The following is a 56,162-nucleotide window of genomic DNA, read 5'->3' on the forward strand; positions in this document are numbered from 1 at the left end:
GCGGATCCTCCGTTTCGCCAACCGCGGTCGGCGTGACACGATCGTCAGCGCCGGCGTTCTCGTCATCCTCCGGCAATGCCTCCGGCGTCAAGGTGCGCTGGACGACATCGACCGGCGCCTCGTCCGAGGAGACGAGCGCCTTCTGCTTGGGCTCCTCGGCAGAACCCGCAACGCGGTCGTAGACGGCCTTATCCTGGTTCGGAACCGTCTTACCACCGGGATTTTCCGGAACGACCTTGACCGGCTCCTTGTCCGCGGTGATCACACGCGGCTCGCCGGATGCGACAATACCAAGCCCTACGCCGTTCGAGACGGAAGAATAAACGCCATAACCGACCCCAGCGAAGACCACCAATACCACGGCCCCGGCCAGCAGCCGGCGCATCGACCGGGCGCGGCTGAAATCAGCAGCCTGGCTTGCCGACTCGATGTGGACCTCGGAGGTTTCCCGGCGCTCGACCGGCTCGCGCACGCTGCGGCGGAAATCCTCCTCCAGCGCTCGTTCGAAATCATCGAGACCGTCGGCTATCGTCGGCTTGACCGGCGTTGCCGCAGCAGCAGCCATATTACGGGCGGACGCCGCCGTATCCCGCGGCTTGGCCGGCTCGAAGAAGCTCGCGATCTCCGCATCGAGATCGAAATCGAAATCCGCAGTTTTCGCGACCGGAGCGGGCTGCTCGACCGGCGGCAGCGCCGGCACATGCATGTCCTCCACCGTCTCGGGACGATCCTCCGGATCGGAGATCATCGCCGGATCGAAGGGCAGATCTTCGGTCGATTCAGCGGCGGACGCCTCTGCAGCGGGTGCCCAGTTGAAAGCCGGAGCCGGATCTGGGGCCGGCTGCTCGGAAACCAGGGCCGGCGCCGGCTGCGCCGGGACAGCGGCCTGCGGGTACTCACGCGTTGCCTGCTGGGGCGCGGCGGGCGCCGGCTGCGCCTTTGGCTGCGGCGCAGGCTCGGCTGCTTCGGAAAAATCAAGATCGGCAAGTTCCAGCTCGATACCGGCGAGGTCCAGTTCGAAATCGTGGCCCGCGAAGGGATCATCGGCTTCCTGCGCTGGCTGCGGCGCCCGTGAATAGGCCGTTGCGACAGGCTGGGGCGGCATGACTGCGGCAGGCTGCGGCGCGACCGGCCTTGCGGCTTCGGCAGAATGGGCAGGCGCCATTTCGATCGGAGCGGACAGGACCGGTGCCGGAGCGATCTCCTCTGACTGAACCGGTGCGGCAGTGATCGGGGCGACTTCGACGGGAGCGGGCTCCGGCGCAGCCGGCGCCAGATTGGCGCGCTGCAATACCGGGCGGAGCACGGGATAGCGCGAGACGTCGGCCAGCAGGTCGTCCACATCGAAGGTGCCGGCGGTATGCGGAACTTCAGGTCCGACCTCGGTCAGCGCCGCATCGGCCTGGATCTCGCCCTCGACGGCGGCCGCGAGATCGAAACCGGCGTCGGAGCCGATCTCTTCCAGATCATCCTCGACTTCAATGAATTCCCGGGCTTCAGCAGTTTCTTGCGGTGCAATTGCCTCGTCGTGGCGATCGAGCTCGGCGGGAAAGCCGAACGACGGCGCTGCGGACTCGAACTCCTCGGGAGGTTCGACGGCCGCAACGGGCGCCGGCTGCTCGATAACGGGCTCCGGCTCGGCGGAGGCGAGATCGGCAACCGCTGCTTCAGCCTCCGGTTCAGCGACTGCTTCAGTTGCGGGCGCAGCGACTACTTCGGCGACCGGTTCGACCACTGCCACCGGCTCCTCACGTTTCGGGGCGTGGAAATTGGCGAGCGGCAGCCTGATGCTGGCGGCCGACCATTGCGGGGCTTTGGCGGGCTGCGACAGTGAAGAGACCGGCGCCGCACCGATCGACAGCTCAAGTTCCTCGATCAGATCGCGGGCGCCGCCGAAAGCGGCTTGGGTCGGCACCTCGGAAACAGGATCGATGGACAGCTGGTGGGGACCGGCCGCTCGGTCGGCGGCGGCTACCTCCCAGTTCCTAGCCGGAGGTTGCGCAGCTTCTTCCGCGGCGACGGGACCAACGGAGACGGGCTCCGGAACATCCGCGTTTACGGGAGAAGCATCGAGAACGGGCTCGACATAGTCTTCGGAAGCGAAGCCGTCGGAGATCGGCTCGGCCGGCCGATCGAGCTCGGCCAGCGGACGCGGTGAATCGTAGCGATCGAACTCCCGCCCGAGCTCGTCTTCCAGATCGAAGGCGGGTTCGCGCCGGGCGGCGTCGCTTATGGTATTCGCTGCAACACGCGGCTCGAAACCGACGATCCGGGCAAGTTCGGCCAACGGATCGTCGTCGGCAAACAGATCTTCTTTTCCGCGCGTATCATACGCAAGTTGTTTCTCAGCCATGCCTATCCCACTCGCAAACGCCAACGCTCAAATGCCAGCGCATTGTGGGTAAATGGTGACGTTATCGCATTTCGTCAGGTGCGGCAGTGCCTGTAATGGCAAGTCCCGACTTCAAAACCGACGCGACGGCGTACACCAGCCCAAGTCTGGCAATACTTGATTCTCGGTTTTTATCATTAACAAATCGTAATTCCGGCTGATCTTTACCTTTGTTCCAGTGTGCGTGGAAGGAACTGGCGAGGTCATAGAGGTAAAAAGCGATGCGATGCGGCTCCTGCGCCTGGGCCGCCGCCTCGACCACACGCGGGAATTCGGCAAGCTTGGCGACGAGCTGTAATTCGGCCGGATCTTCAATGCCAGCAACGGCTTTCGCAAGATCCTCTGGCGGAACATCGAGGCCGGGAAAAGCCTCCCTCGCCTGCCGGAAGACCGACATGCAGCGGGCATGCGCATATTGAACGTAGAAGACGGGATTATCCTTCGACTGCTCCGTCACCTTGGCGAAATCGAAGTCGAGCGGTTCGGAATTCTTGCGATAGAGCATCATGAACCGGACCGAATCACGGCCGACTTCCTCGACGACATCCCGCAGCGTGACGAAATCGCCGGAGCGTTTCGACATCTTCACTGGCTCACCGTTGCGATAGAGTTTGACGAGCTGGCAGAGCAGCACGGTCAGCTTCGCCTTACCTTCCGAGACCGCGCGCGCAACCGCTTCCAGGCGTTTGACGTAGCCGCCATGGTCGGCGCCGAGCACATAGATCATCTCCTCGAAGCCGCGGTCGAACTTGTTCTTGAAGTAGGCGAGGTCGGCGGCAAAGTAGGTGTAGGAGCCGTCCGACTTGATCAGCGGCCGGTCCATGTCGTCGCCCACTTCGGTCGACCGGAACAGCGTCTGCTCGCGATCTTCCCAGTCCTCGGCAACCTGCCCCTTCGGCGGCGGCAGCGTGCCCTTGTAGACATACCCCTTGAAGGTCAGGTCGTTGATCGCCGTGCGGATCGCCGCTGCGCCATTGGCATGCAAGGCGCGCTCGGAGAAGAAGATATCGTGATGGACGTTCAGCGCCGCCAGATCTTCGCGGATCATCGCCATCATCGCATCGATCGTGCGATCCTTGACGATCGGCATCCATTCCTCTTCCGGCATATTGTGCAGCCGGACACCGTAATCGGCGGCAAGCGACTGGCCGACGGGCACGAGATAGTCGCCCGGATAGAGACCCGACGGGATTTCGCCGATCCGTTCACCCAGCGCTTCGCGATAACGCAGGAAGACCGACCGGGCGAGCACGTCGATCTGCGAACCGGCGTCGTTGATGTAATATTCCTTCTCGACGCCGTAACCGGCAAAGGCGAGCAGGTTGGCGAGCGCATCGCCGACGACGGCGCCGCGGCAATGGCCGACATGCATCGGGCCAGTCGGATTGGCCGAGACATATTCGACGTTGACCTTGCGGCCTTGGCCTAGGGTCGAGCGGCCGTAGTCGGTGCCGGCGCCGATGACGGAAGCCAGCAGCCGCTGCCAATAGCCGACGGCGAGACGGATGTTGATGAAACCGGGACCGGCCACCGAAACATCGGCGACGTCGGCGTCCTCCTTAAGCTTGGCGATGAGGACATCCGCAAGGGCGCGAGGATTGGTGCCGAGCGGCTTTGCCAGCACCATCGCGGCATTGGTCGCAACGTCGCCATGACTCACATCGCGCGGCGGTTCGACCGTGATGCGGCCGAAATCGAGCTCAGATCGCTTTTCCCTGACCAGATCGATCTGTTCAAGGGCGGTTTTGATCCGGGCTTCGAAGTCGGTAAAAAGGTTCATCGCACTCTTCCATGCATAGGCTGTGCCAAAGGGGCAAATCGGCCTTCGGCGGGCGACCGCTGCCTATCGCAAATCCGGAGTGTGGTCAAACAATCGCCTGTGGGCACTGATCGCATAGGTGTCGGTCATGCCAGCGAGGTAATCGCCGACATGGCGAGCCTTGGGCGCGTCGGCGAGCCCGGCGATATGATCGACCCAGTAATGGCTCTGCATCTCCTTGGGACTGGCCATGTAGGCGGCAAAGAGATCCGTGACGATCTGGGCAGCACCGGCGCGGATGCGCATAATATCGGGATTGCGGTAGATGCGCTTGAAGAGCATTGCCTTGATCTGCCTGTCGGTTTCGGCCATCCCTTCGGAAAAGGTGGCGATAACCCGGTCGGCGCCGCGAATGTCGGCTGCGCTCTCGGGACGAAGGAGTGAAAGGCGCTCCTGCGCAACGCCGATGACGTCCTCGACCATGCGGGTGATCTGGCGGCGCATGATCTCGTGGGTGAAGCGGCTCGGTTCCAGATGCGGATAGCGCCCCCTCACCTCGGCCATCAATCCCGCAAGAAAGGGGATTTCCTCCAGCATGCCGAAACTCAGATAACCGGAGCGCAGGCCGTCGTCGATATCGTGTGTGTTGTAGGCGATGTCGTCGGCAATCGCCGCGACCTGGGCTTCCAGGCTGGCATAGGTTGCGAGTTCGAGATCGTGCAGTTCGCAATAATCGAGGATCGGCTGCGGAACCGGACCGCGCGTGCCGGCCCCTTCCGGCGTCAGCAGCGGACCATTGTGTTTGACCAGGCCTTCGAGGCTTTCCCATGTCAGATTGATGCCGTCGAATTCGGCATATCGCCTCTCGAGCTTGGTCACGATGCGCAGCGATTGGGCATTGTGGTCGAAGCCGCCATAGGGCAGCAGCACCTCGTGCAGCGCGTCCTCGCCGGTATGGCCGAACGGAGTGTGGCCGAAATCGTGCACCAGCGCCACGCCCTCGGCCAAATCCTCGTCAAGTTTCAGGGCGCGGGCAAGCGCGCGGGCAATCTGCGCCACCTCGATCGTATGCGTCAGCCGGGTGCGGTAGTGATCGCCGTCCTGGGCGATGAAGACCTGGGTCTTGTGCTTCAGCCGGCGGAAGGCGGTTGTATGAACAATGCGGTCGCGGTCGCGTTGGAAATCGGAGCGAGTCGGACTGCTGTCTTCCGGATAGAGGCGCCCACGCGTCGTCCACGGGTCGGCCGCATAGACCGCCCTCTCGCTGCCGCCGAAACCTAAAGCCCGCCTGTCAATCGTCATTCTTCACCGTCATTCTGCCTGTTGCCGCATCTGCCCATTGACGCCGCTTTGCCCTCTTCATACCTATAGCCCGACGAAACGGCAAAGCGGCATTCGCCGACCGCTTCGGCGCATCATGGCCTTTTTGCGAAGATCATGGTAAGTTCCTTTGATATCAGGCATTTGAACATTCGAGTGCCAAAACCCATTCTCTCCGGATCTTGACCCCGGCAGGAGGAAATATGACGGATACGAGTGTAACTCTTTCGGATGCCGCGGCAAAGCGTATCGCCGCCATCATCAGTGCTGAGGCCGGCAAGAGCGCGCTGCGCGTTTCCGTCGAAGGCGGCGGCTGTTCGGGCTTTTCCTACAAGTTCGATCTTGCCGACAGCGCTGGGGATGACGACATCGTCGTCGAAAAGAACGACGCGAAGGTGCTGATCGACAGCCTGTCGCTCGTCTATATGGCAGGGTCCGAGATCGACTTCGTCGACAATCTGCTTGGCCAATCCTTCCAGATCAAGAACCCGAATGCGGTGGCAAGCTGCGGCTGCGGCACCAGCTTCTCGATCTGAATATCCGAACGCAGAACGTTGTCCCCAACGACCGGCGGAAGAATTCCTTCCAGCCGGTTTATCGGCTTGTCCAGCGGCGAAAGACCGCGATAAAAGGAGCGCACTGAAGCGCGTCGCGATCTTTCAGATTCGCTTGGCCCACGCTTTAGCTCTTTGGTTTTCCGCATGTCGTCAATCGCAAAACCGCCGCACGTTTTTGCGTGACATGCCCTAGCGAACGGGACAGAGCATGAAGATCGCGACCTGGAACATCAACGGCGTCAAGGCGCGCATCGACAATCTCACACAATGGCTCAAGGATTCCGATCCCGATATCGTCTGCCTGCAGGAGATCAAGACGGTCGACGAAGGCTTTCCCCGGCTGGAGATCGAAGCGCTCGGCTATCATGTCGAGACGCACGGCCAGAAGGGATTCAACGGCGTCGCGATCCTCTCCAAGACTTCACCTTTTGAAGTCAACCGCGGTCTGCCCGGCGACCCGCTAGACGAACAGGCGCGTTTCCTGGAAGCGGTGTTCACACTGCCCGACAGCCGCATCCTGCGCGTCTGCTGCATCTATCTCCCGAACGGCAATCCCGTTGACACCGAGAAATACCCCTACAAGCTCGCCTGGATGGAGCGTCTGAGGAGCTTTGCGGCCGAACGGCTGGCCTATGAAGAGATGCTGGTGCTTGCCGGCGATTACAACGTCATCCCCGAACCGCACGACTGCTTCGATCCCAGGGTCTGGGAAAGCGATGCGCTGTTTCTGCCGCAGACGCGGCAGGCCTTCCGCAGGCTCGAAAATCTCGGCTTGATCGATGCAGTGCGCGCGACGACGGACGCGACGCGTCTCTATTCCTTCTGGGATTATCAGGCGGGTGCATGGCCGAAGAACAACGGCATCCGCATCGACCACCTGCTGCTGTCACCGGAAGCAGCCGACCGGATGACGTCGGCTTCTATCGAAAAACATGTGCGGGCCTGGGAAAAGCCGTCCGATCATGTACCGGTGATCGCCTATTTCGATTTCGCGGCCTGACACTCCGAGCCCATGGCAGCGCATCATTTCAGGGCGCGCGATGGAGACGCGTGGGTTTGAATGCAGCGTGGCGCTGAACGGAAAGCGTCAGTCGGAACCGCTCGCAATGGCGTGCGACAGCGAAACTGCCGTGCGACGGTCGGCCTCATTGGCAACCGAGAAGGCCTGCTCCTGCAGCGCTTCCATCCAGCTGCAATCCTTCGGCTTGCAGCGATCGAGAGCGGCGGTCATCAGCGCCAGACCGCGAGCCGTCTGGCCTTCGTCGAAAAGGATGTTTCCGAAAACGGCCATGGCACCGGGATGGCCACTCTTGCGGGCCTGGTTCAACCACTTTTTCGCCTGCTGCGGGCTGGAACTACCGCCCTCGCCGGCCAGCATCATCTGCGCCAGCTGGAACTGTGCTTCGGGAACGCCAAAGGTGGAGGCCACCTGGAAATAAAGCTGGCGCGCCTGAGTGAGATCGATCTTGACAGGGCTGCCGGCAATACCGTGCTTGTAGTAATTGGCGAGCGAGAGAAGAGCGTTGACGAAGAAGCCTGTGTCTTCCGAGCCGGGTTCGACACCCTGCTGGGCGATCTCACTATAGATCTTGAAGGCTTCGAAATCGTCCTGGGTGACGCCGTCACCATCGGCATACATGTTGGCGAGCGCCCAGCGCGAACCGGTATGACCCTTTTCGGCGGCGTATTTGTAGGCTTCTACCGCCTCCTCCTTCTGTCCGTTCTTATAGGCCTTGAAGCCGAACTTGAACAGATCGAAAGGACCGGACTCCTTGCTGACGTCGCTCTTGATGTCGAAAGCATGAACCGGACCGGACAGCGATATTGCCACCCACATGCTCACCAGCATGAATTTGAACAGTTTGAACTCGGACGTTACCATTTCAACCGATTTCTTTCGCTCATCGCGCGCAGCCGGCGCTAACGCCGGACATACCGCGGATGTATACTTTCGAGGCGAGCGATCCCGCGGCGGGCTCCATGGCCCCTTTGCCCGCGTCGCATCCAGCCCATAGGCCTTTTCCCAAAGGCCGAATTTTCAGCACATCATTCACGACCACCCGGCTCCCGGCATGGCCCGACTGCAATCTTCCTGGCGCTCTTTCGGCGGGCGCGGCATCCGCCTTCCCGCCTTTATCGCATTCGTAAATAGCAAATGTGACCAAACCGGTATCGACATCTGCCGCGAAGCCCGCCTGCCTGTGCGAACGGGCAGACAACGACGATGATGGATGGATCGACGGCGTGATCTTGAGGTCGAACTTGTGGCCGGAACAGCCTTGTCCGGAAAGAAAAACGGCCGCAATCATGCGGCTGTCGCCACTTGCGGCGTACGATCTGCTGTTACCGGAAAAAAATCGACTCATGCTACTGATTACACGCACCGTAAGTCTGCCATCACCTCGCCCGCAAATACCGCTGCGCTCTCTTTGTGGCGGGAAATGGACAAATTCACCCCATCGCCACCATACGCCATTCGTCGTAAAAAACTGTTGCTGAATCGTCACAAAACGAGACCAGAAAATAACATGATTAATGGGCGCACATAAAGAAGAGCCCGGCAGCGCCGGGCTCCTCAATTCTTCAAAACGTGGAATTAGAACTTGATCTTTATGCTTGTCGACAGTGCAGCGACCAGATCATCGTCAAAGGAATAGGAGACATCATCTCCATATGTGACGCCATTCCGGGTCACAGCACCAGACGAACCGCTCGTCAACACGCCCACGGCCCCTGCAAAGCGCCATTCGATATGCTCCGTGGGCGTATAGGCCGCGCCGAGACCGAGCGTCCAGCTGTCTGTCTGGGCGCCATAGCCTTGGCTTGTGCCGCGGTCCCATGTCAGGCTGACTGCACCGGCCCATTGTTCATTGAACTTGTGGCCGACACCGCCGGAGATCGTCCAACCATCACGATAAAGAAGGTCGAGCGAGGTTAGACCACCCGCGGGGCAAGGCAAACCGTTGGTCGGGCAGAATGCTACCGACTGCAGCACGCTCCAATTCGTCCATTTAACCGAGCCGAATGCAAGCCAATCCGGAGCGATTCCGCTTTGCAGCTTCAACTCCAGCGAATCCGGCGCTTCGGCGGAGCCGGAAACAGGTGTGACTAAGCCCCCGTATAACGGCACCACCGGAACCTGACGGAGATCGACGGTCCCGGACAGGTCATCGTACTTGACGCGACTGTTATAGACCAGGCTCGCACGCATCGCATATTCCGGGATTTCATAAGCGATGCCGGCGCGCCAGCCCCAACCGCTGTCATCGATATCCAGACGACCCACGCCGGTTCCGGTCCCGAGCAGAAGCGGAAGCGTTGAAACCAGACGTTCCTTGAAGCCTTCGACTTCCTGATAAAAAGCACCGCCAATGAAGCGAAGCTGCCCAGGGCCAACATCAAAACGATAGGAGCAGGTGCCGCCATAGTTGCGTGTTTTGATCTTTGTCTCAATGTTATCATTGGCGCCGGCCCAGTTCAGGCCGGGGTCGGTGTGCGCGCCGAAGGGCTCCGAATAGTCAACGAGGCAGTCGACTGCATCGCCAAAACCAGCCTTAAAACCAATATAGGGGATGGTGTAATTTGAGGTGTCGTCAGCCGTGTCTGGACGGCTGTTCAGATTGCCGCCCCCTGTAAGTATCGACGTATTCGTGTCTCGGACATCCTTCAGCTTGCGCTGCGGCGTGACGTAGGTCACACCCGACTGAAATGAGAAAGGCGACGTATCGAACAGCTGATCGATGTTATAGCCGCCGCGCTCCAGGCCGCCGGCAAAGGACGGCGCGGCAAGCGACGAAAGAAGAACGAGCGACGTTACGCCCTTGGAAAACATACGCGATGCCATTGTGTCTCCCCCACTCCAGCAATTGATGTACGCCACTTTAGTAAGCGTTCGCTCGACATGGCAACGCGCCCCACGGCGTCGCTCCCAGGCATTGCAGCGGCTAACTTACGTAAAGAAATTGACGGACACGTCAAAAAATCCGGTTAATAGAATATTATACTAGAGTTATCAATTTTGAGTTTGGCGTTTGGGTTTTCATTCCAAACATTGCAAATGCTGTATCAATCCAACAACAGTGACAGTTTTCACCAAATGGATAACCGCAGAGCCAAAATCCACGGGCTCAGCCCCTGAAATCAGCAGCGTTCAAGACCGAATCAGAAGCGCCCCAAAAACCAAAAGACGCGCCCGATGGGGGCGCGTCCTTGATATAAATTACCAAAATCGGCGACAAAACTTATCCGGCTTCGGTCACCCTCAAAAGGGCGGTTTTCAAGCTGGCGATCTGCCCCTTCAACTCATCGAGACGCTCGCGCTCGGCCTCGACCACCTCGGGGTTGGCATTGGCGACGAACTTCTCGTTGGAAAGCTTGCCATTAATGCGAGCGATTTCGCCATCCATCTTGGCAATCGCCTTTTCCAGACGGGCCTTTTCAGCGGAAAGATCGATCAGATTGCCGAGCGGAAGGCAGACAGTGGCTTCGGCAACGACGATCTGAGCCGCGCCCTTCGGCGCATCGTCGGAAAGAGATATCGCTTCCACGCGGGCAAGCCGCTTGATGGCGGCGTCGTGGCGGAACAGCCTTTCGCGCGTGAGATTGTTGGCCTTGACGACGACCAGCGGGGCGGTCGCCGACGGTGGCACATTCATTTCGGCGCGCACGGAGCGGATGCCTGAGACGAGGTCGATCAGCCAATTGATCTCGTCGGCGGCTGCGTTATCGGCATAGGACGGCGCCGGCCATTCGGCATGGCACACCAGCGTGTCGCGCTCCTTGCCTTCGCCTGCGGTATGCGCCCAAAGCTCTTCGGTCATGAAGGGCATGAAGGGGTGCAAGAGCTTATAGATCTCTTCGAGAATATAGGCGCTGCAGGCCTGGGCTTCGGCCTTGGCGCCCCCGTCATCGCCATTGAAGACCGGCTTCAGAAGCTCGAGATACCAGTCGCAGACTTCGTTCCAGACGAAACGGTAGAGCGCGCCGGCGGCATCGTTGAAGCGGAAGGCTTCAAGCGCTTCCGTTACGTCACGTTCCGTACGGGCAAGCTCCGTCAGGATCCAGCGGTTGATGGTGAGCTCGGCGGCCTCCGGAACGAAGTGCGGATCGCTCTTAGCACCGTTCATCTCGGCAAAACGCGTGGCGTTCCAGAGCTTGGTGCCGAAATTGCGGTAGCCGGCGATGCGGGCCGGATCGAGCTTCACGTCACGGCCCTGTGCGGCCATGATCGCCAGGGTGAAGCGCAACGCGTCGGCGCCGTATTCGTCGATCAGTTCCAGCGGGTCGATGACGTTGCCCTTCGACTTCGACATCTTCTGCCCGTTCTTATCGCGCACCAGTGCGTGGATATAGATCGTATGGAAGGGTTCGACGGAATCGCCATTCTCGTCCTTCATGAAATGCAGGCCCATCTGCATCATGCGAACGACCCAAAACGGGATGATATCGAAACCGGTGACGAGGACATTCGTCGGGTAGTAACGCGCAAGCTCCGGCGTCTCGTCGGGCCAGCCGAGCGTCGAGAAAGGCCAGAGCGCAGAAGAGAACCATGTGTCGAGCACGTCCTCATCCCGCGTCAGGATTTCGCCAGGCTTGAAGTTTTCGAGCAGGTCCTCGACATAGGCCTTCATCGGCCCCTCATGCGAGAGGTAATGCTGGATCGCCGCCTGCAGCGCCTCCTCCTCGGTTTTTTCGACGAAGACTTGGCCGTCGGGACCGTACCAAGCGGGAATCTGATGGCCCCACCAGAGCTGGCGGGAGATACACCACGGTTCGATGTTCTCCAGCCAATTGAAGTAGGTGTTTTCCCAGTTCCTGGGAATAAATCTGGTCCTTCCCTCGCGAACGGACTCCAGGGCAGGCTGACCCAATGTCTTGTTGTCGACAAACCATTGTTCCGTCAGCCGCGGCTCGATCGGCACGCCGCCGCGGTCGCCATGCGGGACCATATGTTTGTGCGGTTCGATCTTGTCGAGAAGGCCGGCCTCTTCGAAGATCTCGACGATGACCTTGCGTGCATAGAAGCGGTCCTGCCCTTCCAGACGGTCCCAGGCGCCATGCAGCGCCGCCGGATTGTCGAGACCTTCAAGGAAATCCTCATTGTCCTTGATGGCAATGGTGCCATCGACGTTCATGACGTTGATCGCCCGCAGCTTCGCGCGCTTGCCGACTTCAAAGTCGTTGAAATCATGGGCAGGCGTGATCTTCACCGCACCTGTGCCGGCCGTCGGATCAGCATAGGAATCGGCGACGATCGGTATCCTGCGGCCGACGATCGGCAGGATCACATGCTTGCCGATGATCGGCTTGTAACGCTCGTCTTCGGGATTCACGGCAACGCCGGTATCGCCGAGCATCGTCTCCGGCCGCGTCGTGGCGACAACGATATAGTCACGCGTCTCGAACTCAGTCGGCTTGCCTTCCTCGTCGAAGGCGATCGGATATTGATAGGTGACGCCGGGCTCGAGCGGATAGCGCAGATGCCAGAGATGACCCTTCACCTCGTGTTGTTCGACCTCCATGTCGGAAATCGCCGTCAGGAGTTTTGGGTCCCAATTGACGAGGCGCTTGTCCTTGTAAATCAGGCCTTCCTTATAGAGCGTGACGAAAACCTCGAGAACGGCTTGCGACAGGCCTTCGTCCATGGTGAAGCGCTCGCGTGACCAGTCGCAGGACGCGCCGAGGCGCTTCAGCTGGTTGAAGATCAGACCGCCCGATTCCGCCTTCCACTCCCAGATCTTGTCAATGAAGGCTTCGCGGCCCATCTCGCGGCGGCCCGGCAGCTGCTGCTCCATCAGCTTGCGCTCGACGACCATCTGGGTGGCGATGCCGGCGTGATCCATGCCCGGCTGCCAGAGCACGTCCTTGCCGCGCATGCGCTCGAAGCGCACCATGATGTCCTGCAGCGTATTGTTCAGCGCGTGCCCCATATGGAGCGAACCGGTGACGTTTGGCGGCGGGATCACGATGGTGAAGGTCTCGGCCCCCGGTTTGGCGTTCGCGCCGGCGCGGAAGGCGTCCGCCTCATCCCATTTCGCGGCGATTTTCGGTTCGACTGCGGCGGAATCATAGGTCTTGTCGAGCATTTTCTGACCAATTTCGAGGTTCGAGGATGGGGGGTTGTAAATAGGATGGCCACGGCCAAGTCAATAAAAAAGCCGCCCCGGAGACCGGAGCGGCTTTTCCAGCAAAAATCAATCCGATCAGCGGCGCGGGCCGCGCGCCACGCGCTCGATTTCCTCGCGCACCAACCGTTCGACCAGCGTCGGCAGATTGTCATCAAGCCATTCGCGCAGCATCGGGCGCAGCATGTCCTCGGCAATCTCGTCCAGCGACCGACGCTCGGCACCGTCGATCGCCGCGGCAAGCTCCTCGAAGGAGCGGCTGATCTGCAGACCGGCATCTTCCGAAAGCAGGGCCGGCTGGACCTCCTCGACAACGCTCGGCAGGAAACGCTCGGTCGATGAAGGAGCGGGTTCCAAAGCCCGTGGCGCAGTTTCGGCGGCAGCCGCGGCTTGATCGGCGACGGCGACCCGCGGTGTTTCGGCAAGCGCCGGCTCAAGCGGCTGCCGGACGGGACCAGAGGAAACGGGTGCTGCGGCAGCAGTAAAAACAGGCTGTGCCGGCTGCGGCTGCGGACTTGCAGCGCGCGGCGGCTCCGGCAGGACGGCCGGCTGCGGCTCCGGCTGGCGGAAGCCGCTCGGAATTTCGCGCAAGGCTTGACCGGCCTGCACGGCGCTGCGCTCGGAGGCGGCGCGCACGCGGGCCGCGACATCGGCAAGCGACAACGCGCGGGCCGGAGCTTCGGTCTCAGGGGCGGTGCCGGCCGAATTGGCGGCGACGAAACGCGGATCGGACGAGCGCATGGCCGGTTCGGGAAACTCGACGCCGGCATAGGTGTCATCCACCGTCAGGTGGATTTCGGAGCCGTTGTCGTCGTCGTCAGCGCCGTAAACCGGCGGCACGGAAGCTGAAATCGCCTTGCCGGCGCCGGGTTCATTGCTTTCGATGATCTGGCGGATGGAGGCCAGAATTTCTTCCATGGACGGTTCACGCGCTACACTTGGCTGAGCCATATCTATCCCCGTTATCCCAACACAACGATCGGACGGTGTGGAGCGTTCATCCGAATCACCACGACCTTAGAATACCCCAGACGCGAAAAAAATCATCGAGAATCAAATGAATGCGGCCATGCACAGTTTTGTTACCCAATGTTTGCCGCCCGCCATCCGGGACGACAACAGGATAAATTATGTTTGTGAAGGCTTTCCGGCAGCACTGACGGAAACGGGCGCCAATGGCGCCCGTCGCTCGAATTCACCAGGGAGAACGACGTCAGAAAACGAATTCGCGCGCCTTGGCAAAACCCGGCAGTGGCTTGACTGAAGCGTTGAAGAAGACGTTTTCCGAGATGGCGCCGCGCTCGGCGACGAAGACCTTGGCGCGAGCGGCATTGCCATAGCCTTCGACCGTGACCAGACGGCCGCCATCGCGCAACTGCCCGAGAAGAGCGGCCGGAACCTCCTCGACCGCGCCGTTGACGAAGATCAGATCATAGGGAGCGCCGGCGGCATAGCCTTCTTCGAGGGGAGCGGTCACGACCTCGATCTTGCCATAGCCGGCAAGGTTTGCCTTCGCTTCGGCAGCCAGCGCCTCGTCGCATTCAAGAGCAATGACCGAGCCGGCGATGATCGACAGCAGCGCCGATGTATATCCCGTGCCGCACCCGACCTCGAGCACGAAATCGTCTTTGCCGATGGTGGCCAGTTGCAGCAGCTTGGCGAGCGGTGAGGCCTCCATCAGGAAGCGGGCCGGCTTGCCCGGCGCGGCGGGTGATATTTCGACGTCGTTGTCGATATAGGCCAGCAGCTTTGATTTCTCCGGCACGAAAGCCTCGCGCGGCACGGTGAGAAAAGCCGTCAGCACGGAATGCGAGGTAACATCCGTGGTGCGGATTTGGGTGTCGACCATCTTTGCGCGCGCTGCTTCGAAATCCATCATGTCCTCTCGCTCTTGAAAAGCGGTTCCTGTCCCTCGTCTCTTAATCTCCGCCACGGATGCTTTCAAGGCTTGGCAACGGTCGGCGAAAAGAATCCGCCAGGCGGCTCCTTCTCGCCACAGGAGGCAGGGCGCTGCAACGCAAGCGTGATATGCCCCGCCCCCTCATGTTATAATTTGCAGCGGAGTGAATAGGAGGAGCAGGCCAATGTCTGCGATTTTCGAGTATTTCACGCTGTTCGATTTTCTTATCGTCGCAGCGCTCGTCGGCATCTTTTGCTGCGGGCTGCTGGACGGTGAGACGACCTGAGGAGATCGAGCGCCGAAGCGCACTCCGGCGCAGCTTGCATGGAGTCCGCTGACCATCCGAGGCGGGGACGCGGGTTGGGTGCGCTTGACCGTAAAATAGCCGAGCGATCGCCTCGAAATCCGCGAGGTTTCGCAACCCTTTACAGCGATGAGGAGAAATTGGAGGCCTCGCCCGGAATTGAACCGGGGTACAAGGATTTGCAGTCCTCTGCGTCACCACTCCGCCACGAGGCCTCACCTGTGACCGACATCGAAAAATATCGTGTGGTGGCCGCGATTTAGACCAGCTCTAGAATGAGCGCAAGACCTTTCATTCTGAATGTGATCCTTTTTTCATTCCGAACAGGCGTTAGCGGAAAATCCTGCGTGACCCGCTCCACGCTTGGATGATGATAGCGGGTTAACTACATACCAATAAAAGTCCAGCCCTTCGGCAACACCCCAAATAGTTACGATTGCAATGCGAACCGATTTGGTTGATCCCCATTTTCTGGGGAGAAATCATGCACGACGCGACATTCGGCGGGACTGCCAAAGACATCTTTTTTTCAATCCTTGCCACGCTCAAGCGCCTCTCGAGGATCTATGTGAACGGAGGCAAGGAAGACGAGTGGGGCTACGCCCTCGTTACCGAAACTGTCATCGACATCAACACGAAGATGCCGATCACCGGCCACGTGATGCGCAAGGTCGTCGACGGCAAGTTTGTTCACCGCCAGATGACAGAGGAAGAGTGCGAAGATTTCGACGCCGGCCGATCCTGGTGAATTGCCTGCCACTCGGGACATGAAAAACCACCGGCGGCATTTGGACAAATTCCCAACTTGACTTAGAGCGCCTGCCCGCCATCTTATCGCCGTGGGAGGGATAGGAGCTGCGATGGAATGGGCTGCCCTCAAAGAAAGGCAGGGACGTGCGGCATATGATGCCGAGACCCGGGATCTCCACGTAAAGTTCGCCGGTTCCGCGCCGGTGAAACATGCGAACATTCCGCCACATGTCTACCAGAACCTTCTGGAAACGAACGATCCGCACTTCTATTACCGGTATTATATCGCGCCATCGCGCGTCTCACCGGCCCGTCGACAACCGGTCTCGATGGTCGTCCACGGACTGAAGCTCGTTCTGCTTCTTGCCGCCTGCAGTGTGTTGATGGCAACCGAGCTGGATTCGGGCCATGGCGGGATTTTCGAGGAAAGCGAACTGAGATCGAATTAGAATCGCAATCATCCGGATCCATGCAGCTCGAACTCGACGGCGGGCCCGTGTGATCAGCCGACGATGATGCCGACGCTTTCAAGCGAGGTCCTGTTCAGGGAGCGGTAGCGGCGATCGTCCCGACCGCGGTCGTTCCTGCCGTCGCGCTCATTACGGCCGTTAAAATTGCGATAGTTGCGAGGCCCGTTATACCAGCCTTCGCCTTGATCGATGACGCACCCTTCGGGGCGGCGGCAGATACCGCTCGCGTCAAAACCCCGGCTGTCGACGGCCTGGGCCTCGGCTGATCTGGCTGAGACCATCGCCGCTACCGAGAAAACTGCAATAAAAAATGGCTTCATATCCTCACCCGGATCATCGTGGTGCGTTTCAGCTCCATAAACCACCAATGCCGAAAACGATCCACGTTCCGCAGGGCGTCTCCCGCGACCGCCGTTAGCCGGCCGGCGTTCGCCGCCTGTGCCACCAGACTGCCAGCCGGCGCCGAAGCCGGCGGGCGATGGAAAGATCATGCGAAAGCACTAGGAGGCCGAGCGGCAGCATCCAGAAACCGAGGACCGGCAGGAAGCCCAGCAATCCACAGAAAACCAGGGCCGCACCGATTGCCATCCGTCCGATGCGTGAGTGCGGCATGCCAATGCTGAAGGAGCCGAGCATAAGCCTGTGGTTTACGTGGTCGATACCGAAGCGCCCTGCCCGCCTTCTGCGCTTTTCGCTGCTCGTTGTCTCTTGGCGATCATTCCTATTTGTCATTTCCCAGAGATGGGCGCAGACTGTCCAAATACAAGTTCATTTCATTTTTTTGAAAAAACCGCTTGGCAAATCGGACAAGCATTTGTATTAGCCCACTCACACCGCGCCAAGCAGTGATCCCTGGTAGCTCAGCGGTAGAGCATTCGACTGTTAATCGACAGGTCGCCGGTTCGAATCCGGCCCGGGGAGCCAATTCTAGAAATAAGTGCCTGTTTTGTTGAGCATTCCGAAGGCAGGCACTTACTTCCCCGCTTTCACCCAATTTTGAAGTCATATGTTGCCGTCGCCTAGGCTATAATTTTTCTGTCACTGATTTATCCCAACATTAAATCCGCCATTGGCGGCACACCGACCGTAGGCGGCAAGGCACTCCTCTAGCCTAGTCCTAAATCCGCACCCGCCTGAACCTTGCGAAAGTTCCCAAGGCGCGTGGATTCGGTCTATCTGAAGCTTTTGCTGGTAACCACGGATGTACTGGGCCGTGCTAATGCAAAAGAAGGGTCGGCGCTGGCATTCGCCCGATCCTTCTCTTTTGCGACAGTTCAGTGGCTACTGCTGATAGCTCCCTTCCCTGTCCGAGACCTTCACTCCCTCGCACCGCAGCTGGGCAGATCCAGACAGGCATCGGCGCAGGTCACCCTACTGCATGTTTTCATGCCGAGGGCAGTTGCCGTTAGTGCTGCCGACTAAAAGTCAAAATAAACGGTCACACCTGACCGACGGGGATAGGGGTAATCGTCGCGATAGCCATAATAGTCGCGATAGCCGTGATAGTCGCGGTAGCCGTAATAACGCGGACGATAGCACGAGCCGTAATACCGGCAGTCGCGGTAAGCGTACCGGTGTTTCTTCCAGTGGCCATACGCATGACCATTTCCGTGGCGACGGTGTTCGACCTGCTCGACGTCGGCGGTGTGTATAGCTACCGCTTTCGGCACGACGATCGGCGCGGCGTTAAGCGGCAGGGCGAAAGATGCAGACAAGACAATGGCTGCAAGCGAGGAAAAAAGCATCTTCATCGGCGCATCCTTTCAAGCTGCGATTCTGGGTTAACAAGCATTAACCTCCGATGAACGACGGCCCGCTCACAAAAACACCAGACGACGCACCGCTGGTTTGGCCGCGGGTGGTGCTCGAGCCGGCCATCGGTGTTCAGAGCAAGCGCACACGGGCAGTCAGCCGGCGGCGACCGGTTATCGAGGGAGCGCGCCCGGCGCTGCTGCCTGACCGCCGGCATAAGGTCGATAAGATGTGAAAATGGCACGCCCATTAATTTGGGCGTGCCGAGTTACCGATCCGTGCTCCGATAATGCGACTTACCAGGTCTGGCGATTATACCAGTCGTCAATGTCTCGCCGGGTACGGTCTTTCTCGTAGCCGTAGCGCTCCTGGATCTTGCCTTCGAGCTGATCGCGCTTACCGTTGATGACGTCAAGATCGTCGTCGGTCAGCTTGCCCCACTGCTCCTTGACCTTGCCTTTCATCTGCTTCCAATTGCCTTCGACGCGGTTCCAATCCATGGCTCATTCCTCCTGTCGTAGGAAAGAGGAACGGAGATGAGCGATAAGGGTTCCGCTTCGGCAGGCGGCCAGCCAGTACAGAATCAACATTCTTCGTACGGGCAGCGAGTGGCAAGACTCCGCCTCGAGCGGCTGGAGGCTCCGATTGGGTGTTCAGCATGTCGGATCGAGCGCTTTGTTCTCGCAATTTTGGTCGTCCGACCCCAGACATCGGATTTGAAGCGGCTCCCTCTCTAATAGCTGCACGAACGGCCGTCGCCGGGCCGGAAGCCGTCGGCGCAGGCCGGGTTCATGGAATCGCCAGGCTGGTATCCCGATGCCGAGCCATATGAATTTGGCGGCGTCGAGCAAGCTGAGGCAATGACCGACAGGCCAATTGCTCCGGCCGCTAAGAATGCTCGAAATCTGTTCATGAATACTTCTCCCATTTCCGCTGCGCTCGGTAAGCGAGAGTCCCTTCTTCCAGAACCACGGGAGCATTTCCGGAACTCCTCCGAAATCACTCTGCGGCTGAAGATATAGGCGCAACTCTCAACGGACGTCAGCTTCAGCCGCGAAAATTCGTGCGGGTCGTTAAAAATTATGCGTGCAATACGTTCATATCGTCGGCCATCCTCGCGGTATTGAAAGATAGCACAACGCATATGGCGCCCCGGAAGCGATACTGACTTCCGGGGCAAGTTGACGAAGCGGCTCGAGCTTTCAGCGGCATGCATTTGCCGCATCAGGTTGTGTCGAGCTATTGCCGGAGGTGGGAGCCGGGTTGCCGGTGCCGCCGGCCTGCTGGCGCTGACAGTCGTTCGGATCGCCGCCGGATCCGTTCGCACCGGTCGCACCGGCGCCGACAGTCGTATTTGCGCCGGCACCGCTGGAGTTCGTGTTGCCGGAACCGCTGGCGTCCGAACCAGACATGGTGCCGCTCCCGGAACCTGAGGCTCCGCCGCCGCTGCCGCTGCCCGATCCCGAGCCTCCACCTGATTGCGCCATTGCCGACGTTGCCAGGCCAATCGTGATTGCTGCTACTGCCATCATTCTCAGAAGCATTGGATATCTCCTCGCTGCTTCATTGCCGATAGGCAGCAAACAAAAGCCTCTAGAGATTGTTTCAGTTCGAAAACGTACAGGAACGTCCCTGCGTCGCTCACCGCCTCGGCCGATGACCGAACGAACGGCGGAAACGCCTTCATTCTTGACTCGAAGGTGGATGAGAACATAATAGGAACATCGGTAGGGCGCAAATGAAAATAGGATTGGAAGCTCTGAAGGAGATCGAGGTCGTGCGTCCGCAGGCAGCCGAGAAATTAGCAGAAGAAACGTTGAGAGGAGAAGTCGACGCAGTTGTCGCTTTTCACCAAGGGGACGTCCGTGCCGCCATTACAACGCTGCTGCTGGATTGCCGTCACCTCCGACTTCAGCTCGCCCTGAGAGATAAAGGCGTGAGCCGCGGCATGGCCTGTGAACGGACAACGACCGTTGAAAGGCCATGAGACATCGTCGCGGTATCGGCCTCGCGCCTCCTGATCGCCACTCCGTCGAAATCGAAAAGGCAACATTGGCGACGTTGCCGGAGTGGTTCGTCATGTATGCCCGTTGCCACGCATGTCGCCGCCAGATGCTTATCGAGCGGCGGAATATTGCCCGGCGCTGCGGCCAGAACCTGTCTCTCGCCAGTCTTGGCAAACGCCTTCAATGCCAAGGATGCGGCAACCGCTCCGGCAATCTGCTGCTCCTTCAAATGCTGCCGCGCGATTGACAGGCAACCGCGCGCTTCAAACCGACCGCTTCCACCGGCGGGAACAAAACGCCATCGTTAAAAGTTGTGTGGCATCAACCACGTAACGTCGCCTTTGACAGGAGGTCTCTCATGGGTCGCGGTATTCTACTTTGGCTGCTTGGTGTTCCACTGCCGATCATCATTCTTCTGGCTCTGTTTATGCGATAGGAACGGATCATGTCGGTTTCAATGACAGGTTCCGGAGAGGTTGCCACTCCGGTCGAATCCTCTAAATCCGCCATGACATGGGGACCCATCTTCGGTGGCGCGGCCGCCGCCATCGGAGTAACCCTCATCCTTCTTCTTCTGGGATCCGGCCTTGGACTGACGATGGTGTCGCCCTGGTCGGGACAAAGCAGTTCGCTCGGCACGCTCGGCATCACAGCGGCGATCTGGCTCGTTCTCGTGCAATGGCTCTCCTCCGCGCTCGGAGGCTATGTAACCGGCCGCTTGCGCACAAAATGGGCCGCCGTCCACACCGACGAGGTTTTCTTCCGCGACACCGCGCATGGTTTCCTAAGCTGGGCTCTGGCAACCATCTTCGTCGCCGGATTTCTTGCGTCGTCGCTGACGTCGCTCGCCGGCGCCGGTGCACAGGCGGTAGGATCGGCCGCGCAAGCCGTAGGCTCGACCGCCGCGGCCGCCGGTACGGCAGCAGCAACGTCGTCAACCTCGCCGCTGGATCTTTCCACCGCCTATTTTACCGACGCATTGCTACGCCCTGACCAGGCGCGTGCGGCAGCGACATCCAACGATGCTGCGGCAACGTCGGAAGTCTCCCGCATCCTCCTCAAAGGCGCTGCCGAAGGGCAAGTTCCAGATGAGGACAAGGCCTATCTTGCCACCATCGTCTCTGCGCGGACCGGTCTCTCCGAAGCCGATGCACGCGCCCGCGTGGATGCGGTGCTGAAGCGTATCGACGACGCTAAGGCCGCCACGCAGAAGGCTGCCGACGAGGCACGAAAAGCCGCCTCGACCACGGCATTGCTGGGATCCTTGTCGCTTCTGGTTGGCGCCTTCATAGCCGCTGCGGCTGCGGCTCTGGGAGGATCGCAACGCGACGCAGAGGAAGATCTCGTCGTCACATCCCGCCTCTAACTGAGGGGGGCGCGGTCTCAACGGCGCGCCCCAGTCCTCGGCTCGGCAGTCAGCCTGACGAAAAGCACGCACGCCACGCTAAAGCCGGTAGAGGAGCGTATGAAGACGTGAAACGCCAAAGCGCATCTGAATAATCGCGACATGCCTGGTGATGGAAACGGCCACGATCTGCTCCATCTTCCTTTATGGGACTGTGGAGAGCCATATGCGCTGGCGCTTTCGACTGATTTCCGACCTCGCCGTTTCATGGGCAGGGCACCGTGTGGTTCCTGTCGCGCTGATTGGGTTCATAACTCTATGGACGGCAGTCGGTTTAAGATTTTCCTTTCCCCGGCAGTGGTTTCTGCTGACCAACATGGTGGGCACGCTCGTCACATTCCTTATTTTGCTGCTGCTGCAGCACTCCCAAAATCGGGACATGAAGGCACTCCATGCCAAGCTCGACGAACTGATCCGATCAAGCGAGGCAGGAAACCATTGGATCGCGGCCGAGAAGAAAGATGCCGACGCCATTGAAGAGATGCGGCAGCAACATCAAGACCAGATTTCGGCGAAGCGAGTGTGAGGAGATGGGCGCCTCTAACCGGACGTTGCCTCTGCGCCGGATTTCTCGTCCGATTTCTCATCCGCCTTCTCCTCGACGCTTTCGGCCTTTTCTGCAAGCGTCTTGCTCATTTCCCTGAGCTCGCCCTCGTCGAGCTTTTCGATGCCGACAAATTTATTGGCGGCCTGACTCGTCAGAATGAGCTCGTCAAGCTTGGCCTGCAAAGCCTTTCCGTCACGGTTCTGGCTGTTCTGCAACACAAACACCATCAGAAAGGTGATGATGGTGGTCGTCGTGTTGATCACGAGCTGCCACGTTTCGGAATAATCGAAATATGGCCCGGACACTGCCCAAACGAGGACGAGCATCAGAGCTGCGATAAAGGTGAACGGCCTTCCCGACAGCTCGGCGACGGCGGTTGCGAAGGAAGAGAAGAAGTTGGATTTGTTCGACATTCGAGAAGGCTCCCGCAGCATCAATGCTGTCAATCGACAACATCAACTCCACATCCGGGCGGAAGTTCCTCATGCCGTCGAGGTCGATCCGGACGGCATGCTCAATGCATGAGATTGGTGGTCAGACGCGTCGGATCAAACCCGATGAATCAGCGTTTCTGTGATTTGGCAACGGCCTGCTTCTGGTGGCTGAGGACCAGTTCGATCTGGACATCTTGTTGAAACTCCATCACCCGCTGACCGACAAGGCTCTCCGGCATTCCCGCGGCCAGAAGCTGATCGGCAAGCCTGCGGCACTCGGCCTTCCAGAATTCGACTGCGTCCGCGCCATGCCGGCGGCCGAGTTCCCGGGCGCACCGCTCGATATTGGCAGTTCCGGTTGCGGAGGGAAAGGCAATAACCTTGCCTTCGTGAGAGGTGGCGGCGGGGCGGCAGGTCGTTTCAGTGGCCATCGAATACAGGTTTCCTTTGATCCTATATGTTGTCTACGGGAGGATGGTTAATGCTTTCTATTCGTTCGCCTCTTTCAATGCCGAGACTCTGCGTCACGGCCGTCAGATCACCGCATCTTCGGCCTTGACGCCGCCACGCCGATACGCCGACAGTCTCGGTCACAATCGACACCTTGAGGCAGCAGAGACCAACGATGACCATAACCGCCCCCCGCGATTTCCTGAAAAGCCTGTTCGACGCGGCAGTTCGCGCGGCCGATCCGCTGACCGGCATCAAATCGCACCTGCCGGAGAAACCGAAAGGAAGAACCGTCGTGATTGGCGCCGGCAAGGGCGCGGCGCAGATGGCGCGGGCGCTCGAAAGCGCATGGGCCGGACCGATTGAGGGGTTGGTGGTCACGCGATACGGCTATGGCTGCGAAACGCGCTTCACCGAAATCGTCGAGGCAGCCCATCCGGTGCCCGACGCTGCTGGGTTCGCTGCCGCCAGACGGTTGATGGAAACGGTGAACCGGCTGACGGAAGACGATCTCGTGATCGCGCTGATCTGCGGCGGCGGCTCGGCACTGCTGCCCGCCCCGCCGGAAGGATTGACGCTCGAAGACGAAATTGCGCTCAACGAAATGCTGCTTGCGTCGGGCGCGCCGATCTCGGCGATGAATGTGGTGCGCAAGCATCTCTCCACCATCAAGGGCGGAAGACTGGCGGCAGCGACGAAAGCGAGAGTCGTCAGCCTGATCGTTTCGGATATTCCCGGCGACAACCCGGCCCACGTCGCCTCCGGGCCGACGGTGCCCGACGGTTCAACACGGCACGAAGCGCTGGAGATCATCAGGCAGTATGGATTGCAGCTGCCGCAGGCCGCGCTCGACCATCTGAACTCGCCAAAGGCAGATGCACCGCGGCCGGACGATCCGGTATTCCTGCGGCACGAGCATCACATCATCGCCTCTGCCGGCGTTTCGCTGGCGGCCGCCGCCGCTGAGGCGGAATCACAAGGGGTCACGCCGGCAATCCTTTCGGATGCCATCGAAGGCGAATCGCGTGACGTGGCGCTGGTGCATGCGGCCATCGCCCGCGAGGTCCTCGGGCGGAACAGGCCATTCTCGAAGCCGGTCGTCCTCCTGTCCGGCGGCGAGACGACGGTGACGCTGAAAGCCAAAGGCGGCAAGGGCGGGCGCAATGGCGAATTCACCCTTGCCATGGCGCTTGCAATCGATGGGCAAGACGGCATTGCTGTGCTGGCTGCCGACACCGACGGGATCGACGGCTCGGAAGACAATGCCGGCGCCTTTGCCGATGACGGCACGGTGAAGCGTCTGCGCGCCGCCGGGCTCGATCCGCGCCGGCTGCTCGACGGCAATGACAGCTACTCGGCGTTCAAGGCTATCGGCGATCTCTTCGAGACCGGTCCGACCGGAACCAACGTCAACGATTTCAGGGCGATCCTCATCCGTTAGAGACGACTAACCGGCGATCAGGTCTTGATCCGTCCCTGCCCGACCAGCCAGCCGACCGATTCCTGCACCGCCTGCAGAGACGTATACCTCGGGGTGTAGCCCAACAGGCGCCGGGCTTTGGCAATCGAGCAGTTCGGACTGCGGGCGATGTGCTCCCATGTCGCCTCCGCGTCCTCGGCCGTCTGGCCTTCCGCCCAGGCGTCGAATGGTGCGAAGGTGAGCTTCGGGTCCTGCCCAAACCACCGCGACATGAATTCGGCGTAGCCGCGAAGCGTCACGGCCTGCTCCGATACTGCATGGAAACTTTCGCCGATCGATGCATTCCGATTGGCGATCGCGTCCATGAACATCGCCGCCACGTCGTCGGCATGGACATGATGAACGGTCTCCAGACCGAAATTGGGCAGCGCCAGAGCCTCTCCGCGGGCAAGGGTCGAAAAGACCTGCAGATTGAAATTGCCGGCCGGATTGAGCGGCGCCCATCCGGGGCCGACAATGTGGCCGGGATGAATGACGGTCGCCGGAAAACCCCGAAGTCTTGCCTGCTGCAGCAGATAGTTTTCGATCGCCGCCTTTTGAATGCCATAGTCACCGAACGGAGACTTCGGCGCTTCCTCCCGTGTCGGCACGGCCACCGAATATCCATGTGTCCAAATCGTGCCGGTATGTAGGAAATGGCCGACATGCCCTGACAGCGCCGTCACCAGCTGCTCGGCGCTTTCCAGCGTGAAGCAGATCATATCGATGACGATATCGGCGTTCAAGGCCCGGACGGCCGGACCGAATTCGCCGGTCCGCTCCATCTCTACCCGGTCCATCTGTCGCTGATCGACGGAGGCCCAAGCGCGGTTTGCCGTATAAGGCCTTGCCGCGCCGCGGCTGATGGTGACGACGTCGTGACCCGCCTCCACCAGACGAGGAATGAGATAGGTTCCGACATGGCCCGTTGCCCCAATGACCAAAACGCGCATTGTCTTCCCTCCCGATGGCATGATCCGCTGCGACTATGCTGCGCCGTCCAGCGATCGTGCAAGCAGACTTTTCGTCGCGAATGGAGCAGGCCTTCTATTGGTTCCTGAAAACGAGGCAGGTGCCGCCGTGCTTGCGGATCTGATTGCAGACGTCGTTGGCCTCCATTCGTGTCTGCCGGGCGATGCGGGCGGCATAACGCGGTCGAAATCCGAAGCTGCGATCGCGCTGACGCAGGATCAGGGGCTGCTCCGCGTTCAATGGCGCAGGCAGATCCAGCACGGCGTCGCGAAACATGCGCCGCGCCACGGCGGCATCGGCATTCGCCGCCAGCTGGACGCCCCAGGGAGCCCAAATGCCCTCCTGACGCCAAGGCGTGTCCTTCAATATCCGGCTTTCGGCCAGCGCCACGCAGCCGTCACGGAAGGGTCTGTCCTTGTCGAGCGGGGCGGCCGCATTCTCAGGCGGATTGTCCTTCCACTCCTCGATCGTGTGCGCGGTGATCGCCATCACGTAGCCGCGCGTCTCGTAGGGTAACCTGCCTGATGTAAGGTAAGTCGCAAGACCTTTTTCGCCGGCGTTGTAGGCGGCCGCGGCAAGGCCGAGATTGCCAAAACGATTTCGCAATTCATCGAGATATTGCGCCGATTTCCTCAAGGCTTCCAGCGCCTGATAGCTGTCGTCGAGGCCGCGAAGTTTCGCCGTTCCAGGCATGAACTGCGCAATGCCCTGCGCGCCCTTGATGCTGACTGCGTCGGGGCGAAAGGTGCTTTCCCGCCAGATGAGTCGGGCGAAATAAGCCGGCGGCAACCGATTGGCCTCGGCGAAATGCTCGATCGCGATGCAAAGGTCACGATTGAAACTATCCTTGCGGATGCAGAGCCTCTCGCCCGATCCCGAGGCCGAGGGTCCCGAATAGAGACAGGCTGGCTCGGCAGCACTCTCTTCCGGCTGAGCTTTCGGCGTATCGACGCCGGAAAACAGAAAACAAAGCGAAAGCAGGGCCTTCGCCGAACTCCTCAAAATGCCAGACTGACGCTTTCGCCCTATCATCGGATCTCAGCAGGTTAACTTCCATCGCGACGCTCATGCTAGATAACATCGATCAGGGCGCGAAGCTTCCCATTTCGCGATGCGAGCATGAAAAAAGCCGCCGGGCAATGGCCGCGGCGGCTTCGGGAACAGACTTGAAAGCCGTGTTCAGACGGACGGCTGCTTCGTCTTCCTGAGATAGGGCAGGACCGTATCGAAGGAGCCGAAGCGCGCGATCGCATCGTCATTGGAAACGGCAGCGGTGATGATGACATCTTCGCCCTGATTCCAGTTTGCCGGCGTCGCCACCTGGTGCTTGGCCGTCAGCTGGATGGAGTCGATGGCGCGCAGGATCTCATTGAAATTGCGGCCCGTCGTCATCGGATAGGTCAGGATCAGCTTGATCTTCTTGTCCGGGCCGATGATGAAGACCGAGCGCACCGTCGCATTGTCGGCAGGCGTGCGGCCTTCGGAGCTGTCGCCGGCACCGGCCGGCAGCATGTCATAGAGTTTGGCGACCTTCAGATCCTTGTCGCCGATCAAGGGGTAATCGACATCAAAGCCGGTTGCGGTCTTGATGTCGCCCTTCCACTTGGCATGGCTTTCGACCGGATCGACGGAAATGCCGATGATCTTGACGCCGCGTTTGGCAAATTCGTCGGCGAGTCCGGCCATGGCGCCGAGCTCCGTCGTGCAGACAGGCGTGAAATTCTTCGGGTGCGAGAACAGCACCGCCCAGCCGTTGCCGATCCAATCATGGAAGCTGATCGGTCCCTGTGTGGTGTCGGCGGTAAAATCGGGGGCAATATCGTTGATACGTAAGCTCATGGTCGGCCCTCCAAAGCCAGTGTTGGGGTATTATTATCTCGGATCGCGGTCATGAACGCTGCCTGCTGGAGATGTCGTGGATTGCAAATGTTCAGATCCCAGCAACTGCGGGCAGAAAACCTTCCATCCCAAGGTCTTCCGCGCATCTCCTTAAGCTATATACCACGAGAACCGAAGGCACGCTCTTTCGATTTACAGCTTGCGCCGGCATTATTTTTCCCGCAGGTCGCACCATGAAAAACGCGATTGCTTTTCCGTCGGTGGAGAACCGACCGCCAATACCTGCGCCGGATGCGGTGCTCTCTGCAGTTCGGCACGACTATGCCCGTCAGGCCGGCCGCTGGCGGCCGTAAAGCAGAAGCATGCTGATGATGACCGCGCCGTAAATGAGTTGGCGGCCCGCTTCCTCGATTTGCATCACGGAAAGAATCGATTGCAGCAGCGTGATCAAGATAACGCCGGCAACCGTCCCGAGGTACGACCCTTTGCCGCCGAGCACGTGAGTACCCCCGAGGACGACGGCTGCAATCGAGGGCAACAGATAAGCGTCGCCCATGGATTGCGACGCCTTCGATGCATAACCCGCCAACAGAACCCCGCCGAGCGCACTGAGGCCGCCTGACATGACAAAGGCGAGAAGTGTGATACGGCGTGTGTCGATCCCGGACATATAAGCAGCGCGCTCGCGGTTTCCGATAGCGTAAAGCGATCGACCGAAGGTTGTGCGCGTCAGCATAAAAACCGCAAGGAGACCGATCAAGAACCAGACCAGAACACCGTTCGGCAGCCCAGGAACCGTGTATCCGGCCGCAAGGAATCGCATGGCCGGCGAGGCGGAATCCTGCGGGGAAAAGCCGCCGGTGTAAACGACCATCAGCCCTTGCGCGACAGCATTGCTGGCCAACGTGATGATCATCGAGGGAATGCGAAGATAGCCGACGGCCAAGCCATTGACGAGACCGATCGCGCAACCGCAGAAAATGCCGAAGGGGATCGCCAGAACCGAACCGGTCGCTCCATATGACGTCGCGGCGCAGGCCATCATTGCGCCTGTCGTTATCACCCATGGCACAGAAAGGTCGATCTGGCCGAGCAAGATTACCGCCATCATGCCGGTGGCGATGACCCCGAGGAAGGAGGCGACCTTCAGCTGCTGCAGGAGATACTCGGGCGACAAGAAATTTCGCGAGTAAATCGATCCGGCGAGCAGAAGCAGGATGATGCATCCGAAAGCGGTTGCCACCGCCGGATCGACGCCACGCAGCCGTGCCGGCACTCGAAGCTGCCGCAAGGTTGTTTCCTCGCTCATTGAAACCACTCCAGCCGATTGCGGACTCTCGAAAGGCCGATGCAGCCGATGCTGATCGCCAGCATCAACACGACGCCCTGGAATAGCGGCTGCCAAAGCGGATCGAAATCGAAGACGAACAGCAGGTCGCCGATCGTTCGAAATGCCAAAGCTCCGAAAACGGCGCCGACAGCACTTCCCTTGCCGCCCGCGAGGGAAACGCCGCCGAGCACCACCGCCGCAATCGAATAGAGTGTGTAGGCATTGCCACTCGCCAGAGCCGCTTCGCCGGTATAGGAGAAGAAGGTGAGATAGAGCCCGCCGATCGCCGAAAGAAGTCCGGCCAAGGCATAGGCGGCAAGTTTTGCCCGCTTGACCGGCATCGCCGACATGAAGGCGGCATTCTCGGCCGAACCGACGGCATAGGCTGCCCTGCCTATGGTCGAGCGGCTGAACGGTATCCAGATGACGATGATAACTGCGAGAAGGACGGTGAGGCTTGCCGGAACGACCCCGAAAAGCTTCGAGGTAAACGCATCGGCTAGATCCTCGTTGACTGAGCCTCCCGGAGTCGGCCGCAGCAATAGCGCTAAGCCGTAGAAAATCGCGCTAGTCGCAATCGTCGTGACGATCGGCTGCAGCCGGCCGAAGATAATTATGAGCCCGTTCAGCATGCCGCAGCCGAGGCCGGCAAGCAGCACCACGACGACGCCCGCCGCCGTCTCAAGCGGCGTTCCGACGACCAGCCAAGAGGCAAGGCAATTGCAGAGGACCAATACCATGCCGGCCGAAAGGTCAATGCCGGCGGTGATGACAACCAGGCACTGGGCCATCGCAACAAAGGCAAGCAGCGTCGCCTTGTTCGATGCCGTCTGCACAACGTTGGTGGTAAAACCCGCCGGGTGGTTCGAAACGTAGAGGGCGAACATGGCGACGAAGAGCAGTGCGGCAAACAACGTCCCCTTCTGTTGCGCATACCAAAACCGTCGTTCGCCGAAAGCCAGTCTGGTCATGGCGCTGCCCTCTGTTGTGCGTGGTCGCCGCCGATATTGAGCGCGGCGCCGATCAGCTCATGCTCGTTGATATCGGCGCCTTCGAGCTCGCGGACAATGCTTCCATCATACATGACGAGTACCCGGTCGCAGCAGCCGATCAGTTCGTCATAGTCGGTGGAGTAGAAGATGATCGCCGCTCCGGCATCCGCAAGCTTGCGCAGCAGCAGATAGATTTCCTGCTTGGTGCCGACGTCTATGCCGCGCGTCGGATCGTTGAGAAGGATGATGCGCGGCCGGTTCATCAGCCATTTGGCAATGACCACCTTCTGCTGGTTACCGCCGGAGAGGCCTGCAACGGGCATGTCGATCGTCGCAGCCTTGATTGCCAAAAGCTTGAACAGGTCGTCGATTTCGCGACGCTCGGCTGGTCGATCGATGACGCCATTCCGCGAAACCCGGTCGAGAGCTGCAATCGAGAGGTTCTCGCGCACGGTCATCGGCAGCATCAACCCTTCGGTCTTCCTGTCCTCGGGGATCAACGCCATGGATATGCCGTCAGACTTGGCATGACGGGGACTCTTCAGTCTGACCGGGATGCCGTCGATCGCGATCTCCCCTTTCAAGTCACGCAGCACGCCGAAGAAGGCCAGCAGCAAATCGCGCTGCCCCTGCCCGTCCAGTCCGCCGAGGCCGATGATCTCGCCCGGCCGGATGTCGAAAGTGATGCCGGAGAGCCGATCACCCCAGGAAAGATCGCGGCAGGAAAGGATCGGTTTTTTCTCCGGTCGATGCGCGGGCTTCGGCGGGAAGACGTTGGTGTATTCACGACCGATCATCAGTTCGACTACCTGCTGGTCCCTCTTGGTGCCCGCCGGGTAGGATTCGATGCTACGGCCGTTGCGGAAGACCGTGCAGTCATCGGCCAGTTGGGCGATTTCGTGCATGCGGTGAGAGATGTAGATTAGCGCCATCCCTTCGGCGCGCAGGCGCTTGAGCACGGCAAACACTTTCTCGACATCCGCTTGCGTCAGCGCCGATGTTGCCTCATCCAGGATCATCAGTCGCGGCTTGCGGGCAAGGGCCTTGGCAATCTCTACCATCTGTCGTCGAGACAACGGCAGGTCTTTGACCAAAACCGAGGGATGGATGTCGGACGCGCCGGCGCGGGCGAGCGCTTCCTCAGCGATCCGCCGCTGGGCGCGCCGGTCTATCATGCCGAACCTCTGCGGCGGGTGGCTGATGGCGATGTTGTCGGCGACCGAGAGATCGGGAATGAGCGACAGCTCCTGGAAGACGCAGACGATGCCGGCTGCATTGGCCGCTGCAGGTGAGGCAAAGGTAATCTCCTTCCCATCAAGCAGCATGCGCCCTTCATCCGGCGCCACGACGCCCGCCATGATCTTGATCAGTGTGGACTTGCCGGCGCCGTTCTCGCCAAGGACGGCATGAATCGCCCCTGGCCGAATGGCGATGTCGGCATCCTTAAGCGCGACGGCTCCGCCATAACGCTTCGATATGCCTTCCATGCGGAAAATCGGTTCGGACAAAGTCATGCATCCAGCCTCCGTTTGCTCTGTCACGGCCAAGATTGCGGGTGCGAACACCCGCAATCAAATCCGCGGAAGGCTGCTATTGGTTCTCTTTCGACTGTCCCATGATTTCCTGGGCCGTGAAATTAATGCCGCAGGTCGGGAAAGAGTTGCCGACGAAGAAGTTGTCGGATTGGGTTGGATAATAATCCTGACCCTCTTTGAAATCCGGGTCAGAAACCAGCGCTGTCGGGAGCTTGATGGCCTGCGGCACGACCTGCCCCTCAAGCGCTGCGATCGCGGTCTTGATGGCAACCGCAACCTGGGCCGGTCCCGTTCCGGCGGACGAACATTTCAAACCATCGGCGGCATGGGCGGCGCAGAATTTGCGAAAGCCGTTTTCCGTCTCACCGCCGAATGGCACAAAGGGATGTTTTGCATCGATCATCGCCTGCACGACGCCGGTATCGCCGCCCTGGGCGGTGATACCGTCGAACGGACCGTTGGTGGCGATCGCATCGGCAGTCGCTTTCTGAGCAACGCCGTCGTCCCATTTTCCGACCACTTCAGTGACCGTGAATTTCTTGCCGGAGGCGTCCAGGGTTTCGTGAATACCATTGTGACGATCCGTATCGACCGAGGTGCCGGCGACGCCGCGCACCTCAAGCACCTTGCCGCCGTTCGGAAGATGTTTGATCAGCCAGTCGGCCCAGAGGACGCCTAGCCCCTTCTGATCGACGTTGACGTTGATCGCGTCCTTGGTGTCGAGGATATTGTCGAAGGCGACGAGTATAACACCGGCCTGCTTAGCGCGCTTAATCACCGGGCCGAAGGCGGTGGGATTCTGCGCATTGACCACAATGGCGTCATAACCGGCATCAATGAAGTTGTTGATGGCTGAAATCTGGGCCGGCACGTCCTCGCCCGTCGAAACAACCTTAAATTCTTTGAGCTTGGCGGCGACATCGGGTTGAGCGGCATAGGCCTTAGCCGTCTGGACCATCTGAATACGCCAAGTATTGGCGATGTAGCCGTTGGCCAGTGCGATACGATAGGGACCTTCCTTCTTCGGATATTGCAAGAATTGTGTGTCCGCTGCCCACGGCACCATGCAGCCGGGGTCGGCGGCCGGGCCGGACACGACCTTCGGTTCCGCGCTGGCCGCGCCACACAGCAAGGCAAATGCCGACACCGAAAACGCCGCGATACGGGCGAATTTAGCTTTCTCCACCTTATGCATGAATGTTCTCCTCCTCAGGCGGACTTAGCCGCCTCTTCTAATGCTTTTGATGTGCATATTTGGCCCGGAAAGATTCCATCCCTATTTTCCGGTACAATTTCAAATTAACATAGTTGACAGCGCTGTCAAATCGCATTTGCTAGCGCTGTCAACTATAGTTTTGGCAGATTCTTATTGTTGAAAAATATGCAACCGATCTCTCTAAACGAGCGGCAGAACATGATGCGGCGAATAACCCTTGATGACGTTGCCAATCTCGCCGGGGTCAGCCCGATCACGGTTTCAAGAGCACTGCGCAAGCCCAATGCGGTCTCGCCTGCCCTGCGGCTGCGCGTCGATGCCGCCGTCAAGGAACTCGGCTACATTCCGAATATAGCGGCAAGCCGCCTTGCCTCCTCGCGCACGCATGCGATCGGCGTGATTGTTCCGACCCTATACAACGTGATCTTCGCAGAATATCTGTTCGCGCTTCACGACGTTCTCGTCGCCGCAGGATTCCAGCTCATCGTCGTCAACAGCCGCTATTCCGAGATCGAGGAGGAAAACGCCATCAAGGCTCTTCTCGGACAGAGGGTGGAGGCGATTATCATCACCGGCACGCATCACACGCTTCTATCGCGGCAGCTTCTTGCTCAAGCACATCTCCCCGTGGTCGAGACCTTCGAGCTTTCAGCGGATCCCATTGATCTCAATATCGGCATGTCCCAAGAGCAGGCCGGACAAACCGCCGCCCGGCATCTGATCGAACGTGGCTTCCGCCGGATTGCCTTCCTGACCGGCAATCTCGACCACCGCGCCCAGTCCCGTTTCGACGGCTACCGACTGGCGATGCAACAGGCAGATCTGCCGAGCCTCCAGATCATCGCCGAGAAGCCGCGCCACAGCTCGGTCGCGCTCGGCTCCGATCTCTTCGCCATCACGTGTGACCATGGCGAAATTCCGGAGGCGATCTTCTGCACGGATGACAATCTGGCCCTCGGCGCGATGCAGGAGTGCCGCAAACGCGGCATACGCGTGCCGGATGACATAGCGATCATGGGATTTCACGATCTGGAATTCGCCGCCTGCGCCGCGCCTTCCCTCTCTTCGGTCGTGACCCGGCGTTTCGAAACCGGAAAACTGGCCGCTGAAAAGGTGCTCGCCGCCCTAACGTCCTCCGCCGTCTTTAAAGGGGGGCAGATCGACTTGGGCTATGCCTTGATTCCGCGCGAAAGCACGGCAGTCTGATTAATTTTTATGCACATACGCTATCGCACATTTTTCAGGCGAACACTTGCAATATTGTTGCAGCGCGTCATAACTATACGAATGACGCATCGCGATCTGACAATTCTGGTGATCGACGAAAATGCCATACGCGCCTCCATCATCGAGGAAGGACTGCGCGAGGCAGGGCATGCGCGCGTCACCGTCGTGCATGAAGTCAACGGCATCGCGCGAACGATCGAAACGCTAATGCCCGACGTGATTATCATCGATATCGAGAATCCCAACCGCGACATGATGGAACATCTGTTCCAGCTGACGCGCACGGTCAGCCGCCCGATCGCCATGTTCGTCGATCGCTCCGATACGGCCTCGATCGAGGCTGCCGTCGATGCCGGCGTCTCGGCCTATATCGTCGACGGACTGAAGAAGGAACGCGTCAAACCGATCCTCGACATGGCGGTCAGCCGCTTCAACGCCTTCAGCCGGCTTCAGCGGGAACTTGCAGATGCCCGCTCGGCGCTTGAGGAACGCAAGCTCATCGAACGCGCCAAAGGAATACTCATGAAGATGCGAGGCCTGTCCGAAGAGGAGGCCTTCGCCCTGCTGCGCCAGACGGCGATGAACGAAAAAAAGAAGATGTCGGAAATCGCCCAGAGCGTCGTGACCGCCGCGGGACTTCTGATGTGATGGCGGAACTGGCGAATATCCGGAGGAAACCGGAGTGGACATGATGACAAATACCGCCAAATTCAGCGGCGACGGGCTGCCCTTGCCACTGCGTGGGAAAACCGAAGGACCGAAGGTGTTGCGAGCGGGATTCATTCCGCTTGTCGATGCATCGGTGTTGATTGCCGCAGCCGAATTCGGTTTTGCCCAGAGGGAGGGCCTGACGCTCGACCTCGTCAAGGACGTCTCCTGGGCAAACATGCGCGATCGCCTCGCATTTCGTCAGTTCGATATCGCCCATATGCTGTCGCCGATGCCCGTAGCCTCCATGCTCGGCCTCGGCTCCAACCCCTCGCCGACGATCACCCCGTTCTCACTGGGCCGCGGGGGCAACGCAATCACGTTGTCGGCGCGGCTGTTCGCCCGCATGCGGGATGACGCCGGATTGGCGGAAACAGCAAGCGCGCTCGACAATGCCCGTGCGCTGGCAAAGGTATTGGCGGCAATGACGGCGCGCGGAGAGCCGATGCCGACCTTCGGAGTTACTTATCCCTTCTCCTCCCACAATTATGAATTCCGATACTGGCTGGCAGCCGGCGGCATCGATCCCGATAAGGACGTCAAGCTTGTCGTCGTGCCGCCACCCATGACGTCGGATGCGCTGGCAGCCGGCGCGATCGACGGGTTCTGCGTCGGCGCCCCGTGGAACATGGTTGCCTCGGAGCGGGGCCTCGGGCGTATCGTCGCCGCCAAACAGGATATCTGGCCTTCAGCTCCGGAAAAGGTGATCGGCATGCGGCCGGACTGGGCGGAAAGCAATCCGGAAACCGTTTCCAGGCTGATCGTGGCGCTCGATGCGGCCGCCCGCTGGTGCGACCGGTCGGAGAATCACGACGCGCTGGCGGCGGCGCTTGCCGATCCCCGTTACATCGCCGCCCCGGTCGATATCATCCGCCGTGTGCTCGCCGGCGAATTCAGCCTCGATGCCAACAGCAACCGGCGCGTCATTCCGCATTATTTCCAGTTTCATTCCGGCTTCGCCAACTATCCGAGGCCGAGCCACGCACTTTGGATCTACAGCCAGATGATCCGCTGGGGGCAGGCAGAGATCAGCCTCAACAAGGCGCGGGCCGCGACCTCCGCCTACCGACCGGATCTCTACCGTGCTGCTCTCGGCGACGATAACGCCCCCGTTGACGCCGACATCCGCGTCGAGGGCAGCGAAGAAGGCGACCGCTTCATGGATGGCCAGGTCTTCGATCCCTCGGAACTGCCGGCTTATGTCGCGAGCTTCGCCGTCAAGAGCGCCCTTCCCTTCAGCCGCGGCAACGACGAAATCTGATGTCGCCGGTTTGCACAAAACGCCAGCAGGATCGGCACCTGCACTACCCGCGAAGCCCAAAAGATTTGCACACTCGGCCCGGAGCATGAAAAACAGGCAGAACGCATATCCCTCGAAGATGCTTGTATTTCAACCAGTTGGGTAAATGAGAGAGAATTGGCACGGTGCTTGCATTGCTTATGTTGCGCGGATCAAGGGCGATCGGCGCGGAATGGGCACATGCAGGTGCTCATAAAGAGACAGGAATTACGTTGCGGCCATAGTCGCAGTGGATCAAATGTTCAGCAACCCGCGACGGGATTGCATCGAGATAGATAGGCCGGAAGGCCAATGATTGGGCGTCCAACGGCGGGCGCCACCAGCAAAGCCGCTGATCAGGATATTTGCGCGCCTCGTGCTAGCGCGTCCTGACCAGCGGCTTTTTGTTTTAACCCCAAGCAATGGATCGGCACGACCTTGTCGGGCCACGGAGAAGCTATGTCTGCCATTGAGAAAGTGCAGCCCATGTCAGCCGGCGAACCAGCCAAAGCACTGTGGATCTCCACTGTGGCCTTCACCCTCTGTTTTGCCGTCTGGACAATCTTCGCCATCATCGGCATTCGCATCAAGCAAGAGCTCAACCTGAACGAGGCTGAGTTCGGGTTGCTGATCGGCACCCCCGTTCTGACCGGCTCGATCGTGCGCATCGTTCTCGGCATCTGGACAGGACGTTACGGCGGCCGTCTCGTCTACACGCTGACGATGCTCGCCGCCGCATTGGCGACCTTCCTTCTCTCCTACGCCCACACCTATACGCAGATGTTGATCGCCGGCCTTGGTGTCGGCCTTGCCGGCGGCTCCTTCGCAGTCGGCGTCGCCTATATCTCGCCTTTCTTCCCAGCGGAGAAACAGGGAACGGCGCTCGGTATCTTCGGCGCCGGCAATGTCGGCGCGGCCGTCACCAAATTCGCAGCCCCCTTCGTGCTCATCGCATGGGGCTGGCAGGCGGTTGCCGAGATCTGGGCCGTCGGGCTGGCGCTGATGGCCATCGTCTTCTGGTTCACCACGACAGATGATCCGGTCTTCCGCCTTCGGCGCGAGCGCGGCGTCGCTTCCAAGAGCCTGGCCCAGGAATTCGCGCCGCTGCAGAACGTTCAGGTCTGGCGCTTCTCGCTCTATTATTTCTTCGCCTTCGGCGGCTTCGTCGCCCTGTCCTTGTGGCTGCCGCGCTATCTCGTCGGCGTCTACGGCTTCAACCTGGAAACGGCCGGCATGATCGCTGCCGCCTACTCCATCCCGGGCAGCATCTTCCGCGCCTTCGGCGGCGTCCTGTCGGACAAGAAAGGCGCGCGCAGCGTCATGTACGCGATGTTTGCCGTGTCGGCTGTGGCCACCCTCATCCTTTCGCTGCCGGCCACAGCGATCACGCCGGTCATCTTCATCGTCGTCATCTTCGTGCTCGGCTTCTTCATGAGCCTCGGCAAGGCCGCCGTCTACAAGCACATTCCGGGGTATTACCCCGACAGCGTCGGCGCCGTCGGCGGCATCGTCGGCATGATGGGCGGGCTTGGCGGCTTCATTCTGCCGATCGCCTTTGGCCTCCTCAAGGATATGACCGGCCTTTGGTCCAGCTGTTTCCTGCTGCTTTTCGCGATCATCGCGATCTCGCTCATCTGGATGCACCTGTCCGTCAAGCAATTGTCGCGCCAGGGGCACTCTGCGCCCGTGGCTGCAACCTGATCCAAGGACCTGAAATATGACTGAAAAACTTGTTATCATCGGGAATGGCATGGCGCCCGGGCGCATGCTGGAGCACCTCTTCGAACAGGCGCCCGGACGCTATGAAGTGACGATCTTCAATGCCGAGCCACGCGTCAATTACGACCGCATCATGCTGTCGCCGGTTCTCTCCGGAGAAAAGGACTACGAGCAGATCATCATTCACGGCGATGGCTGGTATATCAAGCATGGAATCACGCTCTATAAGGGCCACAGGATCGTCAACATCGATCGCGCCGCCAAGACCGTCACGTCAGACCACGGTGTTACCGAAAGCTACGACAAGCTGGTGATCGCAACCGGTTCGGTGCCGTTCATCATCCCGGTTCCCGGCAAGGATCTGCCCGGCGTCATCACCTATCGCGACCTCGACGACGTGCAGGCGATGCTGCTTGCCGCCCAGTCGCGCGAAAAGGCCGTCGTCATCGGCGGCGGACTGCTCGGTCTGGAAGCAGCGGCCGGTCTTGCCCAGCGCGGCATGGACGTGACCGTACTGCACGTCATGCCGACGCTGATGGAGCGTCAGCTCGATCCCGCCGCCGGCTATCTTCTGCAGAAGGCCGTCGAGGAACGCGGCATCAAGGTCATCTGCAAGGCCAATACCAAGGCGATCATCGGCAACGGCAGGGTCGAAGGCATCGAGCTCGATGACGGCCGCATTATTCCGGCGACGCTCGTCGTCATGGCCGTCGGCATCCGGCCGAATGTCGGCCTGGCGAAAGACGCCGGCCTTGCAGTCAACCGCGGCATCGTCGTCGATGCCGGCATGCAGACCTCAGACGGGGATATCCTTGCACTCGGCGAATGCGCCGAGGTGGGCGGCATGGTCTATGGCCTCGTCGCCCCGCTTTATGAAATGGCCCGTGTCGCCGCGGCGCATCTTTCCGGAGATCGCTCGCCCGCCTTCGTTCACGCCGACACGCCGACCAAGCTCAAGGTCACCGGCATCGAGCTTTATTCGCTCGGCGACTTTGCCGATGGCGACGATCGCGAAGAGATCGTGCTGCGCGATGCCAGCGCCGGCATCTACAAGCGCCTGGTCCTGAAGGACAACAAGATCATCGGCACCGTGCTTTACGGCGAAACCGCCGACGGCGCCTGGTTCAACGACCTGAAGAAGAAGGCGACCGACATCTCGGAGATGCGCGAGACGCTGATCTTCGGACAGGCCTATCAGGGAGGGTCACCGCTGGACCCTATGGCGGCCGTTGCAGCCTTGCCGGATGACGCGGAAATCTGTGGCTGCAACGGCGTATGCAAGGGCAAGATCACTTCGACGATCACGAGCAAGGGACTGACGTCGCTTGACGACGTGCGCGCCCATACGAAGGCATCGGCCTCGTGCGGCTCGTGCACCGGTCTGGTCGAGCAACTGATGGCGCTGACGCTCGGCGACAGTTACAACCCGGCTGCCGTTCAGCCGATGTGCACCTGCACGGAACTCGGCCATGACGATGTCCGTCGGCTGATCAAGGCGAAAGGGCTGAAGAGCATCCCGGCCGTCATGCAGGAGCTCGAATGGAAGACCTCCTGCGGCTGCGCCAAATGTCGCCCCGCACTCAACTATTACCTCGTCTGCGATTGGCCGGACGAATATGCCGACGACTACCAGTCACGCTTCATCAACGAGCGCGTCCACGCCAACATTCAAAAGGACGGTACCTACTCCGTTGTTCCGCGCATGTGGGGCGGCGTCACCTCGTCGAACGAGCTTCGCGCCATCGCCGATGTCGTCGACAAGTTTGCCATCCCGATGGTGAAGGTCACAGGCGGCCAGCGCATCGACCTGCTTGGAGTAGAGAAGGAAGACCTTCCAGCCGTCTGGGCCGATCTCGGGAAGGCCGGCTTCGTCTCCGGCCAGGCCTATGCCAAGGGCCTGCGTACCGTGAAGACCTGCGTCGGTTCGGACTGGTGCCGTTTCGGCACCCAGGATTCCACCGGTCTCGGCATTCGCATCGAGAAATTCATGTGGGGTTCCTGGACACCGGCCAAGCTGAAGATGGCTGTCTCCGGCTGCCCGCGCAACTGCGCGGAAGCAACCTGCAAGGATATCGGCGTAATCTGCGTCGATTCCGGTTTCGAGATCCATTTCGCCGGTGCGGCCGGTCTCGACATCAAGGGCACCGAGGTTCTCGGGCTTGTAAAGACCGAAGACGAGGCGCTGGAGCATATCGTGGCCCTGACGCAGATGTATCGCGAGCAGGCCCGCTACCTCGAACGCATCTACAAATGGGCCAAGCGCATCGGCCTGGAGGAAATCCGCCGCCAGATCATGGGTGATGCCGAAAAGCGTAGAGCCTATTACGACCGCTTTGTCTTCTCCCAGAAATTCGCCCAGGTCGATCCCTGGTCGGAGCGTGTCTCGGGCAAGGACAAGCATGAATTCAAGCCGATGGCGACGATCGGTTATCCGCAGGCAGCCGAGTAAGGAGATCGATATGACCTGGTCCAATGAAAACTGGCACCCAATCGGTGACATCTCCGATATCCCCCTGCGTGGCGCGCGTTGCGTGAAGACACCGCAGGGCAAGATCGCGGTCTTCCGCACGGCGGAAAACGAGGTTTTCGCCATCGAGGATCACTGCCCGCACAAAGGCGGGCCGCTGTCGCAGGGGATCGTGCACGCCAAGGCCGTCACCTGCCCGCTGCACAATTGGGTGGTCTCTCTCGAAACCGGCAAGGCGCTCGGCGCCGATGAGGGCGCGGTGCGGACCTTACCGGTCCGCAACGACGACGGCGCTCTGTTCATAGCGCTTGAAAGTCTGATGATGGCGGCGGAATAAATGACGACAGAGGTCAAGACCACCTGTCCTTATTGCGGCGTCGGCTGCGGCGTCATTGCCACGGTCGACGAGGCCGGCGCCGCCAGCATCAAGGGCGATCCCGAGCATCCGTCGAATTTCGGCCGTCTCTGCTCGAAGGGTTCGGCGCTTGCCGAAACGATCGATCTCGACGGCCGTCTTCTCCATCCTGAAATATCCGGCGAAAAGAGCGACTGGGACGAGGCGCTTGATCTCGTCGCACGGCGTTTTTCCGAAACCATCGCCGAACACGGGCCGGATTCAGTTGCCTTCTACGTCTCGGGTCAGCTGCTGACCGAAGATTATTACATCGCCAACAAGCTGATGAAGGGCTTCATCGGCTCAGCCAATATCGACACCAATTCCAGGCTCTGCATGTCCTCGTCCGTCGCCGGCCATCGCCGTGCTTTCGGCGCCGATACGGTGCCCGGGACCTATGAGGATCTCGAACTTGCCGATCTGGTGCTCCTGACCGGCTCCAACCTCGCCTGGTGCCACCCTGTCATCTACCAGCGGCTTGCCGCCGCAAAGACGGCACGGCCCAACATGCGCATCGTCGTCATCGATCCGCGCCGGACGATGACATGCGATATCGCCGACCTGCATCTGGCAATCCGCCCGGACGGCGACGTCGCGCTGTTCATGGGACTGCTTGCGCATCTTGCGACAAGCCCGGCGATCGACCAGAACTATATCGCCGCCCATACCGAGGGTTTCGGCGATGCTTTTGCGGCCGCAGCCGCGCTTGACACCAACGATCTCCTGGAACGGACCGGTCTGCCGGCCATGCAGATCAGGGAGTTCTTCCGCCTGTTCGAGACGACCGAGAAGGTCGTCACCTGCTACAGCCAGGGCGTCAACCAATCCTCCTCCGGCACCGACAAGGTCAACGCCATCCTCAACTGTCACCTCGCTACCGGCCGCATCGGCCGGCCGGGCATGGGACCGTTCTCGTTGACCGGCCAGCCGAACGCCATGGGCGGGCGTGAGGTCGGCGGCCTCGCCAATATGCTTGCCGCCCATATGGCGATCGAGAATGCGGATGACCGCGACCGCGTGCAGCGCTTCTGGAATTCGCCCGTCATCGCCGCAAAGCCCGGCTTGAAGGCAGTCGACATGTTCCGTGCGGTGGCCGATGGACGCATCAAGGCGCTCTGGGTCATGGCCACCAATCCTGTTGTGTCGATGCCGGATGCCGACAGCGTCGAAAGCGCGATCGCCGCCTGTCCCTTCGTCGTCGTGTCGGACATTCTGAGAGACACGGATACGACCCGGCATGCCCATGTGCTTTTGCCCTCGCTCGGCTGGGGCGAGAAGAACGGTACCGTTACCAATTCCGAACGTCGCATTTCCAGGCAACGGCCGTTTCTCAATGCCCCCGGCGATGCCAGGGCTGATTGGTGGCAGCTTGCGGAGGTCGGACGGCGCATGGGATTTGGCGTCGCTTTCGATTTCGAGACGCCGGATGCAATCTTTGCCGAACATGCAGCGCTTTCCGCCTTCGAAAATGACGGCAGCCGCGATTTCGACATCGGCGCCCACGCCGGCACGAGCGGCGGCGCCTACGACGAACTGTCGCCCTTTCAGTGGCCGCAGCCAGCAGGAACGGCGCCCGGCGTCACCCGCTTCTTCGCCGAGGGTGGCTTTTTTCATCCCGATGGCAAGGCGCGCTTCGTCGCGGTGAAACCGCCTGCGACGGATCGCACCTATGCCGATTTCCCCTTCACCCTGAACACCGGCCGCATCCGCGATCAGTGGCACACGATGACACGAACCGGGAAGAGCGCGCGGCTTTCCGCCCATATCGCCGAACCCTTTGCCGAGATCCATCCGCGCGATGCGATCGAGACCGGCATATCAAGCGCCGGCCTCGTCGAGATCGAGAGCCCCCAGGGCAAAGCGATCGTGCGGGCGCTGGTGACCGACCGCCAGGCGCGCGGTGGCATTTTCGCACCCATGCACTGGAACGATCAGTTCGCGGCAAAAGCCCGGATCGACGCCGTGGTGGCGCCGATCACCGACCCTATTTCCGGCCAGCCGGCGTCGAAGAATGTTGCCGTTGCCGTTCGGCCCTTCCGCGCCACCCATTACGGATTCGCGGTCTCTGCCATCAAACCGGACACACCCGACGCGGCCTATTGGGCGGTGGCGAAAGCTGCAGGCGGTTGGCGGCTTGAGCTTGCCTTCACCGAGGCTGTCGAAGACTGGACGGCCTGGTGCCGGAAGGTCTTCGCCATTCCGGCCGCAATCGAACCGCTGGGGTACGCGGATCGGCAATCCGGCGACCTGAGGCTCGCCTTCTTCGATGGTGAGATCCTGCTTGCCGCTCTGTTCCTTGCACGCGAGCCGGTTGCCGTTGCTCGCAACTGGGCAATCTCGCAACTCTCCGTCGTGCATGGCGACCTCAGGAAACGCTTTGCGCTGGTCGCAGGCCGTCCCGGCGGCGGCAGACCGGATCCCGGTGCGACCGTCTGCTCCTGCTTCAGTGTCGGGGTCAACCAGATCGCTGCCGCGGTGCGAGGCGGATGCCATAGCGTTGAAGAGGTAGGCAAGGAAACGAGCGCCGGAACCAATTGCGGTTCCTGCCGCAGCGAAATCGGCAGGATCATCGATCGCTGTCTCGCCGCAGCCGCGGAGTGAATGCGCAAGCGCGAATGCTGGAGGTCGGATGTCAGGCTGCGCTCGGGACGATAAGCATTTTATGGTCGGCTGAGATGTTGACGGCGATCTCGTCGTAGGAAGAGATGGTCGGATGCGGCGTCTCCATCTTCTGGTGATGGGTTGCCGTAACGACCATGACATCGGCGCCCGCCGCCTCGCCGGCCTTGATGCCGGCTGCGACATCCTCAAACACCAGCCAATCCCGCGTGCTGACGCCGAGGCGTTCGGCGCCGAGAATATAACATTGCGGATCGGGCTTTCCGACCGTCACGTCCTCCGCCGTCACCATGAATTTCGGCAGAGGGAGGCCAGCCGCTTCCAGCCGCCGGCGGGCAAGACGCAAGGGCGAAGAGGTGACGATCGCCCAGCGATCCGGCGGCAGCGAAGCCAAGAAGGCGGCTGCGCCGGAAATGGCAACGACATCGCCGACATCGGCAATTTCGGCCTCGGTCACCAGCCTTGCCTCGTATTCCGGATCGACGCCCGGCAGGTTCAGCCGGGTGATTGTGTCAATGCCACGCGATCCGTGCATCTTCGGCAAGAAGGCGGCGACATCGAGCCCATGGCGTCTTGCCCAGTCGCTCCAAACACGCTCGGCGGCGAGGATCGAATTGAGGATGGTGCCGTCCATGTCGAAGAGGAATGCGGCATAAGGCTTCTCGAAGCCGTGGGGCATCGGCGGGTACAAGGGCGTATCTCATTAAGGAGGAGTTTCGGATGGTCGTTGCTGGCGGCGATGAAACGGCAAATTGCAGCGTTTTGCAAGTCTGGGCAGGACAGCGACGTTGCATGTCTTAGGAAGCCTAGGTGAGGATCAAGTCACAGGAGAGGCGCAAGCCGATCAGGTCATGGCAGCGTTCCTCGGGGTCGTAAACGATGCAAGGTCCGCGTGCAGGTTTTTCAAAAAACGTCGGAACAATGAATCCTGCAAGTGGTTACCCAGAGGTCATCCATGATGAAAATCAAAGGAGGATATCCTCATGACCAAATCCCTCATTGCCGCTTCGCTGCTCGCGATCGGCATGGCATCGTCAGCCTTTGCCCAGTCGAATCCAGATCCCATCGGACCGACGAATGGCGGCTCGACCGATCCGGGTTCGGGTAACTATTCGTCCGATTACACCAACAGCGACAATGGCATGCACCCTGTCCAGGTCGCCCCCGTCGATCCGACCACGACCCAGAGCATCCGACCGCCGCAGGCGATGGAATGCGCCGGCATGCCGCAGCAGGGGACCGGTGTCGATACGCGCGGCGGTGAGAGCGGCGCATCGATCAGCGAAGCCTGCCGCGAATACGACAACTAAGCAGCAGTCACCGCTTTGAAACATGTCGTGCAAAAGCGCACCACCTCGGAAAAGGCCGGCTTATGCCGGCCTTTTCATGTCGCGGCGGATAAAGACTGCCTTCGCAATTTTTAATCCGCGTGTTCCGGCCACCCGCCTTCCCGCACCGTTGATCATTCCGCAGGGTGTGGCATCACCGGATGGTGACCATCTAGCGGCGGCCGCTGCCGCCAGCCAGTCAGATAGTTCATCAGTGGGAAATAAGCGCCATAGGGAAGCAGACGCGCCAGCTTCAACATCGTGGTGAAGCGTCTGGGGAAAGCGATCTCGAAAGCCTGCGATTTCAGCCCGGCGGCAATCTGGCGGGCAGCCTCCTCGGACGACACCCGCGCCGCCGGCATAGGAAAGGCGCTCTTGCCCACCGTCGGCGTGTCGACGAAGCCCGGGCTGATGAGCTGAATGCGGATGCCCACCTTGTCTAGATCGAATTTCAGGCTTTCGGCCATGTTGATCAACGCCGCCTTGGTGGCGCCATAGGCAGCCCCCGTCGGCAGGCCGCCATAGGCGGTGACGGAAGAGACGATGGCGATCTGCCCCTGCCCTTTCGCCTTCATATGGCGGATCGCCGGCAACAGACAGTTGACGACGCCGGAAAGATTGACGGCAAAGCTCTTTTCGAAATCGGCGCGGTTCAGATCCTCGGCGTGGACCGGCAGGTAGATACCGGCATTGAGGATCGCCATTGCGAGCGTGCCGTGCTCATATTCGATAGAGGCTAGGACATGTTCCATGTCCTCGGCATCGGTGACATCACCGTCGAGGACGATAATATTCCCGGAAAGGCCGCTGGCTTCGGCCTGCAGCTCGACCAGCTTTTCGTGGCTTCTGGCGGTGACGGCGACCTTGTATCCTTCGCCGGCAAGCTTCAGCGCAAGCGCCCGGCCGATACCTGAGCTCGCGCCCGAGATCCAGACGATTCCATGTTCGGGACGGGCGATGAAATCACGCATGACATGCTCCTCCGGCTCTGCCTGACCAGCACGAAAACAGGCCCGGAAGTTCTTTGCGCCTCCCGGATTTACGGCTCTATCACACCATTGTGGCTGCTTTCAGCCGATCAGGTCGCCGATCATCTGACGAAAGGACCGGGTCAGCCGGATCGGTCCGTCGGACAGCGCGAAGGCAATGCAAGGCCTGTCCTTTCGGCAACCGGCCGGTGATCGACAGTTTCGTCGGCAATCGAGATGTCGCCGGGGCCGAAATGGCTGCGCTCGTCGTTGAAAGAACCGTCTAGAGCTTTTCCGGGTTAAATTGAATCATTCGGGTTGGCTTAAACGGAGTCGGATGGTCGACCGGCCGGCGCGCGTCGTAGCCCTCGGGCAAGGAACCGGCGACATAATGCGCCCTCGGTGCATCGATCGTGTCGATCTGATCGTGAATCATGTCGGTTTCGGCCACGCCCGCCGCCAGTGTTCCGTTGTCGCTTTGTCGTCATCCATACGGGCAAAGCCAGTTTTCGGATCACCAAGGCACGGTGGGATCGCCGTCGCGGGCCATTTCGGATAAGGAAAGCGAAATTTTATCGTGACCACCAGGGGTATGGAATAGCATTTCTTGCCAACACAGCCTTGTGAAGGGAAAAGACCGTTCCTAAAGTAAGAGTTCGAAAGAGGCAGATTCCATGACCTTCCATCCCTCCGTCCTCGAAGCCATCGGCAATACGCCCCTGATCAAACTCAAGGGCGCCTCAGCTGCAACCGGCTGCACCATTCTCGGCAAGGCGGAGTTTCTCAACCCCGGCCAGTCGGTCAAGGACCGTGCCGCGCTCTACATCATCCGCGATGCGGAGCGGAAGGGGCTGCTTCGACCCGGCGGCGTCATCGTCGAAGGCACGGCCGGCAATACCGGCATCGGGCTGACGCTAGTCGCCAAGGCGCTCGGCTACCGCACCGTCATCGTCATCCCGGAAACCCAGAGCCAGGAAAAGAAGGACGCGCTGAAATTGCTCGGCGCCGAACTCGTCGAAGTGCCGGCCGTTCCCTACAAGAACCCGAACAACTATGTGAAGGTGTCCGGGCGTCTTGCTGAACAAATGGCGAAGAGCGAACCGAACGGGGCAATCTGGGCGAACCAGTTCGACAACGTCGCCAACCGCCAGGCGCATATCGAAACGACGGCGCCGGAAATCTGGAACGATACCGACGGCAAGGTCAACGGCTTCATCTGCTCCGTCGGCTCCGGCGGCACGCTTGCCGGTGTCGCCGCCGGCCTCAAGGCTTTTAATCCCGACGTCAAGATCGGCATCGCCGATCCCGACGGCGCTGCTCTTTATGAATTCTACCAGAACGGCACGCTGAAATCCGAGGGATCCTCGATCACCGAGGGCATCGGCCAGGGCCGCATCACGGCCAATCTAGAGGGCTTCACACCCGATTTCTCCTATCGCGTCTCCGATGCCGAAGCACTTCCCTATCTTTTCGATCTCGTGGAAAACGAGGGGCTGTGCCTCGGCGGCTCGACAGCGATCAACATCGCCGGCGCGGTCAATCTCGCCCGCGATCTCGGGCCCGGTCACACGGTGGTGACAATCCTCTGCGACTACGGCAACCGCTACCAATCGAAGCTCTTCAATCCGGATTTTCTGCGATCGAAGGGACTACCCGTTCCCGGCTGGATGACTGGTTCGTCCGACATACACGTTCCCTATGAGCCCGTGTGAGACCTCATGCCCGTCAATGCCCTCTATCGCGACGACTTCTATCTCTCGACATGCGAGGCGGTCGTCACTGCCGTTCACGACGACGGGGGCATCGAGCTCAACCAGACCTGCTTTTATGCCACATCGGGTGGCCAGCCCGGTGACACTGGCCAGCTTGAACGCGCCGACGGAACCAAGATCGCACTGGGCCAGACAAAACACGGCGCCGGCAAGGATGTCATCATCCACGTGCCGCTCGAAAACGAGCCGCGGCCGGAGGTCGGCGAGACGCTGGTGCTGCATGTCGATTGGCCGCGCCGCTACCGGCTGATGCGCATGCACACGGCCTGCCACCTGCTGTCGGTCATCTGCTCCTATCCGATCACCGGAGCCGCCGTCGGCGAGGAAGAAAGCCGCGTCGACTTCGACATGAGCGAGACGATCGACAAGGACGAGGTCACGGCCAAGCTGATGGAACTGGTCGGCCAGAACCACCCGGTCTATCTGCAATGGATCACCGACGACGAGCTGGCGGCCAATCCGGACATCGTCAAGTCGAAGAACGTGCGCCCGCCGGTGGGGCTTGGTCGGGTCAGCCTCGTCTGTATCGGCGAGAACTCCTCGATTGACAGCCAGCCCTGCGGCGGCACACATGTCTCGGAGACGCAGGAAATCGGTCAGATCCACATCGCCAAAATCGAAAAGAAGGGCAAGGAGAACCGGCGCTTCCGCATCCGCTTCGGCACGCCCGGCGTAGAAGCCTGATAAGGGGAGACCATAATGACTGAGAGCAAGAGCCGTTTCGTCGTCTCGGCCGAATTGCTGCAGGCCGAGCTCGGCAAGCCGGATCTGCGCGTGCTGGACGCCTCCTTCTACCTGCCGGCGCAAAAGCGCGATGCCGATGCCGAATATGCCGCCGGCCATATTCCCGGGGCCATCCGCTTCGATCAGGACAAGATCGCCGACCACTCTACGGCGCTGCCGCATACGATACCCTCGCCCGATTATTTCGCCGCCGAAGTCGGCAAGCTCGGCATCAGCGAGAATGATCGCATCGTCGTCTATGACGGTATCGGCGTGTTTGCCTCGCCCCGCGTCTGGTGGCTGTTCCGGGTGATGGGGGCAAAGAACGTCTTCGTCCTCGATGGAGGTCTCGACGGCTGGAAGGCTGAGGGCCGTCCGCTCGAAACAGCGGCCCCCAACTATGCCCCGGCGACGTTTACGCCTGACTTCGATGAGAGTCGGGTCGTTACGCTGGACAGCATGCGCGACATCGTCTCGAGCGGCGCGATGCAGATTGCCGACGCCCGTAGCGCCGGCCGCTTCGCCGCTACCGAACCCGAGCCGCGTGCCGGCATGCGCTCCGGCCATATGCCCGGCGCCCGAAGCCTGCCCTCCGGCGTCTTCGCCAACCAGGGCCGGTTCAAATCGCTGCCCGAACTCAGGCAGACCATCGAAGAGGCCGGAATCGATCTCTCCAAGCCGGTCGTCACCTCCTGCGGCTCAGGGATCACGGCCGCGATCATCACGCTGGCGCTGGAATCGCTCGGCCATCACGACAACAAGCTTTATGACGGTTCATGGAGCGAATGGGGCAGCCGTGACGATACGCCTGTCGTCACCGGTCCGCCGACGCCGGTTAAAGCCTGACCGCCATGGGAAAGACGCCCACTTCGCTCAAGGCTCATATCACCCGTCTTGAAATGACGGCGGCGCCCAAGGCCAGCATGCCAGTGCCCGTCAATATCCAGACTGCGATCATGCGTGCGCCAGGCATACCGCTGCCCTTTTACCGCTATCTCTATCGACAGGTGGGCGCGCGCTGGCAGTGGGTGGACCGGCTGCGCATGAGCGACGAGCAACTGGCAGAAACGCTGAACGACAAGCGCAACAATATCAGCGTCCTCTACGTGAACGGCGCACCGGCCGGCTTCTACGAGTATTTCTGCGCGGACGAGGAGACGATTGAACTCAGCCATTTCGGCCTGATCGAACATGCGCTCGGGCTCGGCATCGGCAAATGGTTTCTGCTGCAGGCGCTCTATGCCATCTGGGCGCTCGATCCGAAGCGCGTCACCACGACCACCAACAATCTCGACCATCCGCGCGCGCTGCAGCTCTATCAGATGTACGGCTTTTCCCCTGTCTCGACCGGCACCGGCATTGTGCGGCCGCTGAGTGACAAGGAGCTCCTGGAACTTGCGCGGAAAAGCTGACGGTTTGATTGCTTTCCGGTCGCTCGCCGCCCTCATTGCTGTCCTCGGACTTGATGCGAGGACAGGAATGAGGGAGGAGAGGTAGAAACTTCCTCCAAACGTCGAGGAATGCCCCGACTTCGGAAACTAAGTTTGCCGCGACGATCTCCGCAAACCACAACACAGGCAAGAAACGGGTGGCTCGGGCGGAGGTCCAGGCGCAATTTCACGGCGATCACAAGGAGATTTTCCATGACCGCCATTCGTTTTGCCGCATTGCCGACCGCCGATGCCGAAGTCCTCTGGAACGGTGGCCGTGATGCCTATGACAACCTGCCCGAGACGATGATATCAGACGGTGACGGCAATCCTTGCCGCCATTGTCTGCAGAATATCGAAGAGGGCGAGGAACTGCTGGTCTTCGCCTACCGGCCCTTCCCGAAGCTGCAGCCCTATGCCGAAACCGGGCCGATCTTCCTGCACAAGCAACCTTGCTGGCGCTATGCCGCCGAGGAGATTGTGCCGCCGGTGCTGACGACGAGCCGCGACTTCATCGTCCGCGGCTACAATGAGAACAACCGCATCGTGTACGGTACCGGCGCGGTGACCCTGGTCAGCGAAATTGCGGCCTATGGCGAAAAGCTGCTGGCACGAGCTGACATCGCCTATGTGCATGTGCGTTCGGCGCGCAACAATTGCTTCCAGTGTCGGATCGACAAGGCAAAGGCGCCGGTCCTGGCAGAGACCGGCGCCCTCACCTGACCATGGGTCAAGCAGCTTACGCTACGTTGAGCACGCTCTCCGGCGCGAAGGCCTCATAACCGAGCGCCTCGGCGACTGGTTTGTTGGTGATACGGCCCTTGTGCACGTTGAGGCCGTTCCTCAGGTGCTTGTCTTCGGCGATGGCGCGCAGGCCGCGGTCGGCGAGCGCAAGCCCGTGCACCAGCGTGGCGTTGTTCAGCGCATGCGCTGAAGTAACCGGTACTGCGCCGGGCATGTTGGCGACGCAATAATGCACGACGCCATCGACCTCATAAGTCGGGTCGGAATGCGTCGTCGCATGCGAGGTTTCGAAGCAGCCGCCCTGGTCGATGGCGACGTCGACGATGACGGCGCCCTTCTTCATGCCGGACAGCATCTCGCGGGTAACGAGCTTCGGAGCGGCAGCACCCGGGATCAACACGGCACCGATGATGAGATCGGCCGAGAAGACCTCCTCCTCCAGCGCCTGGATGCTGGAATAACGGGTGTGGACACGGCCAGCGAAGGTGTCGTCGAGCTGACGCAGGCGCGGCAGGGATTTGTCGAGAATGCTGACATCGGCGCCGAGTCCGGCGGCCATTCTGGCCGCATGCAGGCCGACGACGCCGCCGCCGATGACGGCGACCTTGGCCGGCAGCACGCCGGGCACGCCGCCGAGCAGGACACCGAGGCCGCCATTTGCCTTCTGCAGGGCTGTCGCCCCTGCCTGAATGGACAGGCGCCCGGCGACCTCGGACATCGGCGCCAGCAGCGGCAGGCCGCCGCGTTCGTCGGTCACCGTCTCATAGGCGATAGCGGTGACGCCGGAGGCGAGAAGACCCTTGGTCTGATCGGGATCGGGCGCTAGATGCAGATAGGTGTAGAGCAGCTGACCATCGCGAAGCTGGGCCCATTCAGAAGGCTGCGGCTCCTTGACTTTGACGATCATGTCGCACTTTTCGAAAATATCCTTGGCGGAGGCGGCGATCTTCGCGCCAGCCGCGGCATAGGCGGCATCATCGGCGCCGATGCCGGCTCCCGCCTTGGTCTCGACCCAAACCTCGTGGCCGTGCGCCACATATTCGCGCACCGAAGCAGGCGTCAGGCCGACGCGATATTCATGATTCTTGATTTCCTTCGGGCAACCGACACGCATTTCGCGTTCCTCTCCTTTTGTCTCCGCGGTCGCGGATCTCCTCTGCGACCGATCCAACCACCAAGGCCGCGAAATGTCCTTGCAAAGACGGTTTGCGCAGACGCGATTTTTCGGTGATTATTGCATCTCCACCTCCTATCTTCGAAGGTTCTTCGAATGGCCGATCTCGATACCATCGATCTTGCGATTCTGAAGGTTTTGCAGGCCGATGCCCGCATCACCAATGCCGAGCTCGCCGAGAGGATCGGGCTTTCCCCTTCGGCCTGTTCGCGCCGGCTCGACATTCTTGAAAGGAGCGGAGTCATCGACGGCTACCATGCGCGGCTTTCGCACAAGGCGCTCGACTACAAGATGATCGCCATCGTGCATATTTCCCTCTCGGGTCAGTTCGCCAAGACGCTGGCGGAGTTCGAGTCGGCGGTGAAGCTCTGCCCGAACGTGCTCGTCTGCTACCTGATGTCGGGCGAATATGACTACATCCTCAGGGTCGCCGCCCGCGATCTCGAAGACTATGAGCGTATCCATCGCGACTGGCTGTCGGCCCTTCCCCATGTGGTCAAGATCAATTCGAGTTTCGCGCTTAGAGAAATCATCGACAGGCCGAATGTGGGGCTTTGAGGCCTTGCTTATTTTCAGAATGCCTGACCAGACTTTCGGCGCGCGCGGGCGTCTCCCGCTTATTGGCATGTCATGAAATCGAAGACCCACGGTTACATTTTCGCCCTGCTGGCGCTGTCCATCTTTTCGCTGCAGGACGCCATCTCCAAACATCTGGCATCCGCCTATCCGCCGATCTTCGTGACGATGATCCGCTACTGGGCCTTCGGGCTTTTCACAATCATTCTCGCTTCGAAGATGCGCGGTGGTCTCAAGGCGACGGCTCGCACCAAACGCCCCGCCCTGCAGGTGGCCCGCGGCCTGCTGCTTGCGGTTCAGGTGGTTCTGGCGATCACATGTTTTGCCGTGATCGGCCTTGCCCGTTCGCAGGCGATCTTTTCCGCGACGCCTATCCTGATCGCACTGCTGGCAATGCCGATCCTCGGCGAGCGCGTCGGATGGCGGCGATGGGCGGCAATCGGCGCCGGGCTTTTCGGGGTGCTGCTGATCCTGAAACCGGAAGGCGATTTTTTCGACGTGAAGCTGCTTCTCGCCGTCGCCTCCTGCTTCAATTTCGCCTTCTACGTCATCGCCACACGGCTCGTCAGCCGCGACGATTCTTCGACGACCAGCTTCTTCTATACCGGTGTCGTCGGCGCCGTTGCGATGACGCTGATCGGGCCGTTCTACTGGAGCTGGATGTCATCCGGCGACTGGGGCTGGATGGCGCTCGTCTGCATGACCAGCATTTCCAGCCATTATTTCCTCATCCGCGCCTACGATAGTCTCGATGCCGCCGCCGTCCAGCCGCTGACCTATCTGTCGCTTGTCTACGCTTCGATCATCGGCGTGACGATCTATGGCGAAACGCTGAGCCTCAACACGATCGTCGGCTCGGCGATCGTGGTCGCCGCCGGCATCTTCACGGTCTGGCGCGAACATGTTGTGGGACGCAGGGCTGCCAGAGCCAGCGGCGTCGCATTTGATTGAGTGTCGACCTGCGTTAGCCCGTTTTACACAGATTGGCTTCCAGAATCGCTGCACGCATCTCCGTGACATGCAGTAGCCCTAACTGACAGTTTTCACTGCAATTTTAGCCAAGCCACTAAAACCATTTCAATTTTCGGGCGCTATGCTCTCCGACTGTATCCAAGGGAGACAGTATGACCCGCAACTTGAAAATCACGGCAAGAAAGGCCGACCGGCAAAACTGCCGTGTCTTCGGCAGCGTCAAATATCTGAACAGCCAAGTGGATGTCCGCATTCTCAACCTGTCGGCGACCGGCGCCGCCCTGGAGACGAAGACGCCGCTCCATGCCGCTTCCGGCAGCAAGGTGCGCATCGAAGCCGAAAATCTCGGACTTCTCGAAGGGATCATCCGCTGGAAGCACAATGGCCGCATCGGCGTGCAGTTCGATGTGAATTCGAATGCGCGGGCACAGGTCGCCTCCTATTTCCGCTTTTTCCATAAGGAAATACGGCCGGTGCTGGCGGTTCGTCAGCTGAGAGCCGCGACCGGCGCCGACCGCCCACCTCATCCCTCGACGCTGAAAGCGTAAGGCCGCACCGCTATTACGCCGAGGAGCGGCTGAGAGCGGTCAGGAGCTCCGGTTGGTGCTGGTGCCGCCCGCAGGCGATGGAGATTGAGGATCTGCCGCCGCCAGCGACTTTCCGTATCGCCGCCGTAAACGTCTCCGCGTTGTCTTCCGCACTGGACGCGTTGCCTCCGAAATCTTTGCCCTTTGCAATCACGACCCTGCTCGTGCCCCCTTCCCAAGGGATACGGCCCGAGACTACAAGTTGCGTTTCAAAACCATTGCGCCTTTGCCACTGATTGCTTGCCGTGCTGTCATTTTCGCAGTGTACTCCTCGCCAAATCGTCCTAATTCTGAGGAGCCGGACGATGCACGATCTTTGAAGGAGAGCTTCCATGTCTTCCATTTTCGACGTTGGCTTGATGAGCCGCCGTTCCTTGCTTGGCGGCCTTGCCGCCACCTCCGCCCTCGTGCTGCTGCACCCTTTCAGCGCGCGCGCCAGCGCCAACCAGGCGCATCTCCGGCTGATGGAAACGACGGACATTCACGTCAACGTCTTCCCCTATGACTATTATGCCGACAAGCCGAACGACACGATGGGTCTGGCGCGCACCGGAACGATCATCGACGCGATCCGCGCCGAGGCCATCAACTCGCTGCTGGTCGACAATGGCGACGTGCTGCAGGGCAATCCGATGGGCGACTATATGGCCTATCAGCACGGCATGAAGGACGGCGACGTCCATCCCGTGATCAAGGCGATGAACACTCTCGGCTATACCGTCGGCACGCTCGGAAATCACGAGTTCAACTACGGCCTCGACTTCATGTTCAAGGTGCTGTCGGGCGCCAACTTCCCCTTCGTCTGCGCCAACCTGACCAAAGGTCAGCTCGCCTCGGACCCGAAGCAGGACGACCTTTTCTTCAAACCCTACGTCATCGTGGAAAAGCAGATCAAGGACGGCGCCGGCGAGGAGAGCCCGGTCAAGATCGGCTTCATCGGCTTCGTGCCGCCGCAGATCATGCTCTGGGATATCAAGAACCTCGAGGGTAAGGCGCAGACGCGCGACATCGTCGAGGCCGCCAAAGCCTGGGTCCCGGCGATGAAGGAGGCAGGCGCCGATATCGTCATCGCACTCTCCCACTCCGGCATCGACGGAGCCGCGCCGTCCGACAAAATGGAAAACGCCTCGCTGCATCTGGCCGCCGTCGAGGGGATCGACGCGATCTTCACCGGTCACCAGCATCTCGTCTTCCCCGGCCCGAAGAGCTGGGACGGCATCGCCAATGCCGACCCGGTCAAGGGCACACTGCATGGCAAGCCCGCCGTGATGGCAGGCTTCTGGGGCTCGCATCTCGGCCTTATCGACCTGCTCTTGGAAAAGGACGGCAACAGCTGGAAGATCGTCGACTTCACCTCGGAAGCACGGCCGATCTATCATCGCGACGACAAGAAGAAAGTAGTTGCCGATTACGCCGACAAGAAAGAGGTGGTCGAGGCCGCCAAATCAGAGCATGAGGCGACGCTCGCCTATGTCCGCACGCCCGTCGGCAAGACCTCCGCGCCGCTCTATTCCTATTTCGCGCTCGTCGCCGACGATCCTTCCGTCCAGGTCGTCAGCCAGGCTCAAACCTGGTACATCAAGCAGATGCTCGCCGACACCGAATTCAAGGATCTGCCGGTGCTTTCGGCTGCGGCTCCCTTCAAGGCCGGCGGTCGCGGCGGCGCGGATTATTATACCGACGTTCCGGCCGGCGATATCGCCATCAAGAACGTCGCCGACCTCTACCTCTATCCGAACACGGTGCAGGCTGTCGCCATCACCGGCGCGCAAGTGAAGAACTGGCTCGAAATGTCGGCCGGCATGTTCAATCACATCAAAGCCGGATCGAAGGATGCGCCGCTGCTCAACAACGACTTCCCATCCTATAATTTCGATGTCATCGACGGGGTGACCTATCAGATCGACCTGTCGCAGCCGCCGAAATATGATTCCTCCGGCAAGGCCATCAATCCGGATGCAAACCGCATCCAGAATCTCACCTTCAATGGCAAGCCGATCGATCCGGCTCAGAAGTTCGTCGTCGTCACCAACAATTACCGCGCCGGCGGCGGCGGCAGTTTCCCAGAGATTGCAGCGGATAAGGTGATCTTCCAGGCGCCTGATACCAATCGCGACGTCATCGTCCGTTATGTCCACGACCAAGGCACGATCAATCCGTCGGCCGATGCGAACTGGACCTTCAAGCCGCTGCCGGGCACGACCGTTACCTTCGACAGCGGCCCGAAGGCAAAACAGTTCCTCGCTGCAGTCAAGAGCGTCAAGATCGAGGAAGCCGGCGACGGTGCCGACGGCTTCTCGAAGTTCCGGCTGGTCCTTTAAGCGCAGACAGACAGCGAAGGCGCGGCCACCGCGCCTTCGTCATTCGGCCGCAAGCGGTGAGACGGTGTCGCGCAGTTCCGCCATCTGGGCGTGGAAATCGGCTTGGTTGGGGCAGAAGGAAAGCCGGGTGCGGAACGCCTCGATCATCCAGGCAGCGGCAGGTCCGGGCGGGTTCGCGAGCTGGCGCATCGAATAGATGGCATACTCGCCCTGCTCATAGGCATCCAGATCGAGATGGACGAGCGCGCCGCTCCGCAAGTCGTCATGCAAGATCGAAGCCGGAAGACCGCCCCAGCCCAGCCCGGCCTTGATAAGCTGATGTTTCGTCGCGATATCACTGACACGCCAGGTCTTGTAGGACAGGACGTTGAAATCCCGCCCCTTCGTGCGGCCTGAGGCGTCGCTAACGACGAGTTGCACTTCCTCGCGCACGTCGCCGAGTGTCAAGGGCCGGCTGATTTGGGCAAGCGGATGGTTGGGCGCGGCAACGGGCAACATGAAGGAGTGGCCGATTCGCTCGGTGATGAGCGAATCATCTTGCTTGAGGACAGCGCCGCCGATGCCGATCGTCACCTTGCCCGTTAATATGAGATCCATGACCATTCCGAGCTCGCCGACGTTGAGGTTCAATGAAACGGTCG

The 56,162-nt window shown here is 60.3% G+C and carries 55 protein-coding genes, 2 tRNA genes and 1 pseudogene (2 of these 58 cut by a window edge); 27 read left to right on the forward strand and 31 right to left on the reverse strand.

The features are described from left to right. From PH551_RS14995 to PH551_RS15005, 3 genes are all read right to left on the reverse strand, one after another. Window positions 1-2,353 carry the 5' portion of an SPOR domain-containing protein gene (locus PH551_RS14995; protein WP_285193574.1) on the reverse strand. 833 nt of this gene lie to the left of the window's left edge, so only the first 2,353 of its 3,186 coding nucleotides appear in the window; the start codon lies at window positions 2,351-2,353; its stop codon lies off the left edge, out of view. Window positions 2,354-2,414: 61 nt separating this feature from the next. After that, the gene (argS, locus tag PH551_RS15000) at window positions 2,415-4,172 is read right to left on the reverse strand and encodes an arginine--tRNA ligase (RefSeq protein WP_285193575.1); all 1,758 of its coding nucleotides are present in this window, start codon (window positions 4,170-4,172) and stop codon (window positions 2,415-2,417) included. Window positions 4,173-4,235: 63 nt separating this feature from the next. Beyond that, window positions 4,236-5,453: a deoxyguanosinetriphosphate triphosphohydrolase gene (locus tag PH551_RS15005; protein ID WP_285193576.1), complete on the reverse strand. Its 1,218-nt coding sequence runs from the start codon at window positions 5,451-5,453 to the stop codon at window positions 4,236-4,238. A gap of 221 nt (window positions 5,454-5,674) precedes the next feature. On the opposite strand from PH551_RS15005, the gene erpA reads away from it, so the two are divergent. Both erpA and xth read left to right on the forward strand, forming a co-directional pair. After that, window positions 5,675-6,007 carry an iron-sulfur cluster insertion protein ErpA gene (gene erpA / locus PH551_RS15010; protein WP_064709130.1) on the forward strand — a complete coding sequence of 111 codons (333 nt, stop codon included), beginning with the start codon at window positions 5,675-5,677 and terminating at the stop codon, window positions 6,005-6,007. A 229-nt stretch (window positions 6,008-6,236) separates the two neighbouring features. After that, a complete protein-coding gene (xth, locus tag PH551_RS15015; protein WP_285193577.1) occupies window positions 6,237-7,028 on the forward strand; it encodes an exodeoxyribonuclease III in 792 nt (263 codons plus the stop codon). A gap of 87 nt (window positions 7,029-7,115) precedes the next feature. Here the strand turns inward: xth and exoR are convergent, their stop codons facing one another. From exoR to PH551_RS15050, 7 genes are all read right to left on the reverse strand, one after another. Next, a complete protein-coding gene (gene exoR / locus PH551_RS15020; RefSeq protein ID WP_085777015.1) occupies window positions 7,116-7,910 on the reverse strand; it encodes an exopolysaccharide production regulator ExoR in 795 nt (264 codons plus the stop codon). 19 nt (window positions 7,911-7,929) lie between these two features. After that, window positions 7,930-8,337: a hypothetical protein gene (locus PH551_RS15025; protein WP_285193578.1), complete on the reverse strand. Its 408-nt coding sequence runs from the start codon at window positions 8,335-8,337 to the stop codon at window positions 7,930-7,932. Between the two features lie 287 nt (window positions 8,338-8,624). Then, the gene (locus PH551_RS15030; protein WP_285193579.1) at window positions 8,625-9,872 is read right to left on the reverse strand and encodes an OmpP1/FadL family transporter; all 1,248 of its coding nucleotides are present in this window, start codon (window positions 9,870-9,872) and stop codon (window positions 8,625-8,627) included. Window positions 9,873-10,269: 397 nt separating this feature from the next. Continuing rightward, entirely contained in the window at window positions 10,270-13,113 is a 2,844-nt protein-coding gene (locus PH551_RS15035; protein WP_183700903.1) for a valine--tRNA ligase, read from the reverse strand. Window positions 13,114-13,230: 117 nt separating this feature from the next. Next, window positions 13,231-14,103: a DUF2497 domain-containing protein gene (locus PH551_RS15040; protein WP_285193580.1), complete on the reverse strand. Its 873-nt coding sequence runs from the start codon at window positions 14,101-14,103 to the stop codon at window positions 13,231-13,233. 262 nt (window positions 14,104-14,365) lie between these two features. After that, a complete protein-coding gene (locus PH551_RS15045) occupies window positions 14,366-15,031 on the reverse strand; it encodes a protein-L-isoaspartate O-methyltransferase family protein (RefSeq protein ID WP_285193581.1) in 666 nt (221 codons plus the stop codon). A gap of 466 nt (window positions 15,032-15,497) precedes the next feature. Then, window positions 15,498-15,571: transfer RNA gene (locus PH551_RS15050), tRNA-Cys, on the reverse strand. 269 nt (window positions 15,572-15,840) lie between these two features. Here PH551_RS15050 and PH551_RS15055 point away from each other — a divergent pair. Together PH551_RS15055 and PH551_RS15060 are read left to right on the forward strand one after the other, a co-directional pair. Continuing rightward, entirely contained in the window at window positions 15,841-16,104 is a 264-nt protein-coding gene (locus PH551_RS15055; RefSeq protein ID WP_285193582.1) for a hypothetical protein, read from the forward strand. A 112-nt stretch (window positions 16,105-16,216) separates the two neighbouring features. Further along, on the forward strand, window positions 16,217-16,555 hold the full coding sequence (locus tag PH551_RS15060; protein ID WP_285193583.1) for a KTSC domain-containing protein: 339 nt from the start codon (window positions 16,217-16,219) through the stop codon (window positions 16,553-16,555). Between the two features lie 53 nt (window positions 16,556-16,608). Here the strand turns inward: PH551_RS15060 and PH551_RS15065 are convergent, their stop codons facing one another. Together PH551_RS15065 and PH551_RS15070 are read right to left on the reverse strand one after the other, a co-directional pair. Then, entirely contained in the window at window positions 16,609-16,896 is a 288-nt protein-coding gene (locus PH551_RS15065) for a hypothetical protein (RefSeq protein WP_285193584.1), read from the reverse strand. A 94-nt stretch (window positions 16,897-16,990) separates the two neighbouring features. Beyond that, window positions 16,991-17,308, reverse strand: coding sequence for a hypothetical protein (locus PH551_RS15070; protein WP_285193585.1), 318 nt, complete (start codon window positions 17,306-17,308; stop codon window positions 16,991-16,993). 117 nt (window positions 17,309-17,425) lie between these two features. Here PH551_RS15070 and PH551_RS15075 point away from each other — a divergent pair. Next, window positions 17,426-17,500 (forward strand) — tRNA-Asn (locus PH551_RS15075). Between the two features lie 494 nt (window positions 17,501-17,994). On the opposite strand, the gene PH551_RS15080 is transcribed toward PH551_RS15075, so the two are convergent. From PH551_RS15080 to PH551_RS15095, 4 genes are all read right to left on the reverse strand, one after another. Next, on the reverse strand, window positions 17,995-18,327 hold the full coding sequence (locus tag PH551_RS15080) for a hypothetical protein (RefSeq protein WP_285193586.1): 333 nt from the start codon (window positions 18,325-18,327) through the stop codon (window positions 17,995-17,997). Between the two features lie 297 nt (window positions 18,328-18,624). Further along, complete coding sequence (locus PH551_RS15085) at window positions 18,625-18,828, reverse strand: CsbD family protein (protein WP_009986102.1); 204 nt, start codon at window positions 18,826-18,828, stop codon at window positions 18,625-18,627. Between the two features lie 233 nt (window positions 18,829-19,061). Next, window positions 19,062-19,241 (reverse strand): hypothetical protein, encoded by a 180-nt coding sequence (locus tag PH551_RS15090; protein WP_085777915.1) that lies wholly within the window; start codon window positions 19,239-19,241, stop codon window positions 19,062-19,064. A 289-nt stretch (window positions 19,242-19,530) separates the two neighbouring features. Beyond that, window positions 19,531-19,872: an oxidoreductase gene (locus PH551_RS15095; protein WP_221157469.1), complete on the reverse strand. Its 342-nt coding sequence runs from the start codon at window positions 19,870-19,872 to the stop codon at window positions 19,531-19,533. Window positions 19,873-20,078: 206 nt separating this feature from the next. Between PH551_RS15095 and PH551_RS15100 the strand changes: the two genes are divergently transcribed. The 3 genes from PH551_RS15100 to PH551_RS15115 all read left to right on the forward strand — a co-directional run bounded on the left by PH551_RS15100 (window position 20,079) and on the right by PH551_RS15115 (window position 22,265). Further along, on the forward strand, window positions 20,079-20,315 hold the full coding sequence (locus PH551_RS15100; RefSeq protein ID WP_085780048.1) for a hypothetical protein: 237 nt from the start codon (window positions 20,079-20,081) through the stop codon (window positions 20,313-20,315). A 464-nt stretch (window positions 20,316-20,779) separates the two neighbouring features. Continuing rightward, the gene (locus tag PH551_RS15110; RefSeq protein WP_285193588.1) at window positions 20,780-21,700 is read left to right on the forward strand and encodes a hypothetical protein; all 921 of its coding nucleotides are present in this window, start codon (window positions 20,780-20,782) and stop codon (window positions 21,698-21,700) included. A gap of 205 nt (window positions 21,701-21,905) precedes the next feature. Further along, window positions 21,906-22,265, forward strand: coding sequence for a low affinity iron permease family protein (locus tag PH551_RS15115; protein WP_085777912.1), 360 nt, complete (start codon window positions 21,906-21,908; stop codon window positions 22,263-22,265). Window positions 22,266-22,279: 14 nt separating this feature from the next. Here PH551_RS15115 and PH551_RS15120 read toward each other — a convergent pair whose 3' ends face one another. Next, a complete protein-coding gene (locus tag PH551_RS15120; RefSeq protein WP_085777911.1) occupies window positions 22,280-22,699 on the reverse strand; it encodes a low affinity iron permease family protein in 420 nt (139 codons plus the stop codon). Here PH551_RS15120 and PH551_RS15125 point away from each other — a divergent pair. Then, window positions 22,683-22,811, forward strand: coding sequence for a hypothetical protein (locus PH551_RS15125; RefSeq protein ID WP_259668362.1), 129 nt, complete (start codon window positions 22,683-22,685; stop codon window positions 22,809-22,811). The two genes, PH551_RS15120 and PH551_RS15125, sit on opposite strands and share 17 nt — an antisense overlap. Before the next feature lie 37 nt (window positions 22,812-22,848). On the opposite strand, the gene PH551_RS15130 is transcribed toward PH551_RS15125, so the two are convergent. Beyond that, complete coding sequence (locus tag PH551_RS15130; protein ID WP_183700885.1) at window positions 22,849-23,151, reverse strand: DUF6074 family protein; 303 nt, start codon at window positions 23,149-23,151, stop codon at window positions 22,849-22,851. A 194-nt stretch (window positions 23,152-23,345) separates the two neighbouring features. On the opposite strand from PH551_RS15130, the gene PH551_RS15135 reads away from it, so the two are divergent. Then, window positions 23,346-24,611 (forward strand): glycerate kinase type-2 family protein, encoded by a 1,266-nt coding sequence (locus tag PH551_RS15135; protein WP_285193589.1) that lies wholly within the window; start codon window positions 23,346-23,348, stop codon window positions 24,609-24,611. Window positions 24,612-24,628: 17 nt separating this feature from the next. Here the strand turns inward: PH551_RS15135 and PH551_RS15140 are convergent, their stop codons facing one another. The 7 genes from PH551_RS15140 to PH551_RS15170 all read right to left on the reverse strand — a co-directional run bounded on the left by PH551_RS15140 (window position 24,629) and on the right by PH551_RS15170 (window position 32,492). Beyond that, complete coding sequence (locus PH551_RS15140) at window positions 24,629-25,582, reverse strand: NAD-dependent epimerase/dehydratase family protein (RefSeq protein ID WP_285193590.1); 954 nt, start codon at window positions 25,580-25,582, stop codon at window positions 24,629-24,631. 94 nt (window positions 25,583-25,676) lie between these two features. After that, window positions 25,677-26,633 carry a lytic transglycosylase domain-containing protein gene (locus PH551_RS15145; RefSeq protein WP_285193591.1) on the reverse strand — a complete coding sequence of 319 codons (957 nt, stop codon included), beginning with the start codon at window positions 26,631-26,633 and terminating at the stop codon, window positions 25,677-25,679. Window positions 26,634-26,780: 147 nt separating this feature from the next. Further along, window positions 26,781-27,440 (reverse strand): peroxiredoxin, encoded by a 660-nt coding sequence (locus PH551_RS15150; RefSeq protein ID WP_085777906.1) that lies wholly within the window; start codon window positions 27,438-27,440, stop codon window positions 26,781-26,783. 328 nt (window positions 27,441-27,768) lie between these two features. Further along, complete coding sequence (locus PH551_RS15155; RefSeq protein WP_097598677.1) at window positions 27,769-28,749, reverse strand: ABC transporter permease; 981 nt, start codon at window positions 28,747-28,749, stop codon at window positions 27,769-27,771. Continuing rightward, entirely contained in the window at window positions 28,746-29,741 is a 996-nt protein-coding gene (locus tag PH551_RS15160) for an ABC transporter permease (RefSeq protein ID WP_285193592.1), read from the reverse strand. Before PH551_RS15160 ends, PH551_RS15155 begins: the two co-directional genes overlap by 4 nt. Next, a complete protein-coding gene (locus PH551_RS15165) occupies window positions 29,738-31,276 on the reverse strand; it encodes a sugar ABC transporter ATP-binding protein (protein WP_285193593.1) in 1,539 nt (512 codons plus the stop codon). The genes PH551_RS15160 and PH551_RS15165 overlap by 4 nt, the downstream gene beginning before the upstream one ends. Before the next feature lie 76 nt (window positions 31,277-31,352). Then, window positions 31,353-32,492, reverse strand: a complete 1,140-nt coding sequence (locus PH551_RS15170; RefSeq protein ID WP_085777902.1) for a sugar ABC transporter substrate-binding protein — start codon at window positions 32,490-32,492, stop codon at window positions 31,353-31,355. 222 nt (window positions 32,493-32,714) lie between these two features. Here PH551_RS15170 and PH551_RS15175 point away from each other — a divergent pair, with 222 nt between their 5' ends. From PH551_RS15175 to PH551_RS15205, 7 genes are all read left to right on the forward strand, one after another. Further along, a complete protein-coding gene (locus PH551_RS15175; RefSeq protein WP_285193666.1) occupies window positions 32,715-33,719 on the forward strand; it encodes a LacI family DNA-binding transcriptional regulator in 1,005 nt (334 codons plus the stop codon). Window positions 33,720-33,800: 81 nt separating this feature from the next. After that, a complete protein-coding gene (locus tag PH551_RS15180) occupies window positions 33,801-34,388 on the forward strand; it encodes an ANTAR domain-containing response regulator (RefSeq protein ID WP_085777901.1) in 588 nt (195 codons plus the stop codon). A gap of 34 nt (window positions 34,389-34,422) precedes the next feature. Further along, window positions 34,423-35,709 (forward strand): CmpA/NrtA family ABC transporter substrate-binding protein, encoded by a 1,287-nt coding sequence (locus PH551_RS15185; protein ID WP_285193595.1) that lies wholly within the window; start codon window positions 34,423-34,425, stop codon window positions 35,707-35,709. A 477-nt stretch (window positions 35,710-36,186) separates the two neighbouring features. Beyond that, a complete protein-coding gene (locus PH551_RS15190; protein ID WP_285193596.1) occupies window positions 36,187-37,428 on the forward strand; it encodes an MFS transporter in 1,242 nt (413 codons plus the stop codon). Window positions 37,429-37,444: 16 nt separating this feature from the next. After that, a complete protein-coding gene (gene nirB, locus PH551_RS15195; RefSeq protein ID WP_285193597.1) occupies window positions 37,445-39,895 on the forward strand; it encodes a nitrite reductase large subunit NirB in 2,451 nt (816 codons plus the stop codon). 10 nt (window positions 39,896-39,905) lie between these two features. After that, window positions 39,906-40,250, forward strand: coding sequence for a nitrite reductase small subunit NirD (nirD, locus tag PH551_RS15200; protein WP_285193598.1), 345 nt, complete (start codon window positions 39,906-39,908; stop codon window positions 40,248-40,250). Continuing rightward, entirely contained in the window at window positions 40,251-42,908 is a 2,658-nt protein-coding gene (locus tag PH551_RS15205) for a nitrate reductase (protein WP_285193599.1), read from the forward strand. Window positions 42,909-42,939: 31 nt separating this feature from the next. Here PH551_RS15205 and PH551_RS15210 read toward each other — a convergent pair whose 3' ends face one another. Continuing rightward, entirely contained in the window at window positions 42,940-43,605 is a 666-nt protein-coding gene (locus PH551_RS15210) for an HAD family hydrolase (protein WP_483315423.1), read from the reverse strand. A 304-nt stretch (window positions 43,606-43,909) separates the two neighbouring features. On the opposite strand from PH551_RS15210, the gene PH551_RS15215 reads away from it, so the two are divergent. After that, window positions 43,910-44,236, forward strand: coding sequence for a hypothetical protein (locus PH551_RS15215; protein ID WP_097598688.1), 327 nt, complete (start codon window positions 43,910-43,912; stop codon window positions 44,234-44,236). Window positions 44,237-44,388: 152 nt separating this feature from the next. On the opposite strand, the gene PH551_RS15220 is transcribed toward PH551_RS15215, so the two are convergent. The 3 genes and pseudogenes from PH551_RS15220 to PH551_RS33040 all read right to left on the reverse strand — a co-directional run bounded on the left by PH551_RS15220 (window position 44,389) and on the right by PH551_RS33040 (window position 45,673). Then, a complete protein-coding gene (locus PH551_RS15220; RefSeq protein WP_221114520.1) occupies window positions 44,389-45,225 on the reverse strand; it encodes an SDR family NAD(P)-dependent oxidoreductase in 837 nt (278 codons plus the stop codon). Between the two features lie 99 nt (window positions 45,226-45,324). Next, window positions 45,325-45,509, reverse strand: a pseudogene (locus tag PH551_RS33035) (transcriptional regulator); the annotation flags it as partial. Further along, window positions 45,506-45,673 (reverse strand): hypothetical protein, encoded by a 168-nt coding sequence (locus PH551_RS33040; RefSeq protein WP_483315422.1) that lies wholly within the window; start codon window positions 45,671-45,673, stop codon window positions 45,506-45,508. The pseudogene PH551_RS33035 and the gene PH551_RS33040, both read right to left, overlap by 4 nt. Window positions 45,674-45,896: 223 nt before the next feature. Here PH551_RS33040 and PH551_RS15230 point away from each other — a divergent pair, with 223 nt between their 5' ends. From PH551_RS15230 to PH551_RS15250, 5 genes are all read left to right on the forward strand, one after another. Further along, window positions 45,897-46,934 (forward strand): cysteine synthase A, encoded by a 1,038-nt coding sequence (locus PH551_RS15230; RefSeq protein WP_285193601.1) that lies wholly within the window; start codon window positions 45,897-45,899, stop codon window positions 46,932-46,934. 6 nt (window positions 46,935-46,940) lie between these two features. Next, window positions 46,941-47,678 (forward strand): alanyl-tRNA editing protein, encoded by a 738-nt coding sequence (locus tag PH551_RS15235; protein ID WP_085777892.1) that lies wholly within the window; start codon window positions 46,941-46,943, stop codon window positions 47,676-47,678. A 15-nt stretch (window positions 47,679-47,693) separates the two neighbouring features. Then, entirely contained in the window at window positions 47,694-48,563 is an 870-nt protein-coding gene (gene sseA / locus PH551_RS15240) for a 3-mercaptopyruvate sulfurtransferase (RefSeq protein ID WP_285193602.1), read from the forward strand. Window positions 48,564-48,568: 5 nt separating this feature from the next. Further along, window positions 48,569-49,129 (forward strand): GNAT family N-acetyltransferase, encoded by a 561-nt coding sequence (locus tag PH551_RS15245; RefSeq protein WP_085777890.1) that lies wholly within the window; start codon window positions 48,569-48,571, stop codon window positions 49,127-49,129. A gap of 231 nt (window positions 49,130-49,360) precedes the next feature. After that, a complete protein-coding gene (locus PH551_RS15250; RefSeq protein WP_285193603.1) occupies window positions 49,361-49,870 on the forward strand; it encodes a DUF1203 domain-containing protein in 510 nt (169 codons plus the stop codon). Window positions 49,871-49,886: 16 nt separating this feature from the next. On the opposite strand, the gene ald is transcribed toward PH551_RS15250, so the two are convergent. Beyond that, on the reverse strand, window positions 49,887-51,005 hold the full coding sequence (ald, locus tag PH551_RS15255) for an alanine dehydrogenase (RefSeq protein ID WP_285193604.1): 1,119 nt from the start codon (window positions 51,003-51,005) through the stop codon (window positions 49,887-49,889). A gap of 156 nt (window positions 51,006-51,161) precedes the next feature. On the opposite strand from ald, the gene PH551_RS15260 reads away from it, so the two are divergent. The 4 genes from PH551_RS15260 to PH551_RS15275 all read left to right on the forward strand — a co-directional run bounded on the left by PH551_RS15260 (window position 51,162) and on the right by PH551_RS15275 (window position 55,521). Continuing rightward, window positions 51,162-51,623 (forward strand): Lrp/AsnC family transcriptional regulator, encoded by a 462-nt coding sequence (locus PH551_RS15260; protein ID WP_064802037.1) that lies wholly within the window; start codon window positions 51,162-51,164, stop codon window positions 51,621-51,623. Between the two features lie 72 nt (window positions 51,624-51,695). Then, entirely contained in the window at window positions 51,696-52,592 is an 897-nt protein-coding gene (locus tag PH551_RS15265) for a DMT family transporter (protein WP_285193605.1), read from the forward strand. A 173-nt stretch (window positions 52,593-52,765) separates the two neighbouring features. After that, window positions 52,766-53,161: a PilZ domain-containing protein gene (locus tag PH551_RS15270; RefSeq protein WP_285193606.1), complete on the forward strand. Its 396-nt coding sequence runs from the start codon at window positions 52,766-52,768 to the stop codon at window positions 53,159-53,161. A 371-nt stretch (window positions 53,162-53,532) separates the two neighbouring features. Further along, the gene (locus PH551_RS15275) at window positions 53,533-55,521 is read left to right on the forward strand and encodes a bifunctional 2',3'-cyclic-nucleotide 2'-phosphodiesterase/3'-nucleotidase (RefSeq protein ID WP_285193607.1); all 1,989 of its coding nucleotides are present in this window, start codon (window positions 53,533-53,535) and stop codon (window positions 55,519-55,521) included. Window positions 55,522-55,560: 39 nt separating this feature from the next. Here PH551_RS15275 and PH551_RS15280 read toward each other — a convergent pair whose 3' ends face one another. Then, window positions 55,561-56,162, reverse strand: partial view of a LysR family transcriptional regulator gene (locus tag PH551_RS15280; RefSeq protein WP_285193608.1) — the 3' portion only. The gene runs 367 nt beyond the window's last position; only the last 602 of its 969 coding nucleotides appear in the window; its start codon lies off the right edge, out of view — the gene reads right to left on this strand; the stop codon is at window positions 55,561-55,563.

It is taken from the genome of Rhizobium atlanticum (assembly GCF_030182485.1).
Lineage (GTDB): Bacteria > Pseudomonadota > Alphaproteobacteria > Rhizobiales > Rhizobiaceae > Rhizobium.

Excerpts from the sequence above, each read along its gene's own strand:
- PH551_RS15155 (WP_097598677.1), bottom strand. The coding sequence starts at position 28,749 with ATGAGCGAGGAAACAACCTTGCGGCAGCTTCGAGTGCCGGCACGGCTG.
- PH551_RS15110 (WP_285193588.1), top strand. The coding sequence starts at position 20,780 with ATGTCGGTTTCAATGACAGGTTCCGGAGAGGTTGCCACTCCGGTCGAA.
- PH551_RS15260 (WP_064802037.1), top strand. The coding sequence starts at position 51,162 with ATGGCCGATCTCGATACCATCGATCTTGCGATTCTGAAGGTTTTGCAG.
- PH551_RS15120 (WP_085777911.1), bottom strand. The coding sequence starts at position 22,699 with ATGTCGAACAAATCCAACTTCTTCTCTTCCTTCGCAACCGCCGTCGCC.
- PH551_RS15090 (WP_085777915.1), bottom strand. The coding sequence starts at position 19,241 with ATGAACAGATTTCGAGCATTCTTAGCGGCCGGAGCAATTGGCCTGTCG.
- PH551_RS15170 (WP_085777902.1), bottom strand. The coding sequence starts at position 32,492 with ATGCATAAGGTGGAGAAAGCTAAATTCGCCCGTATCGCGGCGTTTTCG.
- PH551_RS15035 (WP_183700903.1), bottom strand. The coding sequence starts at position 13,113 with ATGCTCGACAAGACCTATGATTCCGCCGCAGTCGAACCGAAAATCGCC.
- PH551_RS15265 (WP_285193605.1), top strand. The coding sequence starts at position 51,696 with ATGAAATCGAAGACCCACGGTTACATTTTCGCCCTGCTGGCGCTGTCC.
- PH551_RS15160 (WP_285193592.1), bottom strand. The coding sequence starts at position 29,741 with ATGACCAGACTGGCTTTCGGCGAACGACGGTTTTGGTATGCGCAACAG.
- PH551_RS15205 (WP_285193599.1), top strand. The coding sequence starts at position 40,251 with ATGACGACAGAGGTCAAGACCACCTGTCCTTATTGCGGCGTCGGCTGC.
- PH551_RS15235 (WP_085777892.1), top strand. The coding sequence starts at position 46,941 with ATGCCCGTCAATGCCCTCTATCGCGACGACTTCTATCTCTCGACATGC.
- PH551_RS15055 (WP_285193582.1), top strand. The coding sequence starts at position 15,841 with ATGCACGACGCGACATTCGGCGGGACTGCCAAAGACATCTTTTTTTCA.
- PH551_RS15220 (WP_221114520.1), bottom strand. The coding sequence starts at position 45,225 with ATGCGTGATTTCATCGCCCGTCCCGAACATGGAATCGTCTGGATCTCG.
- PH551_RS15080 (WP_285193586.1), bottom strand. The coding sequence starts at position 18,327 with ATGAAGATGCTTTTTTCCTCGCTTGCAGCCATTGTCTTGTCTGCATCT.
- argS (WP_285193575.1), bottom strand. The coding sequence starts at position 4,172 with ATGAACCTTTTTACCGACTTCGAAGCCCGGATCAAAACCGCCCTTGAA.
- PH551_RS15135 (WP_285193589.1), top strand. The coding sequence starts at position 23,346 with ATGACCATAACCGCCCCCCGCGATTTCCTGAAAAGCCTGTTCGACGCG.
- PH551_RS15045 (WP_285193581.1), bottom strand. The coding sequence starts at position 15,031 with ATGATGGATTTCGAAGCAGCGCGCGCAAAGATGGTCGACACCCAAATC.
- PH551_RS15065 (WP_285193584.1), bottom strand. The coding sequence starts at position 16,896 with ATGAAGCCATTTTTTATTGCAGTTTTCTCGGTAGCGGCGATGGTCTCA.
- PH551_RS15150 (WP_085777906.1), bottom strand. The coding sequence starts at position 27,440 with ATGAGCTTACGTATCAACGATATTGCCCCCGATTTTACCGCCGACACC.
- PH551_RS15115 (WP_085777912.1), top strand. The coding sequence starts at position 21,906 with ATGCGCTGGCGCTTTCGACTGATTTCCGACCTCGCCGTTTCATGGGCA.
- erpA (WP_064709130.1), top strand. The coding sequence starts at position 5,675 with ATGACGGATACGAGTGTAACTCTTTCGGATGCCGCGGCAAAGCGTATC.
- PH551_RS15250 (WP_285193603.1), top strand. The coding sequence starts at position 49,361 with ATGACCGCCATTCGTTTTGCCGCATTGCCGACCGCCGATGCCGAAGTC.
- PH551_RS15095 (WP_221157469.1), bottom strand. The coding sequence starts at position 19,872 with ATGCTTCTGAGAATGATGGCAGTAGCAGCAATCACGATTGGCCTGGCA.
- PH551_RS15025 (WP_285193578.1), bottom strand. The coding sequence starts at position 8,337 with ATGATTGCGGCCGTTTTTCTTTCCGGACAAGGCTGTTCCGGCCACAAG.
- PH551_RS15245 (WP_085777890.1), top strand. The coding sequence starts at position 48,569 with ATGGGAAAGACGCCCACTTCGCTCAAGGCTCATATCACCCGTCTTGAA.
- PH551_RS15165 (WP_285193593.1), bottom strand. The coding sequence starts at position 31,276 with ATGACTTTGTCCGAACCGATTTTCCGCATGGAAGGCATATCGAAGCGT.
- ald (WP_285193604.1), bottom strand. The coding sequence starts at position 51,005 with ATGCGTGTCGGTTGCCCGAAGGAAATCAAGAATCATGAATATCGCGTC.
- nirB (WP_285193597.1), top strand. The coding sequence starts at position 37,445 with ATGACTGAAAAACTTGTTATCATCGGGAATGGCATGGCGCCCGGGCGC.
- PH551_RS15210 (WP_483315423.1), bottom strand. The coding sequence starts at position 43,605 with ATGCCCCACGGCTTCGAGAAGCCTTATGCCGCATTCCTCTTCGACATG.
- PH551_RS15190 (WP_285193596.1), top strand. The coding sequence starts at position 36,187 with ATGTCTGCCATTGAGAAAGTGCAGCCCATGTCAGCCGGCGAACCAGCC.
- PH551_RS15145 (WP_285193591.1), bottom strand. The coding sequence starts at position 26,633 with ATGATAGGGCGAAAGCGTCAGTCTGGCATTTTGAGGAGTTCGGCGAAG.
- PH551_RS15005 (WP_285193576.1), bottom strand. The coding sequence starts at position 5,453 with ATGACGATTGACAGGCGGGCTTTAGGTTTCGGCGGCAGCGAGAGGGCG.
- PH551_RS15230 (WP_285193601.1), top strand. The coding sequence starts at position 45,897 with ATGACCTTCCATCCCTCCGTCCTCGAAGCCATCGGCAATACGCCCCTG.
- PH551_RS15040 (WP_285193580.1), bottom strand. The coding sequence starts at position 14,103 with ATGGCTCAGCCAAGTGTAGCGCGTGAACCGTCCATGGAAGAAATTCTG.
- PH551_RS15215 (WP_097598688.1), top strand. The coding sequence starts at position 43,910 with ATGACCAAATCCCTCATTGCCGCTTCGCTGCTCGCGATCGGCATGGCA.
- PH551_RS15180 (WP_085777901.1), top strand. The coding sequence starts at position 33,801 with ATGACGCATCGCGATCTGACAATTCTGGTGATCGACGAAAATGCCATA.
- PH551_RS15060 (WP_285193583.1), top strand. The coding sequence starts at position 16,217 with ATGGAATGGGCTGCCCTCAAAGAAAGGCAGGGACGTGCGGCATATGAT.
- PH551_RS15030 (WP_285193579.1), bottom strand. The coding sequence starts at position 9,872 with ATGGCATCGCGTATGTTTTCCAAGGGCGTAACGTCGCTCGTTCTTCTT.
- PH551_RS15275 (WP_285193607.1), top strand. The coding sequence starts at position 53,533 with ATGTCTTCCATTTTCGACGTTGGCTTGATGAGCCGCCGTTCCTTGCTT.
- PH551_RS15270 (WP_285193606.1), top strand. The coding sequence starts at position 52,766 with ATGACCCGCAACTTGAAAATCACGGCAAGAAAGGCCGACCGGCAAAAC.
- PH551_RS15175 (WP_285193666.1), top strand. The coding sequence starts at position 32,715 with ATGCGGCGAATAACCCTTGATGACGTTGCCAATCTCGCCGGGGTCAGC.
- exoR (WP_085777015.1), bottom strand. The coding sequence starts at position 7,910 with ATGGTAACGTCCGAGTTCAAACTGTTCAAATTCATGCTGGTGAGCATG.
- sseA (WP_285193602.1), top strand. The coding sequence starts at position 47,694 with ATGACTGAGAGCAAGAGCCGTTTCGTCGTCTCGGCCGAATTGCTGCAG.
- PH551_RS15130 (WP_183700885.1), bottom strand. The coding sequence starts at position 23,151 with ATGGCCACTGAAACGACCTGCCGCCCCGCCGCCACCTCTCACGAAGGC.
- PH551_RS15085 (WP_009986102.1), bottom strand. The coding sequence starts at position 18,828 with ATGGATTGGAACCGCGTCGAAGGCAATTGGAAGCAGATGAAAGGCAAG.
- PH551_RS15140 (WP_285193590.1), bottom strand. The coding sequence starts at position 25,582 with ATGCGCGTTTTGGTCATTGGGGCAACGGGCCATGTCGGAACCTATCTC.
- nirD (WP_285193598.1), top strand. The coding sequence starts at position 39,906 with ATGACCTGGTCCAATGAAAACTGGCACCCAATCGGTGACATCTCCGAT.
- PH551_RS15070 (WP_285193585.1), bottom strand. The coding sequence starts at position 17,308 with ATGACAAATAGGAATGATCGCCAAGAGACAACGAGCAGCGAAAAGCGC.
- xth (WP_285193577.1), top strand. The coding sequence starts at position 6,237 with ATGAAGATCGCGACCTGGAACATCAACGGCGTCAAGGCGCGCATCGAC.